Source organism: Roseomonas populi (assembly GCF_024594815.1).
Taxonomy (GTDB): Bacteria; Pseudomonadota; Alphaproteobacteria; order Acetobacterales; family Acetobacteraceae; genus Roseomonas; species Roseomonas populi.
Map to the genome: position 1 here is coordinate 222,443 of NZ_JANJOU010000001.1, position 53,972 is coordinate 276,414.

At 70.1% G+C, this 53,972-nt stretch carries 56 protein-coding genes (1 of these 56 cut by a window edge); 22 read left to right on the forward strand and 34 right to left on the reverse strand.

Annotated elements, in window-relative coordinates:
- Window positions 1–141: the end of a DNA-3-methyladenine glycosylase family protein gene (locus NRP21_RS01140; protein ID WP_257714330.1), read on the forward strand. The gene continues 552 nt to the left of window position 1, outside the view; the window shows 141 of its 693 coding nt (coding positions 553–693); its start codon lies off the left edge, out of view; the stop codon is at window positions 139–141.
- A gap of 104 nt (window positions 142–245) precedes the next feature.
- On the opposite strand, the gene NRP21_RS01145 is transcribed toward NRP21_RS01140, so the two are convergent.
- A complete protein-coding gene (locus NRP21_RS01145; RefSeq protein ID WP_257714331.1) occupies window positions 246–377 on the reverse strand; it encodes a hypothetical protein in 132 nt (43 codons plus the stop codon).
- Window positions 378–569: 192 nt separating this feature from the next.
- Between NRP21_RS01145 and NRP21_RS01150 the strand changes: the two genes are divergently transcribed.
- The 4 genes from NRP21_RS01150 to NRP21_RS01165 all read left to right on the forward strand — a co-directional run bounded on the left by NRP21_RS01150 (window position 570) and on the right by NRP21_RS01165 (window position 5,118).
- Window positions 570–2,087: a circularly permuted type 2 ATP-grasp protein gene (locus NRP21_RS01150; protein ID WP_456300223.1), complete on the forward strand. Its 1,518-nt coding sequence runs from the start codon at window positions 570–572 to the stop codon at window positions 2,085–2,087.
- Window positions 2,087–3,028, forward strand: a complete 942-nt coding sequence (locus NRP21_RS01155; protein WP_257714332.1) for an alpha-E domain-containing protein — start codon at window positions 2,087–2,089, stop codon at window positions 3,026–3,028. Before NRP21_RS01150 ends, NRP21_RS01155 begins: the two co-directional genes overlap by 1 nt.
- 63 nt (window positions 3,029–3,091) lie before the next feature.
- Window positions 3,092–4,090 carry an asparaginase gene (locus NRP21_RS01160; protein WP_257714333.1) on the forward strand — a complete coding sequence of 333 codons (999 nt, stop codon included), beginning with the start codon at window positions 3,092–3,094 and terminating at the stop codon, window positions 4,088–4,090.
- A 143-nt stretch (window positions 4,091–4,233) separates the two neighbouring features.
- Window positions 4,234–5,118 carry a type 1 glutamine amidotransferase gene (locus NRP21_RS01165; RefSeq protein ID WP_257714334.1) on the forward strand — a complete coding sequence of 295 codons (885 nt, stop codon included), beginning with the start codon at window positions 4,234–4,236 and terminating at the stop codon, window positions 5,116–5,118.
- A 21-nt stretch (window positions 5,119–5,139) separates the two neighbouring features.
- On the opposite strand, the gene NRP21_RS01170 is transcribed toward NRP21_RS01165, so the two are convergent.
- Together NRP21_RS01170 and NRP21_RS01175 are read right to left on the reverse strand one after the other, a co-directional pair.
- A complete protein-coding gene (locus NRP21_RS01170) occupies window positions 5,140–7,464 on the reverse strand; it encodes an FdhF/YdeP family oxidoreductase (RefSeq protein ID WP_257714335.1) in 2,325 nt (774 codons plus the stop codon).
- On the reverse strand, window positions 7,464–8,558 hold the full coding sequence (locus tag NRP21_RS01175; RefSeq protein WP_257714336.1) for a catalase family protein: 1,095 nt from the start codon (window positions 8,556–8,558) through the stop codon (window positions 7,464–7,466). The genes NRP21_RS01170 and NRP21_RS01175 overlap by 1 nt, the downstream gene beginning before the upstream one ends.
- 147 nt (window positions 8,559–8,705) lie before the next feature.
- Here NRP21_RS01175 and NRP21_RS01180 point away from each other — a divergent pair, with 147 nt between their 5' ends.
- Window positions 8,706–8,903 (forward strand): hypothetical protein, encoded by a 198-nt coding sequence (locus tag NRP21_RS01180; RefSeq protein WP_257714337.1) that lies wholly within the window; start codon window positions 8,706–8,708, stop codon window positions 8,901–8,903.
- A gap of 68 nt (window positions 8,904–8,971) precedes the next feature.
- On the opposite strand, the gene alaS is transcribed toward NRP21_RS01180, so the two are convergent.
- Both alaS and NRP21_RS27845 read right to left on the reverse strand, forming a co-directional pair.
- Window positions 8,972–11,620, reverse strand: coding sequence for an alanine--tRNA ligase (alaS, locus tag NRP21_RS01185; protein WP_257714338.1), 2,649 nt, complete (start codon window positions 11,618–11,620; stop codon window positions 8,972–8,974).
- Window positions 11,621–11,847: 227 nt separating this feature from the next.
- A complete protein-coding gene (locus NRP21_RS27845; protein ID WP_308219856.1) occupies window positions 11,848–12,444 on the reverse strand; it encodes a transposase in 597 nt (198 codons plus the stop codon).
- Window positions 12,445–12,546: 102 nt separating this feature from the next.
- Here NRP21_RS27845 and NRP21_RS01195 point away from each other — a divergent pair, with 102 nt between their 5' ends.
- Together NRP21_RS01195 and NRP21_RS01200 are read left to right on the forward strand one after the other, a co-directional pair.
- Window positions 12,547–13,641, forward strand: coding sequence for a hypothetical protein (locus tag NRP21_RS01195; RefSeq protein WP_257714339.1), 1,095 nt, complete (start codon window positions 12,547–12,549; stop codon window positions 13,639–13,641).
- Between the two features lie 755 nt (window positions 13,642–14,396).
- Window positions 14,397–15,596 carry a M20 aminoacylase family protein gene (locus NRP21_RS01200; RefSeq protein ID WP_257714340.1) on the forward strand — a complete coding sequence of 400 codons (1,200 nt, stop codon included), beginning with the start codon at window positions 14,397–14,399 and terminating at the stop codon, window positions 15,594–15,596.
- 107 nt (window positions 15,597–15,703) lie between these two features.
- Here the strand turns inward: NRP21_RS01200 and NRP21_RS01205 are convergent, their stop codons facing one another.
- The 9 genes from NRP21_RS01205 to flgB form a co-directional block, all read right to left on the reverse strand.
- Complete coding sequence (locus NRP21_RS01205; protein WP_257714341.1) at window positions 15,704–17,287, reverse strand: ABC transporter substrate-binding protein; 1,584 nt, start codon at window positions 17,285–17,287, stop codon at window positions 15,704–15,706.
- Between the two features lie 159 nt (window positions 17,288–17,446).
- The gene (gene recA, locus NRP21_RS01210; protein ID WP_257714342.1) at window positions 17,447–18,484 is read right to left on the reverse strand and encodes a recombinase RecA; all 1,038 of its coding nucleotides are present in this window, start codon (window positions 18,482–18,484) and stop codon (window positions 17,447–17,449) included.
- Between the two features lie 176 nt (window positions 18,485–18,660).
- A complete protein-coding gene (locus NRP21_RS01215) occupies window positions 18,661–20,229 on the reverse strand; it encodes an ATP-binding protein (RefSeq protein ID WP_257714343.1) in 1,569 nt (522 codons plus the stop codon).
- Between the two features lie 7 nt (window positions 20,230–20,236).
- Window positions 20,237–21,292, reverse strand: a complete 1,056-nt coding sequence (locus tag NRP21_RS01220) for an EscU/YscU/HrcU family type III secretion system export apparatus switch protein (RefSeq protein ID WP_257714344.1) — start codon at window positions 21,290–21,292, stop codon at window positions 20,237–20,239.
- Window positions 21,292–22,068: a flagellar biosynthetic protein FliR gene (locus NRP21_RS01225; RefSeq protein ID WP_257714345.1), complete on the reverse strand. Its 777-nt coding sequence runs from the start codon at window positions 22,066–22,068 to the stop codon at window positions 21,292–21,294. Before NRP21_RS01225 ends, NRP21_RS01220 begins: the two co-directional genes overlap by 1 nt.
- 13 nt (window positions 22,069–22,081) lie before the next feature.
- Complete coding sequence (locus tag NRP21_RS01230; RefSeq protein WP_308219857.1) at window positions 22,082–22,354, reverse strand: flagellar biosynthetic protein FliQ; 273 nt, start codon at window positions 22,352–22,354, stop codon at window positions 22,082–22,084.
- A complete protein-coding gene (fliE, locus tag NRP21_RS01235) occupies window positions 22,354–22,647 on the reverse strand; it encodes a flagellar hook-basal body complex protein FliE (RefSeq protein ID WP_257714346.1) in 294 nt (97 codons plus the stop codon). The genes NRP21_RS01230 and fliE overlap by 1 nt, the downstream gene beginning before the upstream one ends.
- Window positions 22,647–23,054: a flagellar basal body rod protein FlgC gene (flgC, locus tag NRP21_RS01240; RefSeq protein WP_257714347.1), complete on the reverse strand. Its 408-nt coding sequence runs from the start codon at window positions 23,052–23,054 to the stop codon at window positions 22,647–22,649. Before flgC ends, fliE begins: the two co-directional genes overlap by 1 nt.
- A gap of 29 nt (window positions 23,055–23,083) precedes the next feature.
- The gene (gene flgB / locus NRP21_RS01245) at window positions 23,084–23,491 is read right to left on the reverse strand and encodes a flagellar basal body rod protein FlgB (RefSeq protein WP_257714348.1); all 408 of its coding nucleotides are present in this window, start codon (window positions 23,489–23,491) and stop codon (window positions 23,084–23,086) included.
- Window positions 23,492–23,586: 95 nt separating this feature from the next.
- On the opposite strand from flgB, the gene NRP21_RS01250 reads away from it, so the two are divergent.
- Genes NRP21_RS01250 through fliP form a run of 3 tightly spaced genes read left to right on the forward strand, consistent with a single transcriptional unit; the run spans window position 23,587 to window position 24,812 of the window.
- The gene (locus NRP21_RS01250; protein ID WP_257714349.1) at window positions 23,587–23,844 is read left to right on the forward strand and encodes a hypothetical protein; all 258 of its coding nucleotides are present in this window, start codon (window positions 23,587–23,589) and stop codon (window positions 23,842–23,844) included.
- A 9-nt stretch (window positions 23,845–23,853) separates the two neighbouring features.
- Complete coding sequence (locus NRP21_RS01255; protein WP_257714350.1) at window positions 23,854–24,099, forward strand: flagellar biosynthetic protein FliO; 246 nt, start codon at window positions 23,854–23,856, stop codon at window positions 24,097–24,099.
- 29 nt (window positions 24,100–24,128) lie between these two features.
- On the forward strand, window positions 24,129–24,812 hold the full coding sequence (gene fliP / locus NRP21_RS01260) for a flagellar type III secretion system pore protein FliP (protein WP_408639589.1): 684 nt from the start codon (window positions 24,129–24,131) through the stop codon (window positions 24,810–24,812).
- Window positions 24,813–25,041: 229 nt separating this feature from the next.
- Here fliP and speE read toward each other — a convergent pair whose 3' ends face one another.
- The 9 genes from speE to NRP21_RS01305 form a co-directional block, all read right to left on the reverse strand.
- Window positions 25,042–25,914, reverse strand: a complete 873-nt coding sequence (gene speE / locus NRP21_RS01265; RefSeq protein WP_257714351.1) for a polyamine aminopropyltransferase — start codon at window positions 25,912–25,914, stop codon at window positions 25,042–25,044.
- Between the two features lie 73 nt (window positions 25,915–25,987).
- Window positions 25,988–26,434, reverse strand: a complete 447-nt coding sequence (gene speD / locus NRP21_RS01270) for an adenosylmethionine decarboxylase (protein ID WP_408639590.1) — start codon at window positions 26,432–26,434, stop codon at window positions 25,988–25,990.
- A gap of 157 nt (window positions 26,435–26,591) precedes the next feature.
- Window positions 26,592–29,366: a hypothetical protein gene (locus tag NRP21_RS01275; RefSeq protein ID WP_257714352.1), complete on the reverse strand. Its 2,775-nt coding sequence runs from the start codon at window positions 29,364–29,366 to the stop codon at window positions 26,592–26,594.
- Window positions 29,366–29,932: a protein phosphatase CheZ gene (locus NRP21_RS01280; protein ID WP_257714353.1), complete on the reverse strand. Its 567-nt coding sequence runs from the start codon at window positions 29,930–29,932 to the stop codon at window positions 29,366–29,368. The genes NRP21_RS01275 and NRP21_RS01280 overlap by 1 nt, the downstream gene beginning before the upstream one ends.
- Window positions 29,925–30,305: a response regulator gene (locus tag NRP21_RS01285; RefSeq protein ID WP_408639591.1), complete on the reverse strand. Its 381-nt coding sequence runs from the start codon at window positions 30,303–30,305 to the stop codon at window positions 29,925–29,927. The genes NRP21_RS01280 and NRP21_RS01285 overlap by 8 nt, the downstream gene beginning before the upstream one ends.
- Before the next feature lie 16 nt (window positions 30,306–30,321).
- Window positions 30,322–30,948: a MotE family protein gene (locus NRP21_RS01290; RefSeq protein WP_257714354.1), complete on the reverse strand. Its 627-nt coding sequence runs from the start codon at window positions 30,946–30,948 to the stop codon at window positions 30,322–30,324.
- Window positions 30,948–31,364, reverse strand: a complete 417-nt coding sequence (locus NRP21_RS01295) for a DUF6468 domain-containing protein (protein ID WP_257714355.1) — start codon at window positions 31,362–31,364, stop codon at window positions 30,948–30,950. The genes NRP21_RS01290 and NRP21_RS01295 overlap by 1 nt, the downstream gene beginning before the upstream one ends.
- A complete protein-coding gene (gene fliM, locus NRP21_RS01300; protein ID WP_257714356.1) occupies window positions 31,361–32,419 on the reverse strand; it encodes a flagellar motor switch protein FliM in 1,059 nt (352 codons plus the stop codon). Before fliM ends, NRP21_RS01295 begins: the two co-directional genes overlap by 4 nt.
- Window positions 32,416–32,955, reverse strand: coding sequence for a flagellar basal body-associated FliL family protein (locus tag NRP21_RS01305; RefSeq protein WP_257714357.1), 540 nt, complete (start codon window positions 32,953–32,955; stop codon window positions 32,416–32,418). Before NRP21_RS01305 ends, fliM begins: the two co-directional genes overlap by 4 nt.
- 173 nt (window positions 32,956–33,128) lie before the next feature.
- Here NRP21_RS01305 and flgF point away from each other — a divergent pair, with 173 nt between their 5' ends.
- Genes flgF through flgH form a run of 4 tightly spaced genes read left to right on the forward strand, consistent with a single transcriptional unit; the run spans window position 33,129 to window position 36,356 of the window.
- On the forward strand, window positions 33,129–33,875 hold the full coding sequence (gene flgF / locus NRP21_RS01310) for a flagellar basal-body rod protein FlgF (protein WP_257714358.1): 747 nt from the start codon (window positions 33,129–33,131) through the stop codon (window positions 33,873–33,875).
- 23 nt (window positions 33,876–33,898) lie between these two features.
- The gene (flgG, locus tag NRP21_RS01315; protein ID WP_257714359.1) at window positions 33,899–34,684 is read left to right on the forward strand and encodes a flagellar basal-body rod protein FlgG; all 786 of its coding nucleotides are present in this window, start codon (window positions 33,899–33,901) and stop codon (window positions 34,682–34,684) included.
- Window positions 34,684–35,619 carry a flagellar basal body P-ring formation chaperone FlgA gene (gene flgA / locus NRP21_RS01320; protein WP_257714360.1) on the forward strand — a complete coding sequence of 312 codons (936 nt, stop codon included), beginning with the start codon at window positions 34,684–34,686 and terminating at the stop codon, window positions 35,617–35,619. The genes flgG and flgA overlap by 1 nt, the downstream gene beginning before the upstream one ends.
- On the forward strand, window positions 35,619–36,356 hold the full coding sequence (gene flgH / locus NRP21_RS01325) for a flagellar basal body L-ring protein FlgH (RefSeq protein ID WP_257714361.1): 738 nt from the start codon (window positions 35,619–35,621) through the stop codon (window positions 36,354–36,356). Before flgA ends, flgH begins: the two co-directional genes overlap by 1 nt.
- 57 nt (window positions 36,357–36,413) lie before the next feature.
- Here the strand turns inward: flgH and NRP21_RS01330 are convergent, their stop codons facing one another.
- Window positions 36,414–36,605 (reverse strand): CsbD family protein, encoded by a 192-nt coding sequence (locus tag NRP21_RS01330; protein ID WP_308219858.1) that lies wholly within the window; start codon window positions 36,603–36,605, stop codon window positions 36,414–36,416.
- A gap of 106 nt (window positions 36,606–36,711) precedes the next feature.
- On the opposite strand from NRP21_RS01330, the gene NRP21_RS01335 reads away from it, so the two are divergent.
- Window positions 36,712–37,467, forward strand: coding sequence for an SOS response-associated peptidase (locus NRP21_RS01335; protein WP_257714362.1), 756 nt, complete (start codon window positions 36,712–36,714; stop codon window positions 37,465–37,467).
- Between the two features lie 92 nt (window positions 37,468–37,559).
- Here NRP21_RS01335 and NRP21_RS01340 read toward each other — a convergent pair whose 3' ends face one another.
- The 3 genes from NRP21_RS01340 to NRP21_RS01350 all read right to left on the reverse strand — a co-directional run bounded on the left by NRP21_RS01340 (window position 37,560) and on the right by NRP21_RS01350 (window position 39,827).
- Complete coding sequence (locus NRP21_RS01340) at window positions 37,560–37,871, reverse strand: hypothetical protein (protein WP_257714363.1); 312 nt, start codon at window positions 37,869–37,871, stop codon at window positions 37,560–37,562.
- 139 nt (window positions 37,872–38,010) lie between these two features.
- A complete protein-coding gene (uraH, locus tag NRP21_RS01345; RefSeq protein ID WP_257714364.1) occupies window positions 38,011–38,358 on the reverse strand; it encodes a hydroxyisourate hydrolase in 348 nt (115 codons plus the stop codon).
- 5 nt (window positions 38,359–38,363) lie between these two features.
- Window positions 38,364–39,827: a SidA/IucD/PvdA family monooxygenase gene (locus tag NRP21_RS01350; RefSeq protein WP_257714365.1), complete on the reverse strand. Its 1,464-nt coding sequence runs from the start codon at window positions 39,825–39,827 to the stop codon at window positions 38,364–38,366.
- A 280-nt stretch (window positions 39,828–40,107) separates the two neighbouring features.
- On the opposite strand from NRP21_RS01350, the gene NRP21_RS01355 reads away from it, so the two are divergent.
- The 3 genes from NRP21_RS01355 (at window position 40,108) to NRP21_RS01365 (ending at window position 42,187) form a co-directional block, all read left to right on the forward strand.
- Window positions 40,108–41,376, forward strand: coding sequence for a M20 family metallo-hydrolase (locus NRP21_RS01355; protein WP_257714366.1), 1,269 nt, complete (start codon window positions 40,108–40,110; stop codon window positions 41,374–41,376).
- Window positions 41,377–41,465: 89 nt separating this feature from the next.
- Entirely contained in the window at window positions 41,466–41,654 is a 189-nt protein-coding gene (locus NRP21_RS01360; protein ID WP_257714367.1) for a hypothetical protein, read from the forward strand.
- Between the two features lie 233 nt (window positions 41,655–41,887).
- A complete protein-coding gene (locus NRP21_RS01365; protein WP_257714368.1) occupies window positions 41,888–42,187 on the forward strand; it encodes a hypothetical protein in 300 nt (99 codons plus the stop codon).
- Window positions 42,188–42,279: 92 nt separating this feature from the next.
- On the opposite strand, the gene infC is transcribed toward NRP21_RS01365, so the two are convergent.
- The 4 genes from infC to NRP21_RS01385 all read right to left on the reverse strand — a co-directional run bounded on the left by infC (window position 42,280) and on the right by NRP21_RS01385 (window position 47,111).
- On the reverse strand, window positions 42,280–42,804 hold the full coding sequence (infC, locus tag NRP21_RS01370; protein WP_257714369.1) for a translation initiation factor IF-3: 525 nt from the start codon (window positions 42,802–42,804) through the stop codon (window positions 42,280–42,282).
- A gap of 178 nt (window positions 42,805–42,982) precedes the next feature.
- Window positions 42,983–44,941, reverse strand: a complete 1,959-nt coding sequence (thrS, locus tag NRP21_RS01375; protein WP_257714370.1) for a threonine--tRNA ligase — start codon at window positions 44,939–44,941, stop codon at window positions 42,983–42,985.
- A gap of 133 nt (window positions 44,942–45,074) precedes the next feature.
- Window positions 45,075–46,214, reverse strand: coding sequence for a helix-turn-helix transcriptional regulator (locus NRP21_RS01380; protein ID WP_257714371.1), 1,140 nt, complete (start codon window positions 46,212–46,214; stop codon window positions 45,075–45,077).
- Window positions 46,215–46,388: 174 nt separating this feature from the next.
- Window positions 46,389–47,111 (reverse strand): SDR family oxidoreductase, encoded by a 723-nt coding sequence (locus tag NRP21_RS01385; RefSeq protein ID WP_257714372.1) that lies wholly within the window; start codon window positions 47,109–47,111, stop codon window positions 46,389–46,391.
- Window positions 47,112–47,231: 120 nt separating this feature from the next.
- Here NRP21_RS01385 and NRP21_RS01390 point away from each other — a divergent pair, with 120 nt between their 5' ends.
- Window positions 47,232–48,122, forward strand: coding sequence for a LysR family transcriptional regulator (locus tag NRP21_RS01390; protein ID WP_257714373.1), 891 nt, complete (start codon window positions 47,232–47,234; stop codon window positions 48,120–48,122).
- A gap of 18 nt (window positions 48,123–48,140) precedes the next feature.
- On the opposite strand, the gene purU is transcribed toward NRP21_RS01390, so the two are convergent.
- The 3 genes from purU to NRP21_RS01405 all read right to left on the reverse strand — a co-directional run bounded on the left by purU (window position 48,141) and on the right by NRP21_RS01405 (window position 51,490).
- Window positions 48,141–49,004: a formyltetrahydrofolate deformylase gene (gene purU, locus NRP21_RS01395; RefSeq protein WP_257714374.1), complete on the reverse strand. Its 864-nt coding sequence runs from the start codon at window positions 49,002–49,004 to the stop codon at window positions 48,141–48,143.
- 157 nt (window positions 49,005–49,161) lie between these two features.
- Complete coding sequence (locus NRP21_RS01400; protein WP_257714375.1) at window positions 49,162–49,593, reverse strand: CBS domain-containing protein; 432 nt, start codon at window positions 49,591–49,593, stop codon at window positions 49,162–49,164.
- A 115-nt stretch (window positions 49,594–49,708) separates the two neighbouring features.
- Entirely contained in the window at window positions 49,709–51,490 is a 1,782-nt protein-coding gene (locus NRP21_RS01405; RefSeq protein ID WP_257714376.1) for a glucan ABC transporter ATP-binding protein/ permease, read from the reverse strand.
- 241 nt (window positions 51,491–51,731) lie between these two features.
- Here NRP21_RS01405 and NRP21_RS01410 point away from each other — a divergent pair, with 241 nt between their 5' ends.
- Window positions 51,732–52,736 (forward strand): Bug family tripartite tricarboxylate transporter substrate binding protein, encoded by a 1,005-nt coding sequence (locus NRP21_RS01410; RefSeq protein WP_257714377.1) that lies wholly within the window; start codon window positions 51,732–51,734, stop codon window positions 52,734–52,736.
- Window positions 52,737–52,741: 5 nt separating this feature from the next.
- Window positions 52,742–53,749 carry a Bug family tripartite tricarboxylate transporter substrate binding protein gene (locus tag NRP21_RS01415; RefSeq protein ID WP_257714378.1) on the forward strand — a complete coding sequence of 336 codons (1,008 nt, stop codon included), beginning with the start codon at window positions 52,742–52,744 and terminating at the stop codon, window positions 53,747–53,749.
- Window positions 53,750–53,972 lie beyond the last annotated feature (223 nt).

Consider the following 53,972-nt stretch of genomic DNA (forward strand, 5'->3'; position numbering starts at 1 on the left):
CCCGGCCGCCCGCCACCGCGGGCCCTGGCGGAACTGGCCGGGACCTGGCGGCCCTACCGCTCCCTCGCCGCTCGCCTTCTCTGGCACCACTGGCGCCACGCAACAGGCCGCCCTGGCACCGACCCGGAGGACGACGGCTGAGTTCGGGCCGATCCCGTTCCGCTGGAATCACCGGAACGGACGGATCGGCTCCATAAACAATGGGCTGGAGCGGTCGCAGTGAGCGGGGGCGAACGGAATTCGCTCTAGTAGCCCAGCGCGACCGCCACCTCTCCCAGGCCCCAGAAGGCCGGGCAGGCAATCACGAAGGCCAGCATGGCCTCGCGCAGGGCATCGTTCGGGATGATGGGGCGCGTCGCCGCGTGGAGGTAGCGCATGCCGATAGTGAACGAAAAGAGAACAGAGAAGGCAAGCGATGAGTCGCCCCGGCGCCTCTCCCGCCACGCCCCGTGTCCGCCGCGCATCACCACCTGTCACCTGTCATTGCGGACCACCCCCCTCCCCCGGCACGCGACTTGCTGCAACGATGGACGCTGCGGCCCGTTCCGGCCGCACACACGGAGGACAGGGTGCCGGCCTTCGACGAAATGAATGACAGGGGCGCGATCCGCCCCGCCTATGCAGGCATCGCCCGCTACGTCGAGACAGCGGGGGGCGACGCGCTGGAAGCCAAGCGGCGAGAGGCGGAGATCCTGTTCCGCCGCATCGGCGTCACCTTCGCCGTGTACACGGAAGGCGGCGACCCCGAGCGCCTGATCCCCTTTGACGTGATCCCCCGCATCATTGCCCACGACGAGTGGGAGAGCCTGCGCCGCGGCCTGGAGCAGCGTGTCCGCGCCCTCAACGCCTTCCTCGGCGACGTCTACGGGGCGCAGCGCATCCTGAAGGAGGGCCTGGTCCCCGCTGAACTGGTCCTGAAGAACGAGGGCTACCGCGCGGTGATGGAGGGCTTCACCCCCCCAGGTGGCGTCTACACCGTCATCTCCGGCATCGACCTCGTCCGCACCGCCCCGGACGCCTTCTACGTTCTGGAGGATAATTGCCGCGTCCCGAGCGGCGTCTCCTACATGCTGGAGAACCGGGAGGCGATGATGCGCCTCCTCCCCAACCTCTGCGCCGCCCACCGCATCGCCCCGGTCAGCCACTACCCGGAGGAGCTGCTGGAAACGCTGAAGTCCCTCGCCCCGCCGGCCTGCCAGGGCGATCCCACCGTGGTCGTCATGACCCCCGGCCCTTTCAACTCCGCCTATTACGAGCACTCCTTCCTGGCGGATGAGATGGGTGTGGAGCTGGTGGAGGGCGCCGACCTCTTCGTGCGCGACGACACCGTGTTCATGCGCACCACCGCCGGCCCGCGCCGCGTGGACGTGATCTACCGCCGGATTGACGACGAGTTCCTGGACCCGCAGGCCTTCCGCCCGGATTCCGCCCTCGGCGTCCCCGGCCTGATGAAGGCCTATCGCGCCGGCCGCGTGACCCTCGCCAATGCCCCCGGTGCCGGCATCGCGGACGACAAGGCCGTCTACCCCTTTGTCCCCGCCATGATCCGCTTCTATCTCTCCGAGGAGCCGATCCTGCAGAACGTCCCCACCTACATGTGCGAGCGGGATGAGGACCGCGCCTACGTCCTCGACCACATGGAGGAGCTGGTCGTGAAGCTCGCCCGCGGCTCCGGCGGCTACGGCATGCTCGTCGGCCCCCACAGCACCGCGGAGCAACGCGCCGACTTCGCCGCCCGCATCCGCGAGAAGCCGGCCGACTACATCGCCCAGCCTACTCTCGCCCTCTCCACCGTTCCCACGCTCTGCGAGGGCGGCATGGCCCCGCGCCACGTCGATCTCCGGCCCTTCGTCCTCTTCGGGAAGAACCAGGTCCGCATCGTCCCGGGTGGCCTCACCCGCGTGGCCCTGCGCGAGGGATCGCTCGTCGTGAACTCCTCCCAGGGCGGCGGCACGAAGGACACCTGGGTGCTGGAAGGCGACCCGCCACCGATGTCACAATCCATGGGTCCGGAGGGCATGACGCAGAGCCTGGGCGGCATGACCCAGAGCATGGGCAAGATGGAATTCGGCGGGAAGAAGGACTGATGCTCGCACGCACCGCCGACAGCCTTTTCTGGCTGGGCCGATACATGGAGCGCGCGGGCAACGTCGCCCGCGGGCTGAACGCCACCCTCCGCATGGCTTCCCTCGCGGCGCCGCGCGGCACGGAGGCGGAGGAGTGGGACGGGATCCTCCGCGCCACCGGCACCTCGGAGCACTACCGCCAGCTCTACGGCGATCCCACCCCCGCCCAGGCGGCGCGCTGGCTGACGCTGGACACGCTCAACCCATCCTCCGTCACCACCTGCTTTGAGGCGGCACGCCGGAACGCCCGCGCCGTCCGCACCGCGCTGACGGTGGACATGTGGGAGGCGGTGAACGACACCTGGATCGACCTGCGCAAGCTGGATTCCGGCGGTGCCGACGGCGATCGCCTGATGGGCTTCAACGACTGGGTGATCGCCCGCACGGTCCTGTTCAACGGCGCCGCCATGGACACGATGCTACGTGACGACGCCTGGCGCTTCGTCCGCCTCGGCACGATGCTGGAGCGCGCGGACAACACCGCGCGCCTCCTCGCCGCCCGCCAGGCCGCCTTTGCTGTTGGTGCTGAAGAGAACACGGAGAACCACGCCCAGTGGCAGGGCCTGCTCCGCTCCGTCTCCGCGCTGCGCGCCTACCAGCACCTGTTCCGGGAGCGCCTGCGCCCCGCCCGCGTGGTGGAGCTGTTGCTCATGCGCCCGGAACACCCGCGCTCCGTCACCGCCTGCTACGAGGAGGTGAACGACATCCTCAGCGTCCTCGCCATGCATGAGGGCGAGGATCGTGTGTCCTGCCGCCGCCTCGCCGCCGCGCTCCGCGGCCGCTGCGTGGCGCACAGCCCCGCCTACCTGATGGATGGCGGCCTCTCCGGCATCCTGGCGGAGATCATCGAGGGCAATGGCCGCCTTGGCACCTCGATCGGGAAGTGCTTCCTGAACGGCTGACCCGCGCCGGGCGGCGCCGCAGCCAGGCCGCCCGCGCCCCGAAGCCCTCTCAGGATTTTCGCCATGAAGCCCCGCGTTGCCTTTATCGGAACGGGCGGCACCATCGCCTCCCAGGGTGCCGGCCCGCTGGACACCACGAACTACGGCTCCTCCGGCAATCCCCAGCTGGACGCGGCGCAGCTCGTCGCACGCTTCCCCGAGCTGGCCGAGGTGGCGGAGGTTATCCCCGTCCCCTTCAGCGCCGTCCCGAGCCCGCAGATCCACTTCCCCACCTGGAAGGGCCTCGTCGGGCTCTGCGACCGCCTCGTGGCGGAACAGCCGGACCTCGCCGGCATCGTCATCGGGCACGGCACCGCGACGCTGGAGGAGACGGCCTACGTCCTCCACCTCACGGCGAAGGTCCCGGTCCCCATCGTCGTCACCGGCGCCCAGCGCCCCTCCTCGGCCCTCTCCACCGATGCCGGTCTCAACCTCGTCAACGCCGTCCGCGTCGCAGCCCACCCCGATGCGCGGGGCCTCGGCGTGCTCGTGCTGCTGAACGACGAGATCCAGGCCGCCCGCGAGGTGACGAAGACCTCCACCGGCCGGATGCAGACCTTCCGCTCCCCCGATTTCGGCGCCCTCGGCCAGGCGGATGGCGACAGCGTGAACTTCTACCGCCGCCCGATCCGCCCCGGCGCCCCCGACACGCCCTTCGACCTGCGGGGGCTGGATGCCCTGCCCCGCGTGGACATCGCGTATTCCTACGCGGGCGCGGACGCCACCGCCGTGCGCGCCTTCCTTGCCGCCGGCGCGCAGGGCATCATCTCCGCGGGCTTCGCCCCGGGCTTCTGCACGCCCGACGAGTTCTTTGCCCTGCGCGAGGCCGCCGCCGGGGGCACCATCGTCATGCAGTGCACGCGCGCCGGCTCCGGCCGCGTCTTCCCCACCACGAAGCTGCGGGACGCCGGGTTCCTGACCACCGACAACCTCAACCCGCAGAAGGCCCGCATCCTCCTAGCCCTCGCTCTCACCCTGACGCGCGACCCCGCCGAGATCGCGCGGATCTTCGCAACCTACTGAGGGCGCGGGCGGCGCCCGCCGAACCAGGCCAGAACAACCATAAGTTAGCAGCATCTTCACGCCCCGGAGATCGGCCCCACCTGCCACTGACCTAGCCGACCGGGTACATTTCTGGCCGCCGAGCGCACGAATCCGGAGCCTCCATGCCCGCACCCTTTCACTTCCTCGTCGCCGAGAGCGAAGGGCCGGAAGATCGGGAAGTTCGGCGCGAGAGCGTCGGCCGCAGCTCGGGCGAGACTTACGCGGACACGCTGCGCTCGCTCGCGCCGGGTGCGATCTGCGACCGGCTCAAGCCCGCCGAGGAGGACACCCCGCTACAGGAGCCGGAGGTCCTCGCGCGCTACGACGCGGTCTTCCTCTGCGGCTCCCCGCTGCACGTGTACAAGGAAACGCCGGAGACGCGGCGCGTGCTGGGCTTCATGCGCGCCGTCTTCGAGGCCGGCACGCCCGCCTTCGGCTCCTGCGCCGGGCTCCAGGTGGCCGTCGCGGCCGCCGGCGGGCAGGTCGGCCCGCGGCAGGACGGCAACGAGGCCGGCTTCGCCCGCCGCATCGCCCCGACGGAGGAAGGGCGCCACCACCCGCTGCTATCCGGCCGCCCACTCGCCTTCGACGCTCCGGCCATCCACTCGGACGAGGTGAAGGCCCTGCCGCCCGGCGCCGTGCTGCTGGCCACCAACGAGACGAACACCGTGCAGGCCGCCGAGATCCGGTCGGGCGAAGGCGTCTTCTGGGGCGTCCAGTACCACCCCGAGCTCACGCTGCACGAGGTGGCCCAGGCCCTGCGCCGCCAGGCCGAGACCCTTGTCGAGCAGGGCTTCGCGATGGATCTGGAGGCCGTCGAGCATCACGCCGTGAGGATCGACGCCCTGGCCCGGCGCCCGGGCAGGCGCGACCTTGCCTGGCAGCTCGGCCTTAACCGCCAGGTCACTGAGACCGCGTTGCGGCAGACCGAGTTGCGGAACTTCATCCGGCACCTCGCCGAGCCACGGCGGGCGCGCCGGGAGGGCGGGGGATCGGAGGCCCAGTAACACCCCCTCCCCCGCGCCGCCTCACTCCGCCGCCACCATCATCCGGCGCTCCAGCTCCACCCGCACGGGAATGGCCTTCGCGGCGGGCACCTTGCTCTTCTCCGCGTGGTGCCAGAGCGGGATGAGCGGATTGCACTCCGGGTAGTAGCCACCGATCGCGCCGCGTGGGATGTCGTAGAACACCACCTGCAGGCCGCCCACCTGGCGGCGGATGTTGTCGTCCACCGCCGTGATGAGCGTCACCGTGTCGCCTTCCCGCAGGTCGCGCCGTTCCGCGTCCGCACGGTTCATCAGCACCACCTGGCGCGTGCCGCTGATCCCGCGGAACCGGTCCTCGTAGCCATAGATCGTGGTGTTGAACTGGTCGTTGGAGCGCAAGGTGACGAGCTGCAGGATGTCCGGGTCGTCCAGCTCCGTCTCCAGGTCCGCGCGGAACCCTGAGGGCACGATGAAGTTCGCCTTGCCCGTCTCCGTCTTCCAGTCGCGCTGCCGCGCGGGCAGCGGGCGCGGGAAGCCGCCGGGCTCGTGGACGCGCTTGTTGTAGTCCTTGAACATCGAAGGGTAGCTGGCCTCGATCGCGTCCCGGATCCTCGAATAGTCCGCCACCCACTCGTCCCAGGGCACCTTCGGATTCGGCTCCAGCGTGGCCTTCGCGATGCCCGCGACGATCGCAGGCTCCGAGAGAAGGTGCGGCGAGGCCGGCTCCACCTTGCCCCAGGAGGCATGGATGTGCGTCATCGTGTCCTCGCAGGACACCATCTGCGGCCCGCTCGCCTGCACGTCCTGCTCGATTCGCCCGAGGCAGGGCAGCAGGTAGGCGACCTGCCCATTGATCAGGTGGTTGCGGTTCAGCTTCGTCGCGATCTGCACCGTCAGCCGGATGGTCGGCCAGGAAGCCTCCATCCTATCCGTGTCCGGCACCGCGTGAACAAAGTTGCCGCCCAGCCCGATGAAGGCCTGGATGCGGCCCTCGACGATCGCCTCGCAGGCCTCCACCGTGTTCATGCCCGTGTCGCGCGGCGGCTCGAAGCTGTACTGCTGGGCCAGCCCGTCCAGCGGCACCAGCTCCGGCTTCTCGGAGATGCCGACGGTGCGCTGCCCCTGCACGTTGGAGTGCCCGCGCACGGGCAGGATCCCCGCACCAGGCTTGCCGATGTTGCCGCGCAGCAGCAGCAGGTTGACCAGCATCTGGACGCTCTCCACGCCCTTCTTGTGCTGGGTCAGCCCCATTCCGTAGATCGCCATGGCCGATGGCGCGGCGGCATAGACGCTCGCCGCGTCCTGCATCGCCTGCCGCGTCAGACCGGACCAGCGCTCGATCTCCGCCCATTCCTGCGCGCGGCACCAAGCTGCATAGCTGTCGAACCCATGCGTGTGCTGCTCGATGAAGGCATGGTCCAGCAGCGGGGCGCGCCCGGCTGCCATCGCGATGTCGTCCGCCTCGATCAGCGCCTTGGAGATCCCGGCGATGGCCGCGACGTCCCCACCCGCCCGGAGCTGGTGGTACTGGGACGCGATGCGCGTCTCCTTCTTCGTCAGCATCTCCGCCGGGCTCTGCGGATTGGTGAAGCGCTCCCAGCCGCGCTCCTTCAAAGGGTTGAACACGATGATCGGCACGTCCCGCTTCGCGCAGCTCTGCAGCGGGTGCAGCATGCGCGGCGAGTTGGTGCCGACATTCTGCCCGAAGGAGAGGATGCAGGCGGTCTTGTCGAAGTCGTCGAGCTGCACCGTGCCCACCGGCGCGCCGATGGACAGAGGCAGCCCGACCGAGGTGCTCTCGTGGCACATGTTGGAGCTGTCGGGCAGGTTGTTGTGCCCGTAGAGCCGCGCGAAGAGCGCGTAGATGTAGCTCGTCTCGAGCGAGGCGCGGCCGGAGGAGTAGAACACCGTCTGCTTGGGATCCATGCCGCGCAGTTCCGCGCCGATCTCGCGGAAGGCGTCCTCCCAGGCCACCGGCACCCAGCGGTCCCGCGCGCGGTCCAGCCTCATCGGATGCGTGAGGCGCCCGATCTTCTCCAAGTCATGGTCCGACCACTTCAGCAGGTCCGTGATCGTGTGCTGCTCGAAAAACTCGGTCGGCACGGATTTGCGCGTGATCTCCCAGGCCGTCGCCTTCGCGCCGTTCTCGCAATACTCGAAGGGGTACGGAACCTTCGGCTTGGCCCAGGAGCAGGAGACGCAGGAATACCCCTCCGGCTTATTCTGCCGCAGCAGCACGGCATTGCCGGTAGCGACCCGCTCCTCCCGCAGAAGCCTTGATTCCACCGAACGCAATGATCCCCAACCACCTGCAGGGCCGGGATAGGGCTTCACGCTCGCGGGGCGGGGCTTCTGCGTCTCGGACATCAGATCGGCACCTCTTCGGCGTGGCGAGGCTCCACCATCGGGCAGCCGCTGTGCCCGGCGCGGAAGCCGGAGGACATCTCGTAGGCCGGCTTGCGCGCGCGGTTGATGGATCCGAGCGGGCGGTGCGCGGCGAGCCCGTGCCAGGGGCTGAACGACATGCCGAGATCGACGGCGCGTGACCGCGCCTCGTCCCAGGAGGGCTGCCGCCCCACCTTGAGCCGCGCCACGGTGACGTAGGGACTTTCCTTCTCAGGCCACTGCACCGAGGGGTTCTCGATCGGCATCCGCTCGAGATCCGTGCAGAGCTGGACGCGCAGTTCCCATTCCGCGTCATGCTCCGCGAAGAAGGCCAGAACCTCCTCGCGCAGGGCCTCCGGCCGGCCGGAGACATTCACCTTCCTGTCCTTCAGCGCCTTCAGTTCCGGCGAGAGCGGCGCGACGGAGAATTTCGCCATGTAGGGACCGAAAAGGAAGGGCGTGGCGCTATAGAAGGTCTCGCCGAGGATGTGCGTGTTGGGGTGGCCGCCGAGCTGCTTGATTGTCGCGCTCTCCCCGCCAACCGCCTCGAGCACCGTCTCCGTGCCGCGCAGCACGGCGGAGATGGCCTTCTTGAAGCCCTGTGGGATGTCGGTGGTCTTGGCCAGCAGCTTCACGTTGCCCAGGAACTTCTTCGCCTGCGGCGCGGCGAATACGGGGGCGTTCACCATGACGAAGTCCTGGGTGGACTGGCCCTCGGAGCCCGGCAGCCGGTCGCCCTCGACGCCCACCACCTTCATGGCAAGGCCGCGAGGGACGGAGATGTCGTCGTCCAGCAGGTCGCCGGGATTGGTGGAGAAGCGCATCACCACGGGATAGGTGCCGGGCCTGCTGAAAAGACCCTGGCGGTAGGCGGGGGCCATGTCGGCGGTCACGCGCAACTCGCCGCGCAGCAGGCCGTGGCTCTTCGCGTGGACCGCGCGGACGGGGTAGCCGTAGTCCTTGTAGGTCGTCTCGACGATGCCGCGCATCGCCTCGACCAGCTCCTTCTTGGTCTCCTCCTCGCCCTCCTCCGGGTGCTCAAAGGCGGGCTCGTATCGGATGGGGCTGGCGGCCATGCGGGACTCCTGAATCCTCAGGTGAACGCCGCCCCGGAGGGGATGTTTCGAGGGGTGCACCGGGCGCTGTGGCCGCACTGCAACATGGATATTCTGAAACATCACGTGAGCGTGAAAGTTTAACAGAGGGGCGCTAGCGTTTGCCCCATGAGCAGCTTCCGAGCCCAGGCCATCGCTGGCCGCGTCGTCTTGGTCCATGACATGGCGGACCAGGTTGTTGTTTCCGAATTTGACGCCGCCGAGGCGTCCACGCTGCTGCGCCAGCTCGAGGATGCGTTGGCGCAGGTGGTCCGCGGCCTCGCCCAGCAGGCGAACGGGCCGATGAGCCCGGAGATGGTGGGCTAGCCGCCTCTTTCCGACGATCGGAGGGCGGGCCGCGCCGGGGTGTTCCCGTCGGCGGCCCACCCCCGGGGTCATGCCGTGAGGGCGCCGCGGATGGCGGCGAGGGCCTCGGCGGACTTGTCGCCTTCCGGTCCGCCGGCCTGGGCCATGTCGGGGCGGCCGCCGCCGCCTTTCCCGCCCACTGCCGCCGAGGCGGCGCGGACGAGGGCTACGGCGTCGGCCTTGCCCTTCGCGGCCTCTCCGACAGCGACGACGATGCTGGCCTTGCCTTCGGCGCTGGAGACGAGGGCGACGACGTCGGCGGTGCCGCCCTTGAGGATGGCTTCCGCCAAGCCCTTCAGGTCGCGCGGGGGGACTTCGCCGAGGTCGCGCAGGGCGACGCGGAGGTCGCCCACCGTCTCAACCTCCTGGGCGGAGGCGCCGGTGGCGAGCTTGCGGCGGAGGTCGGCGACTTCGCGCTCCAGCTTGCGGCGGTCCTCCACCAGGGCGGCGATCCGGGCGGGGAGCTCGCTGGCCGGGACCTTCAGGGTGGCGGCGGCCTCGCGGAGGGTGCGCTGCTCCTCCTCGATCAGGGCCAGGGCGGTGGCGCCGGTGACGGCTTCCACGCGGCGGACGCCGGCGGAGACGGCGCCCTCGCCCACGATCTTGAAGAGGCCGATGTCGCCAGTGCGGGCGACGTGGGTGCCGCCGCAGAGCTCCAGGGAATAGACGCCGTGCTTGGAGGTGGCCTCGGGGTCGTGGCCCATGCCGACGACGCGGACCTCGTCTCCGTACTTCTCACCGAAGAGGGCCATGGCGCCGGCCTTCACGGCCTCGTCCGGGGTCATCAGGCGGGTGGTGACCTCGCCGTTCTGGCGGATGCGGTCGTTCACCTCGGCCTCCACCCAGGCCAGGTCCTCGGGGGACATGGGGGTGGGCTGGGAGACGTCGAAGCGGAGGCGGTCCGGGGCGTTGAGGCTGCCCTTCTGGGCGACGTGCTCGCCGAGGCGGCGGCGCAGGGCCTCGTGCAGGAGGTGGGTGGCAGAGTGGTGGGCGCGGATGGCGCCGCGGCGGGTGTGGTCCACCTCCGCCACCACGGGGGCGTTGGGGTGGGCGATGCCGGACTCGACCTTGCCGATGTGGATGAAGAGGCCGAGCTTCTTCTGGGTGTCGCGGACCACGATCTCCATGTCGCCGGGGCCGCGGATGGTGCCGGTGTCGCCGACCTGGCCGCCGCTCTCGGCGTAGAAGGGGGTCTGGTTCAGGACGACCGAGACTTCCGTGCCGGCGGTGGCTTCCTGGACTTCCTTGCCGTCGGCGACGATGGCGAGGATGGAGGCCTCGGCACGTTCGGTGTTGTAGCCCTGGAATTCGGTGCCGGTGCCGAGCTTCTCCTTCAGGTCGAACCAGAGGGATTCGGTGGCGGCGTCGCCGGTGCCGGACCAGGCGGCGCGGGCGCGGCGGCGCTGCTCCTGCATCGCCGTCTCGAAGCCGGCGGTGTCCACGGGGCGGCCCTCGGAGCGGAGGGCGTCCTGGGTGAGGTCGAGGGGGAAGCCGAAGGTGTCGTAGAGGCGGAAGGCGACCTCGCCGGAGAGGGGCTGGCCTTCGCCGAGCTTGGCGGTTTCTTCCGCGAGGAGGCCGAGGCCGCGCTCGAGGAGGCTGCGGAAGCGGGTTTCCTCGAGGCGGAGGGTTTCGGTGGTGAGGGCCTCGGCGCGGACGAGTTCGGGGTAGGCGGCGCCCATCTGGCGGATGAGGACGGGGACCAGGCGGGGGAGCAGCGGGTCCTTCGCGCCCATCATGTGGGCGTGGCGCATGGCGCGGCGGAGGATGCGGCGGAGGACGTAGCCGCGGCCCTCATTCGAGGGGAGGACGCCTTCGGCGATGAGGAAGGCGCCGGAGCGGAGGTGGTCTGCCACGACGCGGTGGCTGGCGCGGAAGGGGCCGTCCGGGTCCTGGCCGGTGACTTCCGCGCTGGCGAGGATGAGGGCGCGGAAGGTGTCCGTGTCGTAGTTGTCGTGGACGCCCTGGAGGATGGCGGTGAAGCGCTCCATCCCCATGCCGGTGTCGATGCTGGGGCGCGGGAGGGGGCGGCGGGTGCCGGGGGGCCCTTCCTCGTACTGCATGAAGACGAGGTTCCAGATCTCGATGAAGCGGTCGCCGTCCTCGTCCGGGGAGCCGGGGGGGCCGCCGGGGATCGCCTCACCATGGTCGTAGAAGATTTCGGAGCAGGGGCCGCAGGGGCCGGTATCGCCCATGCGCCAGAAGTTATCGCTGGTGGCGATGCGGATGATCTTCTCATCCGGGAGGCCGGCAATCTTCTTCCAGAGGGCGGCCGCGTCCTCATCCTCATGGTAGACCGTGACGAGGAGCTTTTCCTTGGGGAGGGCGAAGTCCTTCGTCAGCAGGGTCCAGGCGTGGGTGATGGCCTGTTCCTTGAAGTAGTCGCCGAAGGAGAAGTTCCCGAGCATCTCGAAGAAGGTGTGGTGGCGGGCGGTGTAGCCGACGTTGTCCAGATCGTTGTGCTTGCCGCCGGCGCGGACGCACTTCTGGGCGGTGGTGGCGCGGTTGTAGGGGCGCTTCTCCGCGCCGGTGAAGACGTTCTTGAACTGCACCATGCCGGAGTTGGTGAAGAGCAGCGTGGGGTCGTTGCGGGGCACCAGCGGGCTGCTTTCCACGACGGCGTGGCCGTTGCGGGCGAAGTAGTCCAGGAAGGTGGCGCGGACGTCGTTGCTGCTGGTCATGGGGCGACTTTTATTCCGATTCCTCGCGGGAACGCGACCGGGGCGTTTAGCCCGTGGGAGGCTGGGGAGCCAAGCCCGGCGAGGCGGAGCCTCGCGGGCTGGGCTGCCCTGCCTTCCGCGAGCGGGGCGCGGAGCGCCATCGCCCGAGTGGGATGCGGCGGCCGATACCAGGGCGATGCGAAGCATCGTCCCGCCCCGCCCGCGCCGCAGAGGATGCGGGCCCGGGATCATGGCCAGCCGAACCTGACCACACGGGGCATCGATTTACGGCCCAGCGCAGCCTTTTCGAGCCACGCGATGGCTTTCAGCCGGGGTTTGAGGGCCGCCAGAGCCGCCCGGGTGGTGGGAAGGCGGGTCGGGAGCGCCCTGGCGAGCATTTCGGACAAAAGGGGGTCCGGGAGGAGCCAGGGCGGGCCGTTGAGGGCGGTGCGGAGGCCGAGCCTGCGGATGAGGAGAAGGAGGGTCATGCCTCCGAGGCGGGCGGCGCGGCGGGTGGCGCGGCAGATGGCGTACTCGATGGCGCGGAGGGGGTGGTTGGGGGCGAGGGCCGGGTCCGCGAGGGTTTCGAGGAGGCGATGCCAGAGGCCGGCATGGGTGAGGCGGCGGAAGTAGCGGGCAATGGTTTGGGTGTTGCCGTATTCGGGCGGGAGGGTGCGCCAGGGGTCGCCCGGGGTGCTGGCGAGGTGGAAGATGGCGTTCATGCGGGCGCGGAGGTCGGCGATGCGGCGGCCCTGCGGGGAGCGGGGGAAGACGTAGGGGAGAAGGGCGACCCAGGCGTCGTCGGTGAGCGTGGTCCAGGGGCGGGGTGGGGTGAGGCGGGACATGGCAAGCCTCCGGAATGGATGCTCATCCATATAGGATTTTAATCTTGACTTCAAGACTTAATTGACAGATGAGATGGCCTGACGATGGAAGGTGGAGCGGACGTGCACGTCTCCCTTAGATGGCCGAACTCCTCTCGACAGTTATTCGCGGGCATGATCTCGTTGCGGAGTCCGAAAGCGAGAAACCCTGTGCCGAAAAAGCCTTTTACGGTTCAATATAGGCAGCTAAAAACGGCAGATTTAGGCACCGGGATCGACCTGAAGGCAATGTTGGTCGATGTGCTGCGTAGGCGCGGATGGTCGACAAATGCGAAACTCCGCATCCTCGATCTAGATCAGGACAAGAGCTTCGTAATCCTGAATAAGCTTTCTGACCCTGACACTTGGGACAGCGCCGTCTTCGCCGGGCAGATAATCCACCTTCAAGAAGGCTCCGACGTTCATGCGGTATTGCAGTCATTAGACGAGGACACCAACGAATTTGTCATCCAGGGTTTGAATCTTGGCGATCAAGCCAGGGTGTTAAGAGGCGCGCTGTACTTCGCCATCGTGGGTAATCACGTCGGCATCATCGAGGGGCAACAGGTACGAGGAAGGACGTTGGAGAGGTACCTCACAGCGCTTTTTCAGCAAGCTGGAGAGCTAGAAGCGGGTCAGGCCATCATACTCAACAGCAAGTTTATGGCTGGAGATGGCAAAGAACTCGACGAGTCCGCCGAGGTTACAGTAGCCGCAGAGCCAAACAGAGGCGGTTCTGAGCCTCGGGAAAGATCGAGTCCAGATCGTGAATCCGCGATAGTGGAACGCGAGGCTGGCCATGCGCGGGACCAGGGGGCTACTGTTTTCGACGTTTTGAGATTGCTCGGGTGGAGTCCAGAGGCGATTTCAAGCTTGAATGCCGAAGTTCCGGATGATGGGTGGATCGAAGGTTTTTTCCGTGTTTTCATCAAGAGCAATCGAAAAAAGAGGCCGATCTCGCGAGCTACCATCAACGAGGCTCTTAGAAATATCGACCCAGCGGACTTGGGCCTACGTGGTGCTGGAACTGAGAAGAATGGAATAGTGAAGCTTTCGGTCCAGCGGCCGGTGGAAACAATTCGATCGCTAATCGATCCAGCTGATGCTATGGAGCAGATTGTTATAGCACTGAGGGACTGGGCAGTAGCAGGGAAGATAGATTGCCGCTTCGACGCATAGAGATAACTGTTTTAGCCGCTTCGATATCACTCGGAGCTGCGCTGCCGCCCGGGACAATCTCGGGCGATACCAGGACTTTGCTCGTTACATTTGTCGGAATTATTTCTGCTAGTATCCTTCCGACGGTAACGCTTCTCGTTAATGCCATGACTGCTGGCGGCCGGTCAGTGCATTCCATCAACCAGCTTGAAACCGAAATGCAAGCAGCGATGGACGCGCTGTTCTTTATATTGGGTTGTGCTCTCGTGACCCTATTAGGACTAGTCCTTCTGTCAGTGAAAGTACCTGAATTTCTCGGCAATTTACCGCGCCCAAATGTCGGACTGGTGCCTAGAGCAAGCCAAGCTATATTGTTAGCTGGCGCATCAATGGTCATTCTCCGAGCCGGACAAATACCAGCAATCCTAAGAAGATCACTATCAATAAGACATGAGATTGCCCTCGATGAAGCCAGACGCAAAGTCAACGACAAGGTCCCCAGTTCGGATGAACTAAGGCGTTCGTTCGCAAATCATCCGGATTTTGGAAAGATAGTTCCTCTACCGAATTCGCAGTTGAGGGAATGATTACGGCAACCGGTTAGGCGAAACCGGGGCTCAGGTTCTCGGCATAATAAGGGATGGCCTACTGCAAACGCCGCCGCAGATTTTGAAAGCCAGCGGTGCTCGCTCACAAGGCACCCGCACCACCCTAGCCATCCCCCTCGCCCCGGCTCACACTCCCAGTTCCCCTCCTCAGAACCGGAGCCCTCCCCCATGGACGACACCGCCCGCGCCGCCATCAAGGCCCTCCAGCCCGAACTCACCGCCATCCGCCGCGACATCCATGCCCATCCGGAGATGGGGATGGAGGAGGTGCGGACCTCCAAGCTGGTGGCCGACACCCTGCGGGGCTGGGGGCTGGAGGTGACGGAGGGCGTCGGGAAGTTCGGGGTGGTGGCGACGCTCAAGGGGCGGCTGCCGGGGCAGCGGGCGATCGGGCTGCGGGCGGACATGGACGCGCTGGCGATCGAGGAGGCGACGGGGCTGGCGCACGCCTCCACGACCAAGGGCACGATGCACGCGTGCGGGCATGACGGGCACACGACGATGCTGCTGGGGGCGGCGCGGCACCTCTCGCAGAACCCGGATTTCGGGGGGACGGTGCAGTTCATCTTCCAGCCGGCGGAGGAGGGGCGCGGGGGCGCCAAGGCGATGCTGGCAGACGGGTTGTTCGAGCGGTTCCCGGTGGATGCGGTGTACGGGCTGCACAATGAGCCGGGGCTGCCGGTGGGGCAGTTCGCGACGCGGACGGGGCCGGCGCTGGCGGCGGCGGACCGGTTCACCGTGACGTTCCGGGGAACGGGCGGGCATGGCGGGGCGGCGGCGCATCTTTCGACGGATGTGACGGTGCTGCAGGCGCAGTTCATCCTGGCGTTGCAGACCATCGTTTCGCGGAACATCGCGGCGGTGGATACGGCGGTGGTGAGCGTGGGGGCGATCCATGGCGGGTCCATGGAGTCGCTGAACGTGATGCCGGCGGAGCTGGTGCTGGGGGGGACGGCGCGGAGCTATACGCCGGCGGTGCGGGACACCATCGAGCGGCGGATGGGGGAGTTGGCGCAGGCGCTGGCTTCGGCCTTCGGGTGCTCGGCGGAGGTGTCGTACCGGCGGGGGACTTCGCCGCTGTTCAACCATGCGGAGCAGACGGAGGTGGCGAAGGCCGCGGCCGGGGCGCTGGTGGGTGCGGGCGCAGTTGAGGGGGATGCGCCGCTGGTGCTGGGGGCGGAGGATTTCTCCCAGATGCTGGAGGCGCGGCCGGGGGCGTTCATGTTCATGGGGAATGGCGGGGGTGGGGCCACGAGCGAGGGGCTGCACACGCCGAACTACGACTTCAACGACGAGGCCATTCCGTATGGGGTGGGGTACTGGGTGAGCGTGGTGGAGCAGGAGTTGGGGAGCGTGGGGGCTTCGTAGCCCCCTTCCCTGCTGGTGCGGGCGTTGGCGGGGTTCCGCGGCAGCCTGCTGGAAGAAGATGATGGGGGTTCCAAGGGGGAAGAATTCGTTCTTCCCCCTTGGGGTGTTCAGGCCGGGCGCACGTCCATGGCGAGGGTCATCTCGTCGGCGCGCGGGGTGTGGGTGTAGCCCTGGCGCATGGCCCAGATGTTCTTCTGGACGTGCAGGGGGATCCAGGCGACGTCGGCGGCGGCGATCTTCGTGGCGTCCTGCATGAGTTTCTCGCGGGCGGCGTCGTCGTTGGTGGCCATGGCCTGTTCGAGGACCTGGTCGAAGCGGGGGTTGCTGTAGCCGGTGCGGTTCACGGTGCCCCAGCCCTTCTCCATGTCGCGGGTGCCGAGGAGGCCGCGGAGGCCGGAGGAGGGTTCGCCGTTGGAGTTGGCCCAGCCGCCCATGGAGACGGAGTTGTCCAGGCGGGCGACGCGCTGGGCGACGACGGAGAAGGGCATGGTGTCGACCTTCGTTTTCACGCCGATGCGGGTCCACATCTGGCCGATGCTCTGGGCGACGCCGGCGTCGTTCACGTAGCGGTCGTTGCTGGCGAGGAGGGTGAGGGAGAAGCCGTTGGGAAGGCCGGCTTCCTGGAGGAGCTTGCGGGCCTTTTCGGCGTCGAAGGGTGTGGGGGGGAGGTCGGGGACGTAGCCGTAGGCGCCGGGGGGCATGAACTGGGCGGTGGGGAGGGCGGCGCCGGCCATGATGCGGTCGGCGATGGCGGGGCGGTTGATGGCCATGGTCAGGGCCTGGCGGACGCGGAGGTCCGTCATGGGGTTCCTGATAGGCTCGCCGTTGGGGCCGGTGACGTAGGGGGATTCCGGGCGGAAGTCCGTGCGGAGATAGACGGAGCGGAGGCTGGTGATTTCCGAGATGCGGAGGCGGGATTCGGTGCGGAGGCGGGCGAGGTCGGCGGTGGGGACGGCGTCGATGAAGGCGACGTCGCCGGCCTGAAGGGCGGCGGTGCGGGCGCCGTCGTTGGCGATGATGCGGTAGTTGACCTTCTGCCAAGCGGGTTTTTCGCCCCAGTAGGATTCGTTGCGCTCCAGCTCCACCACGTCTCCGCTGCGGAAGGCGATGAGGCGATAGGGGCCGGTGCCGATGGCGTTCTTGCCGTTGTTGAAGTCGCCGGTGTTGGGGGCCTCGCCGAGGCTGCGGGGGATGATGGTGAACTGGGAGGTGTCGGCGGGGAGGAGGGGGTAGACGCCGGCGGTCTTCATGCGGATGCGGTGGGGGTCCACCACCTGCATGGACTGGATGGCCTTGGTGAAGACGACGAAGGAGCCGGGGCTGTTCACGACCTTGGGGATGCGGTTGACGGTGTAGACCACGTCTTCCGCGGTGAAGGCTTCGCCGTTGTGGAACTTCACGTTTTGGCGGAGCTGGAATTCCCAAGTGGTGTCGTCCACGAGGCGCCAGGATTCGGCGAGGCCGGGGATGAGGCGGCCGCTCGCGTCGCGGTGGACCAGGCAGTCGAAGATGTGCTGGGCGAGGGCGTTGTTGGGGGTGAGCGTGTAGTAGTGCGGGTCCACGGAGCTGGGCGGGGCGCTGACGGCGAGGTTCAGCGTGGCGGTGCTGACGGGCTGGGCTTCGGCGGGGCGTTCTCGGAGCGTGAGCAGCGCGGGGGCGGCGAGGATCAGGCGGCGGGGGATGGCGGGCATGCGGGGCTCCTCCGGTGATGGGCCGGGTGGTGCGGTGGCAGCTTTCCTCTTTCGTGAGCGAACCAGTGGGGAGAGCGGGGTGTCAAGCGCATGGGGTGGAACGAGAAAGGGCCGCACCCGGGGGTGCGGCCCTTCCTTCGTTCGGCGCTGCCGTGCGGATCACTCCGCGGCGGCGGCCTCCTCGGCGTCCGGGGTGGTCATCATGGCGTTGGCCACGACGCCGGCCTGCTCGCGGATCCGGCGCTCGACGCTCTCGGCCATGGCCGGGTTGTCGCGCAGGAACTGCTTGGCGTTCTCGCGGCCCTGGCCGATCCGCTGGCTGTCGCAGGAGAACCAGGCGCCGGACTTCTCGACCACGCCGGCCTTCACGCCGAGGTCCAGGAGTTCGCCGACCTTGGATACACCCTCACCGTACATGATGTCGAACTCGACCTGCCGGAACGGCGGGGCCATCTTGTTCTTCACCACCTTCACGCGGGTCTGGTTGCCCGTGGTCTCCTCGCGCTCCTTGATGGCGCCGATGCGGCGGATCTCCATGCGGACGGAGGCGTAGAACTTCAGCGCGTTGCCGCCCGTGGTCGTCTCCGGGTTGCCGAACATGACGCCGATCTTCAACCGGATCTGGTTGAGGAAGATCATCATGCAGTTCGAGCGGGAGATGGAGCCGGTGAGCTTGCGCAGCGCCTGGGACATCAGGCGGGCGTGCAGGCCGACGTGGCTGTCGCCCATCTCGCCCTCAAGCTCGGCGCGCGGGACGAGGGCGGCGACGGAGTCGATCACCAGCACGTCGATGGCGCCGGAGCGCACCAGCGTGTCTGCGATCTCGAGCGCCTGCTCGCCGGCGTCGGGCTGGGAGATGAGGAGGTTGTCCACGTCCACGCCGAGCTTGCGGGCGTAGCCGGGGTCGAGCGCGTGCTCGGCGTCGATGAAGGCGCAGGTGCCGCCCTTCTTCTGGGCCTCGGCGACGCACTGCAGGGCGAGGGTGGTCTTGCCCGAGGACTCAGGGCCGTAGATCTCGATGATGCGGCCCTTGGGGAGGCCGCCGATGCCGAGCGCGAGGTCCAGGCCGAGCGAGCCGGTGGAGATGACCTCGATCTCCTCGTTCATCTGCTTGCCGCCCATCCGCATGATGGAGCCCTTCCCGAAGGAACGCTCGATCTGAGAGAGAGCGGCTTCGAGAGCCTTGTTCTTTTCCATACTGGAAAGGTTCCTTGCGGCGATCGGTGGACGCTTTCCGGCGTGCCACCGGCGGATGAGGGAGCGGCTCCTCGGCCGTCACCTCACGCGCTTGTTAACCGGCCGGGTCGGTCGCGCACAAGCGCCAAACACGACCTCGGCTCGGGATGTTCATATTACGTTCTCGGCAGCAAAGTTCAAGTGGAAAGGGGTTCGGGAAGGCGCGCGACGAGGTCTACGAGCTGGGCGGGGCGATAGGGCTTAGGGAGGAAGACGACCCCCTCGCGGCCCATCTCCTGGCCGAGCGCGGCCTCGGCGTAGCCGCTGACGAGGACCACCGACATGTGGGGAAGGATGGCCCGGGTTGCACGGGCCAGGGCAACTCCATCGAGGCCTGGCATGGCAATGTCCGAGACGAGGGTGGCGGGGCGGAGGCCGTCCTCGATCATCTCCAGGGCCGTGTCGCCGTCCTCGGCCTGGGTGACGCGGTGGCCGGCGCGTTCCAGCGCCACGGCGGCAAGGCGGCGAAGAGGGGCTTCGTCGTCCACGAGGAGGATGTGGCGGCCGGCAGGGCTTGCAGGGGCGGGCGCAGGCGCGGGTTCCGGCTCGGCCTCGCCCTCGTGCCGGGGCAGGTGAATGCGGAAGCGGGTGAGGCCCGGGCGGCTCTCGATCCACAGGGCTCCGCCGGACTGACGGACGATGCCGTGCACCGTGGCCAGCCCGAGGCCGGTGCCGCCCTGCGCCATGCGAGTGGTGAAAAAGGGTTCGACGATTCGGGGGAGGATTTCCGCCGGGATGCCGGGGCCGGTGTCGGACACCTCCAGCACGGCCCAGCGGCCGGGTGGGAGAGGGTCCGGGTGGCCGGGCTCCTCCCGGAGAGCGAGGGCGGTATCCGTCGCGATCGTCAGCCTCCCCTTCCCGCCCATGGCGTCGCGGGCGTTGGCGGCGAGGTTGAGGAGGATCTGGTCGAGTTGCAGGGGATCGACGCGGACGCGGACGCGGCGGCCGAGGGCGCCGGGATGCATCTCCAGCGCGACTTCGGGGCCGAGAAGACTCTGCAGCATCGAGGTGGCGGCGGCGACGGCCTCGTCCAGGTCCAGCACGCGGGGTTCGAGCTGCTGGCGACGGGCGAAGGCAAGGAGGCGGCGCACCAGGCCGGCGCCGCGGGCGGCGGCGTCCTGCGCGGGCCGCAACTCCTCCCGCGTGGCTGGGGCGGCGAGGATGGCGGCATCCGTGGCACCGAGGATGATGGAGAGAAGGTTGTTCACGTCGTGCGCGATGCCGCCGGCCAGCTGGCCAATGGCGCGCAGACGCTCGCCCGCCTCGGCCTCCTCGCGATGACGGTCGCGCTCCGACAGATCCTCGGCCAGCAGGGCGCGGGCGCCGTTCGGCATGGGGATCAGACGGAGCAGGACGGGAACGGGCGCCCTTCCCTCCTCTGCGGCGAGAACGGATTCGAGCGGAGCGGGGATGGCCGATTCCAGCCAGGCCCCGGCATCGGGCCGCGCGGCGGGATCAAGGAGGGAGAGGACGGGCAGGCCCGGGCGGACCGGCAGGGCGGGACCGAGCATGGCGCGCAGGGCCGCGTTTCCGCGCAGCACGATTCCCTGCGCGTCCAGCAGGACGGCGCCATGGGGCAGGCCGTCGAGAAGGGCGGCGAGGCCCGGGTCCAGCGCCATCGGGCCAGGTTCGGGGAGGCCGAGGAGATTGCGGATGCCGTTCGCCACGATCCGCAGCCTAGCGCGTGCGTTGGAGGCGTCCATCATCCCCCTTTCAGCTCACCCGCCCGGCGCGGGCGCGCCAGACGAAGGCGATGATCTCGGCAACGGCCTGGTAGTGTTCCGGCGGGATCTCGGTCTCCAGTTCCAGCTTGAAGAGGGCACGGGCGAGCGGCGGGTTCGAGACGAGGGGGACGCCAGCCTCCCGCGCCTTCTCGCGGATCTTCGCCGCGACCTCGTCCGCGCCCTTGGCGAGGATCTTCGGGGCGGCGCTGGAGCCTTCCTCGTAGCCGAGGGCGACGGCGTAGTGGGTGGGGTTGGTGATGACGACCGCCGCCTTCGGCACGGCGGCCATCATGCGGCGCCGCGCCATTTTCTGGCGGAAGGCCTTCTGCTTCGCCTTCACGTGCGGGTCGCCTTCCGAGTCCTTCGCCTCCTCCTTCATGTCCTGGCGGCTCATCCGCAGGCGGCGGAGGTGGCGGAAGCGGACGAGGAAGACGTCCGCGCCGGCGAGGAGCGCGAAGGCCGCGAGGGTTGCGGCCAGGAGGCGCAGGGATCCATCCGCGACGGTGCCGAGCAGCGCCGCGGCGGGCTGGTGCATCACCGCTTCCAGCAGTTCCGGCGCGCCGCCCGCGTGCCAGATGGCGGCGCCGACGAGGACCATCTTCAGCAGCGTCTTCAGGAACTCGATCACCGATTCAGCGCCGAGGATCCGCTTCAGCCCGGACACCGGTGAAAGGCGCGAGAGCTGGGGCGCAAGGCCTTTCGCCGAGACGAGGCCGCGGGTCTGCAGCAGCGTGGTTGCGGCGGCGCCGACGGCGGCGGCGCCGAGCACCGGGACAAGCAGGGCCGCGGAGGGCATCAGCACCTCCAGCGCCGCCTGTGGCGAGAGCTCGTGCCCGCGCTCCAGGATGCCGCGCAGGGCGCGCAGGAGGTCCCGGCCGAGGGAGGGCGCGGCCATGGCGGCGGCCAGCACGGCGAGGAGCAGGGCGGCGAAGCCCGAGGCTTCCCGCGAGTTCGGGACCTGGCCCTCCTCCCGCGCCTTGTCGAGCCGCCGGGCGCTGGGGGATTCGGTCTTGTCCTCCGCTTCCTCGCCGCCTTCCTCGGCCATCAGCGCAGCCCCGGCAGGTCGGCCCAGCCGGCCGCGACGGCTTCCCGGAAGGTGGCGAGGAGCGGGGGCGCGAGGAGGGCCAGCAGCGCGAGGCCGGCAAGGATCTGGCCGGGGGCCGCGACAAAGAAGACCTGGACCGAGGGCGCCACGCGCGAGACGAGGGCCATGGCAAGGTTGATGGCAACGGCGACCACGACGAAGGGCCCGGCGAGGCGAAGTGCGAGGGCGAGCATGGCGGCGCCCGCCTCCGCCATCTCGTTCACCGCGGCGCCGGCGGGCCAGGGAGTGCCGGCAGGCATCAGCGCGTAGCTCTCGGCGAGCGCGCGGAGCGGCAGGGCGTAGAGGCCGGTGGAGAGCACCAGCACCGCCGCGGCGAGGGTGCCGAGGCGACCGAGGGCCGAGGCGCCGCCGCCGAGATTGGGGTCGGCCGCGAGGACGTTGGCGAGGCCGAGCAGCGAGGCGGCCACCTGCAGGCCGACCGAGAGCGCCATGGCGAGCAGGCGCGCGAGGCCGCCGATCCAGAGGCCGGTGGCGATCTCCAGCGCGATCAGGCGCAGCGTTTCGGCGGCGGAATCGGGGGCGCCGGGAAGGTTGGGGGCGAGGACCGGGAGCAGGGCGGGAACGAGGCCGAGCGCAATTCCCAGGCGCACGGGCGCGGGGATGTCGGCCTCGCCGAGACCGGGCAGGATCATCGTCGCTGCGCCCATGCGGGCGAGGACGAGCACGGCCTGGAAGGCCAGGTGCGGTAGCGCCTCAAGGAAGGCGGCTTCCGTCACAACCCGCCCACCGTCAAAGACCGCCCAGGGTGACCATGCGGTCGAAGAGGGTGACGGTCCAGTCGTGCAGCACGCCGACCATGAAGGGGCCGAGCAGGAGCAGCGCGCCGCCCGCCACCGCCAGCTTCGGGAGGAAGGCGAGCGACTGCTCCTGGATCTGGGTAAGGGCCTGGAGGACGGAGACGGCGAGGCCGACGACGAGGAGCGCGACGAGCGGCGGCGCGCCGATCTGGAGCGTGACCCAGAGGGAGTCGCGCATCGACTGGGCGACGAGGTCGGCTTCCATCAGATCGGCATCCGCATGATGTCCTGATAGGCGGAGACGGCGCGGTCCCGCACGGCGACCGCGGTCTGCAGGGCGAGCTCCGCGCGGCTGACGGCGAGGACGGTATCGGTGACGCTGACCTGCCCGAGCATCGCGCCGGTGCTGGCGGTATCCGCTTGGCGGCCGGACTCGACCGCGCCTTCGATCGCGCGCTTCAGGGCGCCGCCGAAGCCCTCCGCGGGGTTCGCGACGGGGGCTGCCGTGGCGGTTCGGTAGGCTGCCGCCGCACCGGCAGCGCCGATGGGGGCGGGCATCAGCGCAGCGCCTCGATGGCGCGGGTGAGCATGCCGCGCGTGGTCTCCAGCACGGAGAGGTTGGCGCTGTAGGAGCGCTGGGCCTCACGCATGTCCATCACCTCGATGAGGCTGTCCACGTTCGGGGTCTTCACGTAGCCCGTGGCGTCGGCGGCGGGGTGCGAGGGATCGTAGTGGCGCGGGAACTCGCCGGGCGCCCCTGCGACGCGGCTGACGGCGACGGCGCGGGTGCCTGTCTCTCGCTCCAGGCGCTCGGCGAAGGACACGGTGCGGCGGCGATAGGGTTCGGCACCGGGGCTCTCGCCCGTGCTGTCGCGGTTGGCCAGGTTCTCCGCGACGACGCGCAGGCGCGTGGACTGCGCGGCCATGCCGGCGGCGGAGATGCGGAGCGCCTTGTCGAGATCCATGCGGTTTCTCCGTTGGCGGCCGGGGCGCGCTAGCCGCTGCGGCCCAGCGCGGTGCGGAACATGCCGTTCCATCGCTTGTAGAGGCCCATGGCGAGGGCGTGGGCCGAATCGGTGTCGGCGACCTTCAGCGCCTGCTCGTCGAGGGAGACGGCGTTGCCGTTGGGCGAGACCTCTTCCGCCGGGGTGGCGCGGGCGGCGGGGTCGCCGGCGCCGGCCGGGGCGAGGTGGCGCGGGTCGGTGCGGGCGAGGGTTGCGGGATCGGCGGCGCGGGCGAGGTGCCGGGCGAAGGGGGCGAGGTCCCGTGCGCGGTAGCCCGGGGTATCGGCATTGGCGATGTTGCTGGCCAGGACCTCCTGCCGCCGGTCCAGCCAGCGGAGGCGGGTTTCGGCGAGGTCCATGGCGTTCGAGCCGGGCGGGATTTTGCCGGTGATGTCCATGCCGGCATCTTCGGCCGGGATCCTTAATTTTCGGTGGAGAGCGCGGCGGGCCGCATTAACCGTTCGGCAGGGATCCCGGGCCCATGATCCCGAGCATGACAAGCACGCCGCAAAATGCCGTGCTCACCGCCGTCGATGAATTGCACGGCGTGCTGAGCCTCGCCGAGGCCCTTCTCCTGGGAGGACGGGACCTTGATCTGCAAGGGCTGGAGGGAGAGGTGGCGACGCTGTGCGACGCCGCCCTGGCATTGCCGCCCGAGGAAGGGCGCGCGACGCGGCCAGCGCTGACGGGATTGCTGGCTCAGGTGAACGGGCTGCGGTCGCGGATTTCCCGCGCCGGTGCCGGCGCATGAGGGCGGACCATGGACGGTGGGATGGGGCAGTGGGTGACGGCGGCCGGCGCGCTGGCGCTGGTGCTGGGGCTGCTGTGGCTGGTGGCGCGGCTGGCGCGGCGCGGCGGTCTGGCCGTGGCGGGACCGCGGCGGATGCGGGTGGTGGAGGTGACGCCGATCGATTCGCGGCGGCGGGCCGTGATCCTGCGGGTGGACGGGCGGGAGGCGCTGGTCGTGACGGGCGGGCCGCAGGACAGCTTCCTCGGCTGGCTCTGATCGCGGGCGCGCTGCTGCTGGTGCCGGGGGTGGCGCTGGCGCATTCCGTGTCGCTGGATTTCGGCGGTTCGGGGGCGGGCAGCACGGCGCGGCTGGTGCAGCTGACGGCGCTGATCGGGCTGCTGTCCCTGGCCCCTTCCCTGCTGGTAATGGCGACGGCCTTCGCGCGCATCGTGATCGTGCTCTCGCTCCTGCGGAGTGCGATCGGCGCGCAGGGCATTCCGCCGAACCCCGTGCTGATCGGGCTGGCGCTGTTCCTGACCTTCTTCGTGATGCAGCCGGTCGTGGAGGCGAGTTGGGCGCAGGGGCTGCAGCCGATGCTGGCGGGGCAGATGGCGGAGCTGGACGGGCTGGCGGCCTCGGCGGAGCCGTTCCGCAAGTTCATGCTGGCGAATGCGCGGGAGACGGACCTGGCGCTGTTCCTGGACTTGGCAGGGCTGCCGGCGCAGGCAGCGGCGGATCAGGCGCCGTGGCGCGCGCTGGTGCCGGCCTTCATGGTGAGCGAGCTGAAGCGCGGCTTCGAGATCGGCTTTCTGATGTTCCTGCCGTTCCTCGTTATCGATCTTGTCGCGGCGTCGCTGCTGATGTCGCTGGGCATGATGATGCTGCCGCCGAGCGTGGTGGCGCTGCCCTTCAAGATCATCTTCTTCGTGATGGTGGACGGGTGGCGGCTGGTTTCGGCGAGCCTGGTGCAGGGCTTTGCCGGGAACTGAAAACGGCCGCCATGCCCCCGCGCCCCCAATCCGTCACCGCACGCCCCCATCTTGAAGGATGGTCAGGCGGGCGACGGCCAAACCGGGGGGCCGGTGGAGCATGGCGGCCGGAGAGAGACGGCCGCCGCGGCCCCGTGTTCCCAATCCGTCACCGCACGCCAGAATGGCGGGCGACGGCCAAACGGGAACCGGTGGAGCGCGGCGGCCGTAGCCGCCCCTGCCCTGGCCTTCAGGCCTTCTGGGGCAGGTGCTTCGAGATGTACGGGGGCAGGTTGAAGGCGCCCACGTGGATTTCCGGCGTCCAGTAGCCGGTCTTGCCGAGGATGCCGGCGCGCTCGGCGCGGGCGCGGATCTCGTCCACGCCGACGCTCCGCATCGAAGCGTCCTTCGCGGCCCAGCCGAGCGTCATGTAGCCGCCGACATAGGTGGGGACGGCGGCGACAAAGGCCCAGATGTCCGGGAAGGCCTTACCGCGACGGACCGAGGTCTCGGCGAGTTCCTCCGCCTGCATGATGGGAACGCCGCACTGGTTCACGATGAGGCCGCGATCCGAGAGCAGGCGCGCCGCATTGGCATAGAACTCGTCGGTGAAGAGGACCTCGCCGACGCCGATCGGGTCTGTGCTGTCCACGATCACCACGTCGAAGGAGCCGTCGACGGCCTTGCGGACGTAATCGATGCCGTCGGCGACGAGAACCTCGGCGCGCGGGTCGTTCCAGGCATCGCCGGCGACGCCGGGCAGGAACTCCTTCGCGAGGCGGATGACCTCGCCGTCGATCTCGACCATGACGGCCTTCTCGACGTTCTTGTGCTCGAGCACGCGGCGGAGGACGCCACCATCGCCTGCGCCGATGATCAGGACGCGCTTGGCATCGCCGTGGGCGAGCAGCGGGACGTGCGTCAGCATCTCCTGATAGACGAACTCGTCCATCTCGGTGATCTGCACGACGCCGTCGAGCAGCATGACGCGGCCATGCGTCTCGGATTCGAAGACCATGATGTCCTGGAAGTCGGACTTCACGCGGGCGAGCTCGCGCACGACGCGGAAGCGCTGGCCCCAGGCGGGGTAAAGCGTCTCGTTCACCCAGGAGTCAGTGGTCATCGACGGTCTCCGGACAGAAGAAGGGGGCGGACCCTAGGGCCCGCCCCCCGGTCTCGTGCGTGACGTTCTGGTGTCAGGCCTGCATGCCGCGGCGGTGCTCCGCCAGCTGCACGCGCTCCGGCAGGAAGCCGCGCTTCAGCACGGGAATCGCCAGGTAGGGGTCGCAGACGCCGCAGACGAAGATGTCGAGCGCGGCATAGGACTTCTCGGGCCAGGTGTGGATCGAGACATGGCTCTCGGCCAGCACGAGCACGCCGCTCACCCCGCCATTCGGCTGGAAGTGGTGGAAGTGGCCGTGCAGGATCGTCGCGCCCGTCTCGATCGCGGCCTCGCGCAGCACCTCGTCGATGTGCGCGGGATCGTCGAGGTTCGTCGCACCCCACAGATCAATAATCAGGTGAGTCCCGGCGAAGCGAACGCCGTTCTTCTCGACGAAGTAGTCCTTCGTCTCTTCAGTGAACTGGGCTTCGCTCGGGCTTGCATCCGAGACCATCCCCAGCGGAGCAACGTGAAAGTCCATTTGGGCCCCCATTCCTCGACCGGCAGATGACCAGGACGATCGGAAATTCGATCAGGTCAACGGCGGCGCATATGAGGCACGCGGGCCCCTATCGCAAGTGAATTCGGAACATTCTGGCCGAAAAAAACGCGGCTCCCCCCCGCGTTCGACGCGTGGCTTACCTTGAAGAAGCTGCCGCTGTCCGGAAGGCCTCCAGCCTCTCTGGGAATCCCCGGAAAAGGTCCAGTTCGCGCTGGAGCCGGGGAAGATCGGAGAGGCCGCGGACCGGATCGGCCGTGAGGAGGCCGACCGCCTCGGCCACGGAGCCGCTCCCGAGTTTTGACAGCCACCCCGTGCGGATTGCGGAGAGGCGGCTGGCATCCCCTGCGAGGGCAGCGAAGGCGGTTGCGCGAAGCAGGTTGAGGGGTGTGGCCGGATCCGATGGGGTCCCGGCGGCCAGCGTCAGTAGCGCGTCCGAGGCGCCGGTCCAATCCCGGCGCTCTGCGAGAAGGTTCGCCAGCGTTGGCAGGCCAGGGGTGCCGAGGCCGCGGAGAATAGATGCCGCCTCCTCAGCGGCCCCCGCGGTGGCCTTGGCGCGCGCGAGGAGGAGCCCGCGCTCGACGGCCTGGTCCGGCAGGTCCGGCGCCTTCTCGATAGCGGCGGCGGCACCGGCCGCGTCGCCGGCGGCGAGGCGGAGGGCGGCGACGCGGAGCGCCAGGGTGGGGCGCGCCTCGGCCGGGGCGCGCTCCAGCGCCTGGGTGGCGAGGGTGGCGGCGCGGTCGGGCAGTTCCATGGCGTTCAGGCGTTCGGCGAGGGTCAGGAGAGCCTCGGCCGCGCGGATCCCTGCCGGGAGCAGGGGCGCGTGTGCCTCGACCAGGGCGACGGCGAGGGTCGGCGGCTCCTGGACCATGGCCTGCAGCAGGGCGGCTTCCTGCAGAGGGCGGAGCTGGGCGGCGCGATCGGGGTAGCCCTCGGCGGTCTCCTTCAACATGTCCAGCGCGCCGCGACCGTCGCCGGCCTGCTGGCGCAGGGCCGCCGCGCGCAGGCGGGTGCCGAACTCCTCCGTGTCGCCGCGCCAGGCGAATAGCGCGGCCTCCAGCGCCGCGGCCGCGGCCGCAGGGGTGATCGTGCCAGCGGCGAGGCGGATCTCGGCCGCGCGGCGCAGGGCTCGGGCACGGGCCAGGCGGTCGCGCCCTTCGGCGATGCGGGCGAGGCGCTCCAGGGCCTCATCGTTGCGCCCTTCCGCCTCGGCGAGGCGGGCGGCAGCGAGGGCGAGGTCCAGGCGCTCACCGGCTGCCTGGAGAAGGCGGCGAGCTGCGGGGAGGTCGCCGGCCTCCAGCACGGAATCGGCGGCCATCGGCAGCAGGCGGGCGCGCAGCGGGTCGGGATAGGCGAGAAGGATGGGCAGGGTGGCGGCAAAGGCCGGTGCAGCGGCGCTCCCCTCGCCCGCCGAGGCGGCGAGCACGGCACGCCAGAGGGCAACCTCGTCGCTGGCGGGCAGGTTCGCGCTGCGGAGGGCCTGCGCTTCACCGGGACGGCCGGCAAGCAGGGCGGCTGCGGCGTGGACAAGAAGGCTCCGGGGGTCAGCGGAGGCGCGCGGGTCCTCCTGGAAGGCCAGGCGGATCATGGACTGGGCCTCCTGGGCAAGGCCGAGGGCCAGGAGTCCTTCGGCGGCAGCGCGGCGAAGCAGGTGGCGGGCTAGGGGCGGCGCGGCAGCGAGGCTGGCCGCCTGCGCGCGCAGGCGCTCCTGCGCCGCGGCGGCCGGAAGGTTAGGCAATTCCATGAGGCGGGTCATCGCGCCCGCATCGGCGGGCGGCTCCGGCAGGACGGCTCCGGACGTGCCGGAAAGGATGAAGCGGTCCCCGGCGCGGCGGAGGGCGACGGAGTCGGCGCGAGCCAGGGCGGCGATGCCGAGCTGGGTAGACAGGAGGTCCATCTGGGCCAGGTTGCGCGGAAGCGGCGCGGCCTGGCCGGGTTCGCGGACGGTGCCGACGAGGAGGGGCAGGCCGGTCTCGGGGTCCAGGACGGGCACGGGGCGGCCCGGAGCGGCAGCGCGGAACACAACGCGGCCTTCCGACGGCTCCGCGAGGATGGATCGCTCCCGCGGGGGCACGGGAATGGGGGCGATCAGCCACTGGCCGTTCTGCCGACGGGCGGCGAGGCCGGCGGGAGCGGCGATGGGAAGGGTGAGGATCGTGGCTTCGGGGAGCCGCTCCACGCGCAGGCTGCCGAAGACAGGATCATCGCGCAGGGGCGATGGGTCGTAGGCCTGCGGTTGGTCCAGCACGAGCAGGAGCAGGTCGCCGCGGCGCAGGATGGCGAGGCCAGCCTCCGCGCTGCCAGGCAGCAGGAGTGCGCGACCGCCCTCGGCCGCAGCAGTGCGGAGGGGGATGCCTGCGGGACGCTCCGGGGCGACGCTGGCCGGCGCAGGAGGAGGCGCGGCCGCGGCGAGGCCAGGCGGTGCAGGAACGGATGATGGGGGAACGGGCGATTCGGTGGCGGGAGTCGGGGCGGGGCGTGGGGCGGCCAGGCCGGGGGACGCGGTGCCGGCAGGAGTTGCGGAGCCCGGCGAGGTCGTTGCCGGGGGCGTGGGGGCTGGGGACGCGGCGGCATCCAGCACGTCCAGCACGAGGCGGCTGCCGAGGCGGTAATGGCGGAGACGCGCGCCAGGACGGATGCGGATGCGCAGGCCGTCCGCCGTTCCCTCCAGCGCCGTCACGTTGCGCGGCGGGCGGCGGGCGGCGGCGAGGTCAGGCTGAACGCCCGGGGCGAGGCGCAGGAAGGTGCCTTCCGGCCCCTCCTCCACCCGGTAGGGGATGTCCGGCGCGGCGAGGTCCAGCACGATGCGGCCATGGCCGGGATGGTTACCGACCCGCACCGCCGCCCTCTCCGCGAGGGCGGGGGTGGCGAGGACCAGCGGGCCGCACAGGGCGAGGATCGCCGCGCCGCGCATCAGTCGAAGCTCGCCAGCAGCGCGTCGATCTCCGCCTGGGAGGAAGCGGCGGCGGTGGGCTGCGGGCCGTTGGCGAGCCGCTCGCCCTCCGTCCGCGCCGGCGCGTGGCGGGCCGGCAGGGCGGAGGAGCGGGCGTAGCGGCCTGTGGTCTCGCGCACGCGCTGCTCGATCTGTTTCAGCGCGTTCACCACCTTGCCGATCCGCTGGCCGGTGATGTCCTGGAAGGCGCAGGCCTCGTAGATGCGGGTCACGCAGGTGGCGACCGTGTCCGCCGCCTCGGAGTCGAGCTTCGGCTGAAGGTTCTCCAGCGTCTCGCAGACGTCGAGGATCTCGTTCGCGGCGTCAGCGGTGCTGCGGACCACCTCGTCCAGCTCGTCAGTCGCGGCGGGGAGGTGCGTGGCGTCCACGTTCTCCACGCGCATCGCCGCGATCTCCTCCTTCGCGGCGGCGACCATCCGGCCGAGCGATTCCAACTCGGCGAGAAGGGCGGTCTCGGTGCGGTTCAGATCTGTCATGACCTGGAGCGCCACCTGCGGGCGCACCATGTCGGCGGCTGACTCAGGCATGGGCCATCACCTTCTCGATCTTGTCGCGCAGCGTCTCGGCGTTGAAGGGCTTGACGATGTAGTTCGAGACGCCAGCAGCGCGGGCGGCGACGACGTTCTCTGTCTTGCTCTCGGCGGTGATCATGATGAAGGGGATGGACTTCAGCCGGGCATCGGCCCGCACCTCCTTCAGCAGGTCCAGGCCCGTCATCGGCTCCATGTTCCAGTCGGAGATGACGAGGCCGAAATTGCCGGCGCGGAGCTTGGAGAGGGCCTCCTGCCCGTCCGTCGCCTCCTCGACGTTGTTGAAGTCGAGCTGCTTCAGCAGGTTCCGGATGATGCGCAGCATCGTCTTGTAGTCATCGACGATGAGGACGTTCGTGTTCTTGTCCATCGGCAGGACTCTCCTTTCATTCCGTCCGGTTGTCAGCAGCGCGGAGCCTTGCGAGCTCCGCGGTCAGCGTGCGGGCCCGATCCGGGCGCATGGCGCCGAGAATCGGGGCGGTCTTCGCTTCCCGCATCCGATTGACGATCTGTACGAGCACAGACATTTCCAAATCGTCGAAGACGGTGGCGGCATCGCGCGGGCGCATGGATTCATAGGTCTTCACCAGGCCGCGCCAGCCGGCCTCCTCGCGCTCTCCCCTGCCCCGCTCCAGCGTCTCCAGCCGGGACTTCAGGGCGGCCATCTCCTCCAGCCGCGCCGTGAGGCGGCGCTCGGCGGCGGCGAGGACGGCTTCGCGGGCGGCCATGGCGGACTCGCGCGCCTCGATCTCCGTCCGGCGCTCCCGCAGGCGGCCGAGGAGGTCGCGCTCGGCCTGGTCCACGGGATCGGGCGGCGGCGGTGCCGGAGGTGGCGGCGGGGCCGGCTTCACGGGAGCGGGTGGCGGCGACGAGGCGACGGCACTGGCGACGAGCAGCCCCTCGCCCGGCGCGGCCTGCCAGAGGGCGCCGGCCTTCACCAGCGCGAGGCCGGCGCAGGCAGCGAGGATGGCGGGCATCAGGCGTGGGCGCGGGATCCGGGGGAGACGGGGCATCAGCGAGCCATCCTCAGGGCGCGGAGCAGGTCGCGCTCGGCCTGGCTGCGTGGGGCCGGATCCTCGGCGGCGGACGCCGGGGCCGCGGCGGGTGCGGCCAGGGGGCGCCCCTGGCGGACGAGCGCGTCGAGCCGGTCGGCGAGGCCTTCTGCCCGGTCCACGAGGAAGCGCAGCTCGTCGCGCAGCGCCTCCGCGGTCGCCGCCTGGCGGGCGCCCGTCTCCAGCGCGATTCGAAGGCCGGCGAGGGTTGATGCCGCGTCCCGCGCCGCGACCTGGATGCCCTGCGTGCCTTCAGCGACGGCAGCACGGTCCCGCCGCAGGGCGGCAAGCCCACGCTCCAGGCGGAGGATGAAGGGCAGCGCGGCCAGGAGAAGCAGGAGAAGGGCGCCCTGCACGCACCATTCCAGCGCGCTCATGCCACGCCCTCCGATCCGATGCGCTTCAGCTCGCGCTCGATCCGCACGGCCAAGCGGTTCTCGCGGCGGCCGAGCACCGCCTCGAAGAGGGGGACCTCGCCGCAGCGGAGGCGCACGGGGGCGCCGGGGCCGACGTTGAGGGTGATGCGGTCGCCGGGCTTCAGGTTCACGATCGTGGAGAGAGGCAGCGGCTGCTCGTCCAGCACCACGTCGAGGGCGATGTCGGTGTGGCGCAGCTCGTCGGCCAGGTGGTTTTCCCAGATGGAGTCGCGGCCGAACTTCTCGCCCATGAACTGCTGCAGGAGCAGCTCGCGCACCGGCTCCAGCGTGGCATAGGGGAGGAGGAGCTCCACCTTGCCGCCGCGGTCCTCCATCTCCACGCGGAGCTTGACGAGGATGCAGGCGTTGGAGAGCCGGGAGATGGCGGCGAAGCGGGGATTCACCTCCAGCCGCTCGAACTGGAACTCGACGGGGCATAGGGGCTCGAAGGCGGCGGAGACGTCTCGAAGGACGACGCTAATGAGGCGCTCCACCAGGGTGCGCTCGATGGTGGTGTAGGGGCGGCCCTCGATGCGCATGGCGGCGGTGCCGCGGCGGCCACCGAGGAGAACGTCCACCACGGAGTAGATCATGGCGGAGTCCACGACCATCAGCCCGTAATTGTCCCACTCCTTCGCCTTCGCGACCGCGAGCATGGCGGGTAGCGGGATCGAGTTGAGGTAGTCGCCGAAGCGGAGGGAGGTGATGCCGTCGATCGAGACCTCGACATTGTCGGAGGTGAAGTTGCGGAGGGTCGTGCTCATCAGCCGCACCAGGCGGTCGAAGACGATCTCCAGCATCGGCAGGCGCTCGTAGGAGACGAGGCCGCTGCTGATGATGCGCTCGATGCCGGACTTGTTGTCGGCGGTGACCTCGCTGTCGAAGCCGAGGAGGCTGTCGATCTCCGCCTGGTTGAGGACGCGGGCTGAATCGGTGCCAGCCGCGGGCTCCTCCTCCAGCGAGGCACCCCAGGCGGCGGCGAGGTCGTCCTCCTCGTTGCTGGAGGGGGGGCTCATTGCACGATCATCTCGACGAAGAGGACGTCCTGGATCCGCGCGGGGCTGGCGGCGAGGGAGGCGCGGTTGCGCAGCTCCTCCCGCAGGCGGTAGGTGCCCTGGCTGCCGCGCAGTTCCTCCGGGCGCATTTCCCGCAGGTAGGTCTGGAAGAGGTCCAGCAGGCGGGGCATGGCGGCCTGAATGGCGGCGGCGTCGGACTCGGAGGCGAGTTCGAGCTTCGCCTTCAGGCGGATGAAGGTTGCGCGGCGGCCGGTGACGTTGAGGTTTGTCAGCACCTCCGGCAGGTCGAGGAAGACGGGCGGCTTCGCGGGCTGGCCGGCAGCGGGGGCCTGGGCGCCGCCGTGGCCGCCGATTGCCGCCGCGTGTTCCGCGGTGTGCTCGGCGGATTTGCCGAAGGGGAGCATGCCGCTGAACCAGAGGCCCGCGCCGACGCCGCCAAGCAGGAGCGGCAGGGCGAGGAGGATCAGCTTCTTCCCGCCGCCCTTCTTCGGGGGCGCTTCCGCTCCATCCGCTGTGGGTGCCGCCGCATGGGCCATAGGGTCGGGTGCTTCCTGCCGTTCCGATGGGGCGAGTGTGGCGACCAGGGGTTAACGGCCGGTTTCCGGGCGGCAGGATCTGCCGGGGCCGCGGGGAAGAGGATGTCGCCAATGCTTTGGTAAGGATTGGGGGCCATGCTCCGGGCCCGGACGGCAAAAGGCTCGCGACGCGGATGGACAATCCCGGCTACATCGCCCTCTCGCGGCTGGTGGCGCAGAACCGCGCGGTGGACGTGCTGGCGCACAACATGGCGAATGCGGAGACGCCGGGATATCGCGCCTCGCGGCCCGTTTTCACCGCCTACCTGGAACGGCAGCGCGAGGCGCGCGCGGTGCCGGGCGGCGAGACGACCTATTTCTCCCAGGACCGTGCGACCTGGCGCGAGGAGGCACCGGGGGCGGTGCAGACGACGGGGAATCCTCTGGATGTCGCCATCTCCGGCGCCGGGTTCTTCGCGGTGCAGACGCCGCGCGGGGAGCGGTACACGCGCGCCGGGCGGTTCTCCCTGGGGGCGGACGGGACGGTGGTGGACATGGAGGGGAATCCGCTGCTGGGCGCCGGGGGGAACCCGCTGCAGGTGGCACCGGGCGACACGCGGCTGGTGATCAAGGGCGACGGCACGCTGGCGAGCGAGAACGGCGAGATCGGGCGGATCCGCGTGGTGCGCTTCGAGGACGTGCAGGACCTGTTGACGGAGGGGAGCCGCTTGCTCGCCGCCGCGCCAGGGCAGGCACCGGAGAACGTGGAGCGGCCGGCGCTGGTGCAGGGCGCGGTGGAGGGCAGCAACGTGCAGCCGGTGGCGGAGCTGACGCGGCTGACGGCGGAGATGCGGGAGTTCCAGTTCATGGCGCAGTTCGCGGAGAAGGAGGGCGAGCGGCTCTCCGGCGCCGTCGAGCGCATTCTGCGAAAGCGCGGCTGATGCGGGTTGGGAGGGGTTAGGCGATGCGCGCGCTCTGGACGGCCGGCACGGGCATGATGGCCCAGCAGACGAATGTCGAGGTCATCTCCAACAACATCGCGAACATGAGCACGACGGGGTTCAAGCGCCGCCGGGCGGAGTTCCAGGACCTGATGTACCAGAACATGCGGCGGGTTGGCTCGCAGTCCTCCGATACGGGGACCACACTACCTTCCGGCGCGCAGGTGGGGTTGGGCGTGCGGACGGCGGGGGTGTACCGCATCCACGAGCAGGGCAGCCTGCAGCAGACCGAGAACAAGTTCGACATCGCGATCCGCGGCAACGGGATGCTGCAGGTGCAGTTGCCATCGGGCGAGACGGCCTACACGCGCGACGGAACGCTGGGCCTCTCGCCCGAAGGGGTGATCGTGACTGCGGAGGGGTATCCGGTGATGCCGGGAATCACCATTCCCGCAAATGCGACGGACGTGACGATCAACGGGAACGGCGAAGTTCTGGTGAAGCTGGCCGGACAGACGGCGGCACAGAATGTCGGGCAGTTCCAGCTGGCGATCTTCGCGAACGAGGGCGGGCTGGAGGCGGTGGGGGACAACCTCCTCGTGGCGTCGGCTTCTTCGGGCGCGGCTCAGCAGGGGGCGCCGGGGGCACCGGGGTACGGGAACATCATGCAGGGCTTCATCGAGACCTCGAACGTGAACGTGGTGCAGGAGATCACCAGCCTGATCACGGCGCAGCGGGCCTATGAGATGAACAGCAAGGTGATCACGGCGAGCGATGAGATGCTCAGCACCATCGCACGGCTGAAGTGATGCGGGCGCTGGTCCTCTTGCTCGTGCTGCTGTTGCCGGAGGTGGCGCGAGCCGACTTGGCGGTGCTGCGGCCAGTGGCGGTGGTGGAGGATTCTGTCGTCCGGCTCTCCGACCTGTTCGACGGGGTGGGGGCGAATGCGGCGCGCGCGGTGGGGCCGGCGCCGGCGCCGGGGCGGCGGATCGTGGTGGAAGCGGCGCAGCTACTGGCGATCGCGCGAGGGAACGGCGTGGCGTGGCGGCCGCTGACGGCGGCGGACACGGTGGTGGTGGAGCGGCCGGGGCGCGCGGTGGCGCGCGACGAGGTCCTCGACCTGCTGCGCGGGGATCTCGGGCGGATGGGGCTGGACACGCAGGCGGAGCTGGAACTGCCGGGGTTCCAGGCGCCGATGGTGCCGCTGGCGTCCTTCGTGCAGCTGGCGCTGGAGCAGCCGGTTTTCGAGGCGGCGACGAACCGCTTCTCGGCGACGCTCGTGGTGGTGGCGGAGGGGATCCCGACGCTGCGGATGCGGGTTGCGGGGCGGGCTGTGGCGACGGCGGCGGTGGTGGTTGCCACGCGACGGCTCGCTCTGGGCGAGGTGGTGGCGCCGAGCGACCTGCGGCTGGTGCGGCAGCGGGCAGAGCGGGTGCGGGCGGGGCTCGCGAGCGATCCTGGGCAGGTGGTGGGGAAGGCGCTGCGGCGGCCTGTGGGCGAGGGCGTGGGGTTCGCGCTGGCTGATCTCTCCCTGCCGCCGGTGATCGAGAAGAACGCGGTCGTGACGATGCTGGTGGAGGGACCGGGAGTGAGCATGAGCGCGCAGGGGCGGGCCATGGCAGCGGCCGCGCGGGGCGAGGTGGTGCCGGTGATGAATCTCTCGTCGCGCTCGGTGGTGGAGGCGGAGGCGATCGGGCCGGGACGGGTGCGGGTGGCCTTCGGCAGCGTGCCGGTGAACCGGTGATGCGGGGCGCGGTGCTGCTGGCGATGCTGGTGCCGCTGTCCGGGTGCGGGACGGCGGAACGGCTGGCGCGGATCGGGCACGCGCCGGACATGGCGCCGATCAGCGATCCGACGCGGGACCCGGACTATCGGCCCGTCTCCATGCCGATGCCGGCGCCGCAGGATGCGCGGCAGCTGGTGGCGAACAGCTTGTGGCGTCCGGGGAGCCGGACCTTCCTGCGGGACCAGCGGGCGGCGGCGGTGGGAGACCTGATCACGGTCCTCGTCTCGATCAGGGACAATGCGGCGCTGTCCAACAGCACGGATCGGAGCCGGGACAATTCGGAGAACATGGGGATTCCCCGGCTGCTGGGGCTGGATGCGTCCTATGCGCGCTTCCTGCCGAACGGGATCGATCCGTCGAAGCTGGTGGAGGCGTCCTCCGCCAACTCGTCGGTCGGTAAGGGGGAGATCAAGCGGAACGAGGCGGTGACGATGCGGATCGCGGCAACGGTGACCCAGGTGCTGCCGAACGGGAATCTCGTGGTGGGCGGGCGGCAGCAGGTGCGGGTGAACCAGGAGATGCGGGACCTGAGCATCGCCGGCATCATCCGGCCGCAGGACATCGCCAGCGACAACACGGTACAGCACGACCGGCTGGCGGAGCCGCGGATCGCCTATGGCGGGCGGGGCACGGTGAGCGACGTGCAGGCGCCGCGTTACGGGCAGCAGGTGCTGGACGCGATTCTGCCCTTCTGAACGCAGGAAGGGCGGGCGCCTTGCGGCGGCCCGCCCTTCCCTTCTGACCCTTGTGGATCAGGCCTTGTCGGTGGCGTCCCGCACCGCGTCCTTCACGCCGCCGGCGGCGTTCTGGACCTTGCCCTCGGCGCGCTTGGCCGCGCCCTCAGCTTCCATCTTCTTGTCGCCGATCGCGGCGCCCACGTTTTCCTTGATGGCGCCGCCGGCCTGCTTCAGGGAACCCTCGACGCGGTCCTTATCGATCGCCATGGCGTTGTCTCCTTGCCGTGTTGCTCTGGGTTAAGAACGTGGCGGGCTGCGCCCGGGTTGCCACGGGCCGGGGCGCGGCGAATGACGGATTGCAACGGAGCGGCGCATGTGCGGGCGGTACTTCCTTCAGCGGGATCCGGCGGGAGTGCGTGACTACTTCGCGGTGCCGGAGACGAACGCGCTGCCGAATTTCGCGCCGAACTGGAATATGGCGCCGACACAGGACGGGGTAGTGCTGCGGCGGAACCCGGAGACGGGGCGGCGGCAGTTGGACCTGCTTCGCTGGGGTCTGGTGCCGCGCTGGGCGAAGGATGCGAAGGACGGGGCGCGGCTGATTAATGCGCGGGCGGATGGCGTGGCGGAGAAGCCTTCCTTCCGTGATGCCTTCGTGAAGCGGCGGTGCCTGGTGCCGGCGGACGGGTTCTACGAGTGGCTCTCGCCGAAGGAGGCAGAGGGCACGGCGCGGACAAAGGACCCGAAGCAGCCCTTCGCGGTGGCGCTGGCGAATGGGGAGCCGATGGCCCTGGCGGGAATCTGGGAGGGGTGGAAGGACCCGGAGGGACACTGGCTGCGGACCTATTCGGTCATAACCACGGAGGCGAATCCGAAGCAGGCGCCCCTGCACCACCGCATGCCCGTGATCCTGCCGCGGGAGGCCTGGCCGGCCTGGCTGGGAGAGGAGGAGGCTTTGCGGGATGAACTGCTCAGGCTGCTACGGCCCTGCCCGCCGGAGTGGCTGGCCTGCTGGCCGGTGAACAAGCGGGCGAACAAGGTCTCCGAGAATGATGCGGGGCTGATCCTGCGCGATCCGGGGGTTTCGGCACCGCCGGGGCTGGATGATCCCTCGCCCTATGCCGGTTGAGTCCGCGGGCGCCGCGCGGAAGCTCTGTCAGGCGCGCCCCCGAAGCGCCGGGACGGGGCCGCGCCGTGGTGGCGCAGCCCCGCTTGCCGGGTTCAGAACCGGCGCTGGTCCGTGCTGGACGGCAGCGGGCCGCCGCGCATCGGCTCCGTGCCGATGTCCGGGACGGCGTTGCTGCGGTTGATGGCGCCGCTGCCGGCGGCGGGCAGCGGGGCGCCGCGCATCGGCTCGGTGGAGATCGACGGGGTGCCGCCAGAGACGGGGGCCGGGGCCCCGGCCGGCAGCGGCGCGCCGCGCATCGGCTCCGGCGTCGGGGTGGGGGGCGGGACGGACTGGGCGCAGGCGGCGAGAAGGGCGAGCGCGGCGAAGGCCGCCGAGTTCCGCAGGAGGGCGCGTGAGGGGTTCATTGGAGGTCTTCCCTGGCTTGCAGCGCCTGCGCCATCGCAGCCGCACCGGACCACCTAACGGGGGCCGGCGCGGGAAGATTGTCGAATTCGACCGCTTTCGGCCAGTGGGGGCCGTTTGGGGATCGATACGCCCTCGGGCCTAGCTTCCCCGGTAGGTGGAGTAGGACCAGGGCGAGCAGAGGAGCGGGACGTGGTAGTGCCCCTGCGCTTCGCGCAGGCCGACGTTGATCGTGACCGTCCCGAGGTAGCCCGGGTCCCCTCCCCTCGCGGCGAAGTAGGCGCCTACCTCGAATCGCAGTTCGTAGCGGCCGGGGGCAAAGGTCTCGGGGGTGAGGAGGGGCGAATCGGTGCGGCCATCGGCGTTGGTGATCGTGCGGGACAGGCGCGCGGGCTCCGGCTCCATGCGCCAGAGCTCGATTGCCATGCCTGCTGCGGGAATGCCGTTGGCGGTGTCCAGGACGTGGGTGGAGAGGGCGGAGGGCTTCACCGCGCTCACTCCGCGGCCAGGACGGGGAGTTCCCCGGGGATGACGCTCGTCAGCTCGGGCTCGTCGTAGCTCAGGAGGGTGTGGAGGTGGTGCTCCGCGTCCTCCTGCCAGAAGCGGCGGCAGAGGCCGTCCACCAGCCGCATGGTGCCGTACTTCATGCCGGAGATGGTGGCGCCGGAGAGGCCCATGGAGGCAGTGGAGCCGTAGTTGATCATGTGGATGTGGTGCAGGAAGGGGGCGGCGCCCGGGGTCTTCTCGCGCATGGAGAAGTCGCTGTTCAGGTAGGGGCAGGCGCCGAGGGCGGGGAATTCCAGGCCGGCGGGCGGGGTGTAGGCGTCGCGCCAGAGGAGGATGTGCTCGGCGAAGGGGGCGAGCTCCGGGCGGAGCGCCAGGTCGAAGGCGGTGCCCGTGCCGACGATGACGTGGTCCGCCCGGTGCTCGGCGCGGGGGGTGGTGACGACGACCTCGCCCCCCTCCTCCCGCACGGCGGTGACGGGGCTGCCCATGTGCAGCTCGAAGCGCGGGTCCTCGGCCACGCGGTTCCAGGATTCCTGGGGCGGCGGCTGGTTGAGGGCGAAGATGTGCTGCATGAAGCGCCAGCGCATGGCGTCCGGCAGGCTATAGAGCTGGCCGAGGAAGCCGGGCTGCTCCATCCAGCGGAAGGGGTTCACGCGCGGCATCTGGCGGCGGCGCACCAGCATGATGGCGTGGGCGGCGCCGGCTTCCAGCGCGGTGGCGAGGTTGTCGAAGGCTGACGCGCCTGCGCCGACGACGAGGATGCGGCGGCCCTTCAGCGCCCCGAAGTCCACGTGGCCGGAGGTGTGGGAGACGCGGGCGGGGGGAAGGCTGTCGAAGGGCGCGGGGATGGACCAGCCGCCCATGCCATCCATACCGGTGGCGAGAACGAGCTTGCGGGCGCGGATGACGGCTTCGCCCGAGGGGGTGGAGAAGGTGAGCTCCAGGGGTTCCTGCGCGGCGGTGTGGCCGATGCGGAGGAGGCGGTGGCCATGGGCGACGGGGAGTTCCAGCGTCTCCTCCAGCCAGTCCAGGTAATGCTGCCAGTCCACGCGGCCGATCTTGTGCAGGCTCTCCCAGGCGGCCTCGCCGTCCCGCGCCGTGAAGTAGGCGCGCGGGGTGAGCGCGGGGATGCCGAGGTCGGGGCCGGTGACGTGCTTCGGGGTGCGGAGGGTCCGCATCCGGGCGAAGGTGGTCCAGACGCCGGTCTCGCCCTTCGGCGCGGCGTCGAAGACCCGGACGCGCTGCACCCGTTCGCGCAGGAGGCCGTGGGCGGTGACGAGGCCGGTCTGGCCGGCGCCGATGATCGCCACGTCCAGCACCCCTTCCCCCTGGGAGGGCACCCAGGGGTGGCGGGGGTAGTCCAGCAGGCGGAGCTGGCGGCGGGCCTCGGCGGCGAGGGCGGCCAGGGCTTCGGACTGGGAGGCGGTCGGGGCTGGCGTGGCGTCCGGCATGGCGGTCCCTGGCAGTTGTGCGGATCCCAGTGGCCTGGGGCAGGCGTTTAGGGGGAGCGGCTTCTCGGGCGGTTCCCCGCCCGGCCGGCGATGCTCTCCCGGGTTCGGCGGGGCGTAGCACGCGGCGTGCCGCTTGTTGCCAGGGCATGTGTCGGAAGGCTTTGCGTGAAATCAACGGGGCGGCGGGTTGATCTTCCGGGGTGCGGCGCCGCAAATGCCCGGGCATCTCCGGCCCGGTCACGGGGCCCGGCCCTCCCCACCCGGTCACGGAAGGACCCCCATGAGCGCGAGCACCGCCCCCAACCTGATCGCGGCCGTGGACGAGGGCCGGCAATGGGACCGGCTGATGGAACTGGCGAAGCTGGGCGCCATCACCGGCACGGACGGCTCGCCGGGCGTGAACCGCGCCTGCCTGACGCCGCTGGACCGGGAGGCGCGGCGGCTGCTGATCTCCTGGGCGGAGGGGCTGGGGCTGACGGTTTCCGTGGATGAGATCGGCAACCTGTTCCTGCGCCACGAGGGGACGGATGCCGCGGCGGCGCCGGTGCTGACGGGCAGCCACATGGACACGCAGCCCAATGGCGGGCGGTTCGACGGCATCTGGGGCGTGATCGCGGGACTGGAGGCGGTGCAGGCGATCCGCGAGGCGGGCGTGCAGACGAAGCGTCCGATCGAGGTGGTGGCCTGGACGAACGAGGAGGGCGGGCGTTTCGCGCCGGGCTGCATGGGGAGCATGGCCTATGCCCACTACAAGCCTTCCAACACCTGGGACGCGGTGGCGGACCATGAGGGCGTGACCTTCCGCCAGGCGCTGGACGAGCACCGCAAGGCGGAGGCGGACCTCCACCACCGGCCGCTGGGGGGCAAGCCCTTCGCCTATGTGGAGGCGCATATCGAGCAGGGGCCGCGGCTGGAGGCCGAAGCGAAGGATATCGGCGTCGTCACAGGCATCCAGGGCAGCCGGTGGTTCATCGTGGAGCTGCGGGGCGAGACGGCGCATGCGGGCACGGCGCCGGTTTCCCTGCGGAAGGACGCGGTGCAGGACATGATCCGGGCGATCACGGCGCTGAACGCGCTGATGACGGACCCGACGGACGTGCTGCGCTTCACCGTGGGGCAGATCGACGTGAAGCCGAACACCTCCAACACCGTGGCGGACGTGGTGCGCTTCACCATCGACTTCCGGCACCCGGACAAGGAGTTGCTGATCGCCAATGGGGACGCGATCGAGCCGACGATCCGCAGCGCGGTGAAGAACTGCGAGGTGACGGTGACGGAGCGGTTCCACGCGCTGCCCGTGGAGTTCGACCCGCTGGTGACGGACGCGGTGCAGGCCGCCGCCGACGCGCAGGGACTGGCTTCCCTGGCGCTGCCGAGCGGGGCCTTCCACGACGCGCAGTTCATGGTGCCGCTCTGCCCGACGGGGATGATCTTCGTGCCCTGCCGCAAGGGGGTGAGCCACAACCCGGCGGAATACTCCGAGCCCGGCCAGCTGGCAGCCGGGGCGCGGGTTCTGGCGGCGACGCTGGTGGAGCTGGCGAACCGCTGAGGGGCCCTTCCCGGCGCAACCTCCGGGGAGCGATGCATCCGGGCGGCCTGCGGGCCGTTCGAAGCGGAACAGCCGGGAGGAGTTGGCCCATGGTGCGAAAAGGATCTGTCGCGGCGCTGGCCGCGGCGGCGCTGCTGGCGCTGGCGGGTTGCGGGGGCGCGGTGGTGCCGGACCGGACCAACGAGAACACGAACCCGCTGCGCCGCGACCCGGCCACGAGCCGGCTGCTGAACGAGACGCCGACGGTGTTCGACGCGAACCGGGGGGCGCCCCTCTGAGGGGCTGAGGCCCGGGCGGGGTCCCTTCCCGCCCCGGCCCTCGGCTTTCCCGCGCGGTGGTGCGGGCGGCGCTTCGCGGCCACAGGGCGGCGGTTTCGGTACGAGAACCTTTCCTTTGTCGTTCCCTGGATGGACTATTCCGTGTCCGTTAACGCGGTGCCGGGTTGGTGTTGCGATTCGGCTTAACGGGAGGGCGTGGGACGGTCCGCGCCCTGGGAAAGGGAACGACTGCGATGAGCGACATCCGTTTCGGTAGCCGGAAGCTTGCGATGGCCGCGGTGGCCCTGCCGATGCTGGCCCTGGCGGCCTGCCAGGGGAACACGCCCCCGGTGGACACGAGCAGTGCCCGCGAGCGCGTGGGGGCGCCGATGACGAGCGGGCCGTCCACCCCGCTGCAGACGGATCCGGCGGGGAACACCTTCCGCCGCGAGGGGACCGGCGCGCCGCTGACGCCGGGCGGCACGGGCACGCTGGGCACCACGGGCCCCGACACGACCTTCACCCGCGAGCGCCAGGGTGCCCCGCTGCGCTGACGGGCATTCGCGCCGATCCGGGCGCTGGATGTGAGAAGGGCCCCGATCCGCCGGATCGGGGCCCTTTTTCGTGGCGGCCTGTGCGGGCAGGCCTATTTCGGGGCCAGCACCATGATCATCTGGCGGTTTTCCAGCCGGGGCATGGACTCGACCTTCACGGCCTCGGCCATCTCGTTCCGGATCCGCTCCAGCACCTTCGCGCCGAGATCCTGGTGGGCCATCTCGCGGCCGCGGAAGCGGAGGGTGACCTTCACCTTGTCCCCTTCCTCGATGAAGCTCTTCATTTGCTTCATCTTCACCTCGTAATCATGGTCGTCGATGTTCGGACGAACCTTGATCTCCTTGATCTCCACGACCTTCTGGCGCTTGCGCGCCTCGTTGGCCTTCTTCTGCTGCTCATACTTGAACTTGCCGAAGTCGGTGATCTTGCAGACGGGCGGCTCGGCGTTGGGGCTGATTTCCAGCAGATCCATGCCGACGTCGTAGGCGCGGGCCAGGGCCTCGCGCGCGCTCATCACGCCGACCATCTCGCCATCCTGGTCGATAAGGCGGATCTGGGGCGCGCGAATCTCCTCGTTCACCCGCGGTCCGTCGCGGGTGGGGAGGCTGTTGGGCATAGGGCCTCGGGCCAGGGGTAGTCTCCTGTTGTGGTGGTCTGGGAAGGTTATGGTGCGGGGCGATGGCGTCTGCAACCGTCACGCGGGGAGGTCAAGCCGGATTTTACAATCAGACCGGCGCCGAGACGATCGGGCCGCGGCGCCGGGGAGATTTCAGCTTTCGCTCGGGATCAGAGTTTTACGCTTCGGTTGCCGTGGCGAAGCTGCCGGCGCGGTCGGGCGGGGCGGCCTCGGCCACGAGGCGGGCGATGGCGTCGGCCAGGGGAAGGGTCTCCTGCTCCCGGCCGGGGAGGCGGCGGAGGACGAGGTTGCGCTCCTCGGCCTCCCGCCGGCCGACGACGGCGAGGATCGGGACGCGGGCCTCGATGTGCTCGGCGACCTTGCGGTTGATCTTCTCGTTCCGGATGTCGGTGCTGGCGGCGAGGCCGGCGGCGCGCAGGGCCTCGGCCACCTCCTCCGCGTAGGGGGCGGCGTCGTCCACGATGCTGGCGACCACGACCTGGGTCGGGGCGAGCCAGAGGGGGAAGCGGCCGGCGTGCTCTTCGATGAGGATGCCGAGGAAGCGCTCGAAGCTGCCGAGGATGGCGCGGTGCAGCATGACCGGGCGGTGCTTGGCGCCGTCCTCGCCCACATACTCGGCGTCCAGGCGCTCCGGCAGGACGAAATCGACCTGCAGGGTGCCGCACTGCCAGTCGCGGCCGATGGCGTCGCGCAGCACGAACTCAAGCTTGGGGCCGTAGAAGGCGCCCTCCCCCGGGTTCAGTTCGTACTCGACGCCGGCGGTGGCACAGGCCTCGCGCAGGGCGCCTTCGGCGCGGTCCCAGGTCTCGTCGGTGCCGGCGCGCTTCTCCGGGCGGTCACTGAACTTCACGCGGAAGCTCTCGAAGCCGAAGTCGCGGTAGATGGAGGAGAGGAGGGCGACGAAGCGGACCGTCTCGGAGGCGATCTGGTCCTCGGTGCAGAAGATATGGGCGTCGTCCTGCGTGAAGGCGCGGACGCGCATGATGCCGTGCAGGGCGCCGCTGGGCTCGTAGCGGTGGCAGGCGCCGAACTCCGCCATGCGGAGGGGAAGCTGGCGGTAGCTGCGGATGCCCTGGTTGAAGATCTGCACGTGGCAGGGGCAGTTCATCGGCTTCAGGGCGAGGACGCGGTCCTTCTCGGACTCGTCCTCGACCGTCGCGATGAACATGCTCTCCCGGAACTTCTCCCAGTGGCCGGACTCGATCCAGAGCTTGCGGTCCACGAGCTGGGGCGTGCGGACCTCGTCGTAGCCGGAGGCGTCCAGGCGGCGGCGCATGTAGTCCTCCACCGTGCGGTAGAGGCGCCAGCCCTTGGGGTGCCAGAAGATGCTGCCCGTCGCTTCCTCCTGCAGGTGGAAGAGGTCCATCTCCTTGCCGATGCGGCGGTGGTCGCGCTTCTCCGCCTCCTCTAGCATGGTGAGGTGGGCTTCGAGCTCCTTCGCGTCGCGCCAGGCGGTGCCGTAGATGCGGGAGAGGACGGGGTTGCGGTGGTCGCCGCGCCAGTAGGCGCCGGCGACCTTCTGCAGCTTGAAGGCGGTGCCGATATCGCCCGTGCCGCGCATGTGCGGGCCGCGGCAGAGGTCCAGCCACTCGCCCTGGCGATAGATGCTGATCGTCTCGCTCTCGGGGAGGTCGCGGATCAGCTCGGCCTTGAAGCGCTCGCCGCGCTCCTCGAAGAAGCGGATCGCGTCCTCGCGGGGCCACTCCTCGCGCTCGAACTTCGCGTTCCGCGAGATGATTTCCCGCATCTTTGCCTCGATGGCCGGGAAGTCCTCGGGCGTGAAGGGCTCGTTGCGGGCGAAGTCGTAGTAGAAGCCGTTCTCGATGGCCGGGCCGATCGTGACCTGGGTGCCGGGGAAGAGTTCCTGCACCGCCTCGGCCAGCACGTGGGCGGCGTCGTGGCGGATCATCCCGAGGGCCTCGGGGTCCTTGCGCGTGATGAAGCGGAGGCGCGCATCGGCCTCGATGGGGACGGAAAGGTCCTTGAGGGCGCCGTTCACCTCCATGGCCAGCGCCGCCTTAGCGAGGCCGGGGCCGATGGACGCGGCCACGGTGGTGCCCGTGACAGGCCCGTCGAAGGATCGAACGGAACCGTCGGGCAGCGTGATCGCGGGCATGGGGGTGAGCTGGGCCTTACAAGGAAAAGAGGGCGGGAGAGGTGGCATCCGGCCCAGTGCAGGTCAAGCGCGGGGGCGGCGACGCTGCCGCGCGTGGAGGAAGGGGCACCCTTGGGTGGCCCCCGGCGAGGGTTCAGCCGGGGTGGTCGTGGTAGCCGTTGAAGGTCGTCAGCAGCAGCCGGACCAGCTCGGCCTGCCGGTGCGTCCCGGTCTTGTCGTAGACGTGCTGGAGATGGGTTCTGGCGGTGTTGGGAGAGATGTTCAGCGCCTCCGCCACGGCCGGGATCCCCTCCCCCTGGGCGACGGCGAGGGCGAGGGCCGCCTCGGCCGGGGTGAGGCGGAAATGGCGGCGCAGGTGTTCCGCGGCGGGCAGGGTGGCGGTCTCGGGATCGTTGACGAGGACCATCGCGGCGGCCGGGATGCCCAGGACGAGGCTCCACCCCGTGCTGGACCGGAAGGGGCCGACGAGCGCGGCCAGCGCCTGCCGGCCGGACGGCCGCTCAAGGAGCAGGGTCGCGCGCCGGCCCAGCGTCGAGGCGCCGTCCGGGGCCGCTGCGGCGGCGATCTGGCGCCGCAGCTCGGCCGTCTCGGCGGGGCGGGCGGCGCGCAGCCCGTCCGGGCTATGGGACAGGCCGTCCGCCTGGCGGAGAAGGTCTTCGGCGCGGCGGTTGGCGATGATGATCCGGGATGCGGCGTCCACGATGAAGGCGGCCTGGGGGAGATGTTCCAGGGTCTCGGCCGCCAACGTCTCGGCTTGATGGAGGGCGCCGAGACGGCCGCTCATCTCCATGGCGCGCATGAGGTGAGGCGCGAGCAGCGCGGCGCGCCCGGCCTCCTCCTCGCCGAAGGCGCGGTCGCCGCGCCCGCGGCCGCGGTGGATGGTCACGACGGCCGTGACCGCCTCCGTCTCCAGCGCCTTGACCAGCAGGCATCCGTCGCCGCCCCGTGCCCGGACGAAGTCGTTGTAGAACTCGCTGCGCCGGTAGGTGCTCCAGTCCAGCGCATGGCGATCGACCGCCACCGCCCCGGTCCGCGCGGCGAGGACGCCCGGCCAGAGCGGATTGACCCGGTGCCAGTGGGGATCGTAGCCGCTCAGGATCTCCTCGCCGAGGCCGGTGCTGACCGCGATCTGGGTGTGCCGGTGATCGACGCCGAGGGAACCGCCCTCCCCTCCCAGGAATTCCGAGATCGCGTCGAGGGCGTCGGGCCACCGCTCGTGGTGCAGCGCGGCCTCGTAGACGAGGCCGAGCACGCGTTCCAGGTCGCTTTCCATGATCGCCCCGTTCTGCTTGCGGCGGTGCGGGCAACCTAGCCTCATTCATTTGGGTGAAGGAACGGGGGCCGGACCTCCGGCGGTTCGGGGTGTGACAACCAGCACACGCCGGTTGCGGCAATGAAACTGTGGCGCCCCGCCGCCCGGCGTGCGGCGCAGGCCGGGCGGTGCCCTTCAGGCCTGGGTCGCCGTGGGGCGCACCACGATCTCGTTCACGTCCACGTCCTCCGGCTGCTCCAGGGCGAAGCGGACGGCGCGGGCGATGGCGTCCGGCCGCAGGGCGATCTGGCGGTAGGTGCGCATCACCTCGGCGGCGGCGGGATCCGTGATGGTGTTCGCCAGCTCGCTCTCCACCACGCCGGGGTGGATGCAGGTGACGCGCAGCGCCGAGTTCTCCTGCCGCAGCCCGTCGGAGATGGCGCGGACGGCGTACTTCGTCGCGCAGTAAACGGTGGCGGAGGGGAAGACGGAGAGGGCACCGATGGAGGCGATGTTGACGACATGGCCGGAGCCGCGCGCCGTCATCTCCGGCAGGACGGCGGCGATGCCGTAGAGGACGCCCTTGATGTTGACGTCCACCATGCGCTCCCACTCCTCCACCTTCATGGCGGCCATGTTGGAGAGGGGCATGATGCCGGCGTTGTTCACGATGACGTCCACGCGGCCGTAGGCGTTCCGGGCGGCCTCGGCGAAGGCCTCCATGCTGGCGCGGCTGGTCACGTCCAGCGGGTGGGCCAGGGCCGTGGCGCCGGCCCAGTTCAGCTCCTGCGCCAGGGCCTCGATGCGGTCCGTGCGGCGGGCGCCGAGGACGACGGTGGCGCCCGCCGCGGCGAGTTCCCGGGCGATGCCGGCGCCGATGCCGCTGGACGCGCCGGTGATGAGGACGACCTTGTTCATGGGAGATCCCTTCCGATCCGTTCCGGGCGGTGCCGCCCGGCGACGGGGGAGGAGATAGAGGGATAGGATTAGAGGGATAATCCGCCCTATTCTTCATGAACTGGTAAGTGCAGGTGACGTATGGCGGAGGATCTCGGGGCCGTCTCGGTCTTCGTGGCGGTCGCGGAGGCGCGGAGCTTCCGGCTGGCGGCGGAGCGGCTGGGGGTGACGCGGCCGGCGGTGAGCCAGGCAGTGCGGCGGCTGGAGGACTCCCTGGGGATCGCGCTGTTGCGGCGGACGACGCGGAGCGTGAACCTGACGGAGGCGGGGGAACGCTTCCTGGCCGGAGTGGCGCCGGGGCTCGCGGAGATCCGGGCGGCGGTGGCCGCGGTGGGGGATCGGCCGGAGCGGCCCTCGGGGCTGCTGCGGCTGGCGGTGTCCTCGATCGCGGAGGGGTTCCTCTCCGGGCCGGTGCTGGCGCGCTTTGCCGAGGCCTGCCCCGAGGTCTCGCTGGACGTCACGGTGACGGATGATCGCTTCGACATCGTGGCGGAGGGCTACGATGCGGCCGTGCAGCTGGGAGAGGTGATCGCGCAGGACATGGTGGCGGTGCCGGTCTCCGGCCCGCAGCGGCAGCTCGTGGTGGGCGCGCCGGCCTATCTGGCGCGGCACGGGGTGCCCGGGCACCCGCGCGATCTCGTGGCGCATCGCTGCATCGGGTGGCGGCCGGGGCCGGGGCGGGCGCCGTACCGCTGGGAGTTCGCGGAGGAGGGGCGCGACTTCGACGTGGCGGTGGGGCCGGAGGTCACGACGAACGACATGCGGCTGATGATCCGCATGGCCCTGGCCGGTGCGGGGCTCACCTTCGGGATGGAGGAGAGTTTCCGGCCGTTCCTGGACAGCGGGGAGCTCGTGGCGGTGCTGGAGCCCTATTGCCCGGCCTTCCCGGGGTTCTTCCTGTACTTCCCGGGGCGGCGGAACATGGCGCCGAAGCTGCGGGCGCTGGTGGAGCACCTCCGGCGGGCGGGGTGAGCGCCCGCCGGGCGTGGATCAGTCCCGGAAGACGACGGTGCGCGAGCCGTTGGGGAGGACCCGGTCCTCCAGCCACCAGTGAAGGGCGCGGGAGAGGACGCGGCGCTCGATGTCGCGGCCCTGGCGGACGAGGTCGTCCGGCGTGTCGTTGTGGGAGATGCGCTCCACGTCCTGCTCGATGATCGGGCCTTCATCGAGGTCCGCGGTGACGAAGTGGGCGGTGGCGCCGATGAGCTTCACGCCGCGGGCATGGGCCTGGTGGTAGGGGCGCGCGCCCTTGAAGCCCGGCAGGAAGGAGTGGTGGATGTTGATGCAGCGGCCGGCCAGCTTTGCGGCCAAGCCGTCCGACAGGATCTGCATGTAGCGGGCGAGGACGACGAGTTCGGCGCCGGATTCGCGGATGACGCGCCAGACCTCGCCTTCCTGCTCCAGCTTCGTGGCCTTGGAGACGGGCAGGTGGTGGAAGGGGACGTCGGCGAAGTCGAGGTGCTGGTAGGTCTCGCGCGGGTGGTTGGAGACAATGCCGACGAGGTCCATCGGCAGTTCGCCCAGGCGCCAGCGGTAGAGGATGTCGGCCAGGCAGTGGTCGAACTTCGAGACGAGGACGATGACCTTCCGGCGGACGGCGCGGTCGCGCAGGGTCCATTCCATGCCGAAGCGGGTGCCCACCGTTTCCAGCCCGGCGCGGAGGGCGGGGATGTCGAGGGTGTTCTCCGGGTGGTCCAGGGTGATGCGGGCGAAGAAGCGGCGGCTCTCCGCGTCGTCGTACTGCTGGGCCTCGCGGATGTTGCCGCCCTGCTCGAAGATGGTGGTGGCGACGGCGGCCACGATGCCCGGGCGGTTCGGGCAGGTCAGGGTCAAGACGTATTCAGGGCGGGGCATAGCAGACCTTGGGCGGACCTGTGGGCTGGGCGCCGGCAGTCCCGACGCCACAGCCCCTTGCCACCATGGCGGGGATCGGGCCAGCCCCTATCGGGCCGGGGCAGCCCGGTCGCGGCCCCCGGACTCTGGATGCGCCCTCTGCCCTGCCCCGGCCGGGTCAGCTTGTCGTGACGTATTCCTTCAGGGCCTCGGCCTCGCCCACGGCGGCGTCGATGCGGGCCTTCACGAGGTCGCCGATGGAGACGATGCCGATCACCTGGTCGCCGTCCAGCACGGGCAGGTGCCGGACGCGGCGGTCGGTGATCATCTCCAGGGCGCGGGTGATCGGGGTTTCCGGCGTGACGGTGTGGAGGATCTTCGTCATGCCGTCGGCGGCGGTGAGGCCGTTGATGGCGCCGTTGTTCTCGGCGAAGAGGCGGACGATGTCGCGCTCCGAGAGGATGCCGGCCGGCAGGCCGTTCTCGCCGCGGACGAGCACGGCGCCGATGCGATGCTGGACGAGGGTGCTGGCGACCTCGGGCAGGCTCTGGCCCGGCTCCACGCTCACGACCTCCCGTCCCTTGTTGCGCAGGATGGATGCGATGGTCACGACGTCCTCCTCTGGCGTTCTGCCCTGGTGAAAGGTGTCATGACGCGGCTGTCACGTTACAAGGGGAAACGCCGGCGATCACCGGCGCTTGAACGCCCCCGTCCTGCGGGTCCTCTCAGGCGGCGACGGGGGCGGGCTTCTTCGCCTCCGTGCCGGTGAGCTGGGTCTTCACCAGCTCCGCGAAGCGGCCGCCCTGCGCCACCAGGTCCTCGAAGGTGCCGCGCTCCGCGATGCGGCCGAGCTCGAAGACGAGGATCTCGTCGGCGTCGCGGATGGTGGAGAGGCGGTGGGCGATGATGAAGGTGGTGCGGCCGGCCATCAGGACCTTCAGCGCCTTCTGGACGCGGGCTTCCGTGGCGGCGTCCAGCGCGCTGGTGGCCTCGTCCAGGATGAGGATGGGCGGGTCCTTCAGCAGGGCGCGGGCGATGGAGAGGCGCTGCTTCTGGCCGCCGGAGAGGGAGGTGCCGCGCTCGCCGACCGGGGTGTCGTAACCCTGGGGCTGGCGGGTGATGAAGTCGTGGGCCTCGGCCATGCGGCAGGCCTGCTCCAGCTCCTCCTGCGTGGCGTCCGGGCGGCCGACGAGGAGGTTCTCCCGGATCGTGCGGTTGAAGAGCATGGCGTCCTGGAAGACCACGCCGACGTTGCGGCGCAGGCTCTCCAGGGAGATGTCGCGCAGGTCGTGGCCGTCGATGGTGATGCGGCCCTCGATGGGGTCCCAGAGGCGCTGGAGGAGGGACATGGCGGTGGACTTGCCGGCGCCGGTCTGGCCGACGAGGGCCACGGTCTTGCCGGGCGGGGCCTCAAAGGAGACGTCGTTCAGGATCTTGCCGCCGCCGGGGTAGCCGAAGGCGACGTGCTCGAAGGCGACGTGGCCGGCGGTGCGGCCGATGTCCACGGCGTCCATCTTCTCCGGGACGGAGGAGCGGGTGTCGAGGACGCCGAAGACCTCGCGCAGGCCGGGGACCTGCATCAGCAGGCGAGAGACGAAGCCGACCGCGCCCTCCAGCCGGCCGATGAGCATGGTGGCGAAGCCCATGAAGGAGACGATCTCGCCGACCGTGGCCTCCCCGCGCATGTGCAGCCAGGTGCCGAGGATGAAGATGGTGATGACGGAGATGGTGCTGGCCGAGCGGGTGAGGACGGAGACCACCGCCCACCAGTTCAGCACGGGGAACTGGTGGTCCAGCACCTGGCGCATGATGTCGCCGAAGAGCTTCGCCTCCGCGGCCAGGCGGGTGAAGGACTGGACGACGACGACGTTGGAGAGGGCGTCCTGCGCGTTGCCGGCGAGCTGTGACTGGAAGCTCTCCGCCTTCTCCTGGGCCTCCTGCGTGCGGGAGACGACGAAGGCGGCGACGACGATGAAGACCAGCACCAGGGCCAGCAGCACGAGGGCGAGGCGCCAGTTCATCAGGAAGGTCAGCGGCAGGAGGACGAAGCCGGTGATGAAGGTGGTCAGGTGCTCCCGGAAGAAGGAGAGCCAGATGGCGAAGAGGTGGTCCGTGCCCACCAGCATGATCTTCATCAGCCGCCCCGAGGCCGTGTCTCCGTGGAAGGAGAGCGGCATGGCCAGGACGTGCTGGAAGTAGCGGTGCATCACGGCCAGCCGGTTGCGGTGGGCCATGCGGTCCGCGAGGAGGGAGACGGCGACGTTGGCGGCGATGCCGGTGATGCCGACAGCGCCCCAGACGACGAGGAGGGCGGTGGCCTGGCGCCAGACGATGTCCTGCGGGCGGCGATCGGCGCCGGAGAGGACATCCACCACGCGGCCGAAGAGGACGGGTTCGAGGAACTGCAGGCCGGCCAGGGCGAGGGCTGCCAATGCGAGGCCGATCGCCACCCACTTGTCCGGGGCGAGGAGCCCGAGCACGCGGGCATAGGTCCGGAGAAAGCCCATGCTGGTCCGATTCCTCATCGCAGTCGGTTAGCGGCAGCCGGAGGCGCAACGCCGGAACCCGGGAATCGGATGCAGGCGCCGGAGGAGGGATGCGCGGCGGGCGGCGGCTGTCCAGCCGGTAGCAGGCGCCGGGAGCGTGCGGGCCTTGTCAGGGCGTGGCGGGCGGGGCACCTGTTGCCTTCAGGCCGCGACTCCAAGAGGGGCAGCAGATCCCCGCGCGCGGCCCCCAAGGAGGCCGCCCATGACCCTGTCCCGCCGCGCGGCGCTGGTTGCGCCCGCCCTCTCCCTCCCCTTCCTGCTGCGGGCCGGTGCGGCGCGCGGGCAGTCCGCCTACCCGTCCAGGCCGGTGCGGCTGGTGGTTCCCTTCGCGCCCGCCGGGACCACGGACGTGGCCGCGCGGATCGTGGCGGAGCGGCTGCAGTCCCGGCTGGGGCAGCCCTTCACCGTGGAGAACCGCGCGGGGGCAGGCGGGAACGTGGGCTCCGACCTGGTGGCGAAGGGGGATGCGGATGGGTACCTGCTGCTGATGCAGACCGTGTCCTCCGGCGCGATCAACTACACTCTCTATGGCGACCGCATGCCTTACCGGCCGGACGACCTGGCCGAGGTGGGGCTGGTGACGCGGGTGCCGAACGTGATCTTCGTGACCAATTCCCTGCCGGTGAAGACGCTGCGGGACCTGGTGGCCTATGCGAAGGCCAATCCTGGCAAGCTGAACATCGGCTCCTCCGGCGCCGGCACCTCGCTCCACGTCACGGGGGAGCTGCTGAAGATGCAGGCGGGGATCCAGATGTCGCATGTCCCCTTCCGGGGCGCGGGGCCGATGATGGCGGAGGTGATGGCCGGGCGGGTGGAGGTGGCGGTGGACAACCTGCCCTCCGCCATCGGGCATATCCGGGACGGGCGGTTCCGGGCGCTGGCCGTGACCACCGCGAGCCGGACCCCTGCCCTGCCGGATGTCCCGACCACGGCCGAGGAGGGCTATCCCGGCGTGGAGGCGACGGGGTGGTTCGGCATCCAGGCCCCGGGGCGCACGCCGCGGCCGATCGTGGAGAAGCTCGGCGCCGAGATCGACGCTATCGTGAAAGAACCCGCCACCAAGGCCCGCCTCGCGGACCTGGGTGGCATGATGCCGGAGCTGACCCCCGACGGGGGCACGAGCCCGGCTGCCTTCACCGCCTTCGTGCGGGCCGAGATCGCCAAGTGGGGCGACGTGGTCCGGCGATCCGGTGCAACCGTGGAGTGACGCCTATGACCATCCGTTCCATCACCCGCCGCGGCGCCCTTCTGGCGGTGCCGGCCTTCGCCGCCCCCCTGGCCGCGCCTTCCGTGGTGCGGGCGCAGGGCGGTGCGGCGGGGAACTACCCGAGCCGGCCGATCCGGATGATCGTGCCCTTCCCCGCCGCCGGCGCGACGGACCTGACGGCGCGGGTGGTGTGCGAGCGGATGGCGACGATCCTCGGCCAGCCCGTGGTGATCGACAACCGGCCGGGCGCGGGCGGGAACATTGGGACGGAGATGGTCGCGAAGGCGGAGCCGGACGGCTACACGCTGCTGACCTTCACCATCGGCACGGCGAGCATCAACCAGTTCCTCTACACGAAGCTGCCCTTCGACCCGCACAAGGACCTGGCGAGCGTCGCGCTGATCAACGAGGTGCCGAACGCGGTTGTCGTCGGGGCCGATAGCCCGTTCAAGAGCTTCCAGGACCTGATGGCGGCGGCGAAGGCGAAGCCGGGGGACATCAACTTCGCCAGCCCGGGCAACGGCACCTCCGGGCACCTCTGCGGCGAGCTGCTGAAGTTCAAGACGGGGGTGAACATCACCCATATCCCTTATCGCGGCACCGCCTCCATCATCCCGGACGTGATGGCGGGGCGTTGCGACGTGGCGATCGACAACCTGCCGGGCTACCTGCCCCACCTGACCGCCGGGCGGATGCGGGCGCTGGCCGTGACCTCCGGCACGCGCTGGCCGGCCCTGGCGAACGTGCCGACCGTGAAGGAATCCGGGGTACCGGACTTCGAGGCGGTGGCCTGGTTCGGCTTCCAGGCCCCGGGGCGGACGCCGAAGCCGATCGTGGACAGGCTGGCGAAGCTGGTGACGGACATCGTGGCGGAGCCGGCGGTGATCGACCGGCTGCGCGAGATCGGCAGCACGCCCAAGCCCCTAGGGCCGGAGGCGCTGGACCGCTACATCGCGGCCGAGGACGAGAAGTGGCAGGCGGTGGTGAAGCAGTCCGGGGCTCGGCTGGACTGAGGCTCGGCACAGCCGGTTGCAGGCCGGGGGGGTGAGCCCTCCCTGGCCCCGACGGCCTGGGCGGGGCTGCGGCCGGTGCCGGCCAGCGCCGAGCAGCGTCGCAGCCGGGTTACAGGTTGGCAGAAACTTGCCGGTCGATGCGATTCTGTCGCATTGCGCAATTAACCCAGGTTGTAGGCCATCTTCTACTCTGGAACGATGGCGGTGGCTGGGGCTGCCCCGG

Bases quoted from the DNA above. Each gene is read 5' to 3' on its own strand.
- NRP21_RS01145 (WP_257714331.1), bottom strand. From the start codon at position 377: ATGCGCTACCTCCACGCGGCGACGCGCCCCATCATCCCGAACGATGCC.
- NRP21_RS01155 (WP_257714332.1), top strand. From the start codon at position 2,087: ATGCTCGCACGCACCGCCGACAGCCTTTTCTGGCTGGGCCGATACATG.
- NRP21_RS01160 (WP_257714333.1), top strand. From the start codon at position 3,092: ATGAAGCCCCGCGTTGCCTTTATCGGAACGGGCGGCACCATCGCCTCC.
- NRP21_RS01165 (WP_257714334.1), top strand. From the start codon at position 4,234: ATGCCCGCACCCTTTCACTTCCTCGTCGCCGAGAGCGAAGGGCCGGAA.
- NRP21_RS01170 (WP_257714335.1), bottom strand. From the start codon at position 7,464: ATGTCCGAGACGCAGAAGCCCCGCCCCGCGAGCGTGAAGCCCTATCCC.
- NRP21_RS01175 (WP_257714336.1), bottom strand. From the start codon at position 8,558: ATGGCCGCCAGCCCCATCCGATACGAGCCCGCCTTTGAGCACCCGGAG.
- NRP21_RS01180 (WP_257714337.1), top strand. From the start codon at position 8,706: ATGAGCAGCTTCCGAGCCCAGGCCATCGCTGGCCGCGTCGTCTTGGTC.
- alaS (WP_257714338.1), bottom strand. From the start codon at position 11,620: ATGACCAGCAGCAACGACGTCCGCGCCACCTTCCTGGACTACTTCGCC.
- NRP21_RS27845 (WP_308219856.1), bottom strand. From the start codon at position 12,444: ATGTCCCGCCTCACCCCACCCCGCCCCTGGACCACGCTCACCGACGAC.
- NRP21_RS01200 (WP_257714340.1), top strand. From the start codon at position 14,397: ATGGACGACACCGCCCGCGCCGCCATCAAGGCCCTCCAGCCCGAACTC.
- NRP21_RS01205 (WP_257714341.1), bottom strand. From the start codon at position 17,287: ATGCCCGCCATCCCCCGCCGCCTGATCCTCGCCGCCCCCGCGCTGCTC.
- recA (WP_257714342.1), bottom strand. From the start codon at position 18,484: ATGGAAAAGAACAAGGCTCTCGAAGCCGCTCTCTCTCAGATCGAGCGT.
- NRP21_RS01215 (WP_257714343.1), bottom strand. From the start codon at position 20,229: ATGATGGACGCCTCCAACGCACGCGCTAGGCTGCGGATCGTGGCGAAC.
- NRP21_RS01220 (WP_257714344.1), bottom strand. From the start codon at position 21,292: ATGGCCGAGGAAGGCGGCGAGGAAGCGGAGGACAAGACCGAATCCCCC.
- NRP21_RS01230 (WP_308219857.1), bottom strand. From the start codon at position 22,354: ATGGAAGCCGACCTCGTCGCCCAGTCGATGCGCGACTCCCTCTGGGTC.
- fliE (WP_257714346.1), bottom strand. From the start codon at position 22,647: ATGCCCGCCCCCATCGGCGCTGCCGGTGCGGCGGCAGCCTACCGAACC.
- flgC (WP_257714347.1), bottom strand. From the start codon at position 23,054: ATGGATCTCGACAAGGCGCTCCGCATCTCCGCCGCCGGCATGGCCGCG.
- flgB (WP_257714348.1), bottom strand. From the start codon at position 23,491: ATGGACATCACCGGCAAAATCCCGCCCGGCTCGAACGCCATGGACCTC.
- NRP21_RS01250 (WP_257714349.1), top strand. From the start codon at position 23,587: ATGACAAGCACGCCGCAAAATGCCGTGCTCACCGCCGTCGATGAATTG.
- NRP21_RS01255 (WP_257714350.1), top strand. From the start codon at position 23,854: ATGGACGGTGGGATGGGGCAGTGGGTGACGGCGGCCGGCGCGCTGGCG.
- speE (WP_257714351.1), bottom strand. From the start codon at position 25,914: ATGACCACTGACTCCTGGGTGAACGAGACGCTTTACCCCGCCTGGGGC.
- speD (WP_408639590.1), bottom strand. From the start codon at position 26,434: ATGGACTTTCACGTTGCTCCGCTGGGGATGGTCTCGGATGCAAGCCCG.
- NRP21_RS01275 (WP_257714352.1), bottom strand. From the start codon at position 29,366: ATGCGCGGCGCGGCGATCCTCGCCCTGTGCGGCCCGCTGGTCCTCGCC.
- NRP21_RS01280 (WP_257714353.1), bottom strand. From the start codon at position 29,932: ATGCCTGAGTCAGCCGCCGACATGGTGCGCCCGCAGGTGGCGCTCCAG.
- NRP21_RS01285 (WP_408639591.1), bottom strand. From the start codon at position 30,305: ATGGACAAGAACACGAACGTCCTCATCGTCGATGACTACAAGACGATG.
- NRP21_RS01290 (WP_257714354.1), bottom strand. From the start codon at position 30,948: ATGCCCCGTCTCCCCCGGATCCCGCGCCCACGCCTGATGCCCGCCATC.
- NRP21_RS01295 (WP_257714355.1), bottom strand. From the start codon at position 31,364: ATGAGCGCGCTGGAATGGTGCGTGCAGGGCGCCCTTCTCCTGCTTCTC.
- fliM (WP_257714356.1), bottom strand. From the start codon at position 32,419: ATGAGCCCCCCCTCCAGCAACGAGGAGGACGACCTCGCCGCCGCCTGG.
- NRP21_RS01305 (WP_257714357.1), bottom strand. From the start codon at position 32,955: ATGGCCCATGCGGCGGCACCCACAGCGGATGGAGCGGAAGCGCCCCCG.
- flgF (WP_257714358.1), top strand. From the start codon at position 33,129: ATGGACAATCCCGGCTACATCGCCCTCTCGCGGCTGGTGGCGCAGAAC.
- flgG (WP_257714359.1), top strand. From the start codon at position 33,899: ATGCGCGCGCTCTGGACGGCCGGCACGGGCATGATGGCCCAGCAGACG.
- flgA (WP_257714360.1), top strand. From the start codon at position 34,684: ATGCGGGCGCTGGTCCTCTTGCTCGTGCTGCTGTTGCCGGAGGTGGCG.
- flgH (WP_257714361.1), top strand. From the start codon at position 35,619: ATGCGGGGCGCGGTGCTGCTGGCGATGCTGGTGCCGCTGTCCGGGTGC.
- NRP21_RS01330 (WP_308219858.1), bottom strand. From the start codon at position 36,605: ATGGCGATCGATAAGGACCGCGTCGAGGGTTCCCTGAAGCAGGCCGGC.
- NRP21_RS01335 (WP_257714362.1), top strand. From the start codon at position 36,712: ATGTGCGGGCGGTACTTCCTTCAGCGGGATCCGGCGGGAGTGCGTGAC.
- NRP21_RS01340 (WP_257714363.1), bottom strand. From the start codon at position 37,871: ATGAACCCCTCACGCGCCCTCCTGCGGAACTCGGCGGCCTTCGCCGCG.
- NRP21_RS01350 (WP_257714365.1), bottom strand. From the start codon at position 39,827: ATGCCGGACGCCACGCCAGCCCCGACCGCCTCCCAGTCCGAAGCCCTG.
- NRP21_RS01355 (WP_257714366.1), top strand. From the start codon at position 40,108: ATGAGCGCGAGCACCGCCCCCAACCTGATCGCGGCCGTGGACGAGGGC.
- NRP21_RS01360 (WP_257714367.1), top strand. From the start codon at position 41,466: ATGGTGCGAAAAGGATCTGTCGCGGCGCTGGCCGCGGCGGCGCTGCTG.
- NRP21_RS01365 (WP_257714368.1), top strand. From the start codon at position 41,888: ATGAGCGACATCCGTTTCGGTAGCCGGAAGCTTGCGATGGCCGCGGTG.
- infC (WP_257714369.1), bottom strand. From the start codon at position 42,804: ATGCCCAACAGCCTCCCCACCCGCGACGGACCGCGGGTGAACGAGGAG.
- thrS (WP_257714370.1), bottom strand. From the start codon at position 44,941: ATGCCCGCGATCACGCTGCCCGACGGTTCCGTTCGATCCTTCGACGGG.
- NRP21_RS01380 (WP_257714371.1), bottom strand. From the start codon at position 46,214: ATGGAAAGCGACCTGGAACGCGTGCTCGGCCTCGTCTACGAGGCCGCG.
- NRP21_RS01385 (WP_257714372.1), bottom strand. From the start codon at position 47,111: ATGAACAAGGTCGTCCTCATCACCGGCGCGTCCAGCGGCATCGGCGCC.
- NRP21_RS01390 (WP_257714373.1), top strand. From the start codon at position 47,232: ATGGCGGAGGATCTCGGGGCCGTCTCGGTCTTCGTGGCGGTCGCGGAG.
- purU (WP_257714374.1), bottom strand. From the start codon at position 49,004: ATGCCCCGCCCTGAATACGTCTTGACCCTGACCTGCCCGAACCGCCCG.
- NRP21_RS01405 (WP_257714376.1), bottom strand. From the start codon at position 51,490: ATGGGCTTTCTCCGGACCTATGCCCGCGTGCTCGGGCTCCTCGCCCCG.
- NRP21_RS01410 (WP_257714377.1), top strand. From the start codon at position 51,732: ATGACCCTGTCCCGCCGCGCGGCGCTGGTTGCGCCCGCCCTCTCCCTC.
- NRP21_RS01415 (WP_257714378.1), top strand. From the start codon at position 52,742: ATGACCATCCGTTCCATCACCCGCCGCGGCGCCCTTCTGGCGGTGCCG.